This window comes from Acinetobacter sp. YH12249 (genome assembly GCF_013417475.1).
Classification (GTDB): domain Bacteria; phylum Pseudomonadota; class Gammaproteobacteria; order Pseudomonadales; family Moraxellaceae; genus Acinetobacter.
The window spans coordinates 230686-272552 of record NZ_VPDX01000001.1 but is presented as its reverse complement, the minus strand read 5'-3'; the positions used below and the strand labels follow the sequence as shown (position 1 = coordinate 272552).

The window sequence follows — 41867 nt, the reverse complement described above, 5'->3', positions numbered from 1 at the left end:
TTTCTCAGTGACTTGTTTTACTGCTTCAATTTTGAATTCTTCAGGGTATCGTTTACTGCTCATAAGCACCTCGTTAATTAGCCATTTTATCTAACTAAAAGGTGTCTACAAAATCGGTGGCTATTCAATCATGATCTAAAAAGTTATTACTAAAGTAAAGTGCTGTACCATGTAAGGCTTCAAGTGCTATTTCTAATTCATTTTTAACTTTAACAGGTACTTTATTTGATTCTGCTTGTTTTGTTGTACCTGTAGTTGATTTTAATTTATATATCGATTTATTAAATTCGCCATTTTCTAGTGCGGGAACACGCACTCTGGCAATTTTTGAATTATTTAAAATTAACTCTACAAAGATTAAATCTAATTTATTGCAACTATAGATTTTGGTACAACCATTCGGATCAATTTTTCCTCCATAACTTTTTTGAGTTGTCGTATTTAGTAAGGTATAGCTTAATTTTGATAAAAGGTCTTTATTATCACAGGATACTTTTAAACGAGCCGTATAAGTCATTCTTCTAACTCCGATATCTCTGCATCATATTTATGCACCATAACCGTATATTTTTCTTCCTTATTTTTTGAGGTAATTCTAATAATTCCATCTTTGGGAACCTCTCCTGTTCGTACATTCCCCTTAGAATCAATAAGACTAAAAATTGGAGAGCTTTCTAATAATTTATTGTTTATTTTATGTCGCACATCGAACTCTAAAATATAGGAACTATTATGTGAGGCAGGAAGATAGGGAATATCATGCATTACCTTTTCTCCTGATAAAAATTGATGCTGCCCTGCCTTCATCTCAAACTGACCACCCGTCATCGGCAAAATTCCGGCACTACTGATCTCAACTTGAGAACCGCCCGCAGTTAAAACAATTTCCTTCGCTGCTGTAATTTCGATCTGATCTTCAGTGGAGATAGTTTTGATACCTTTGCGTGCAATAATATCCATCCCATCATTTTGCGCCTGTAGTTCAACTTTGCCTTTTGCGGCATAAGCTCTTAAGCCTTGTTGGGCTGCAAACAGACTAACTTTAGAAGAGGCATGCCCAATAATATTTTTCTGCGAACTTAAATTAATACTGTCCGCTGACTGGTGGCTAATTTGACCCTCCGCAGACAAATGAATATCCTGCTGGGTACTCAGCGCAATGGATTTTGGTGCTGTCAGAATCATAATTGCCTGTTTAAAGGCAGCTGCCTTGTCTTGATCTTGCTGTTCAATTTTCTCAATAAAGCTTTTTAAATTTTCAAAGATTTCAAGCGGATCAGTTTGCTGGTTTTTAGCAACATCACTTAGCGCCTGGCTCATCTGCAAGCCTGATTCAAGCTGGCTTTTCGCTGGTTCAGCATCCATATGTGAACCGTCTGCGGCTTGCTGTTTATGAGCCGAAATCAATAACCCTTTACCTGCACGGACTGCACCCCATTGGTCAGTTCTAAGTTCAAAACCTTCACCCCGTCCTTCACTTTCAGCCTGTTCTTTCGGATGACTCAAGTTACCCAGATTGAGCTGACTGGCAGCTTGACTACTATGTAACTGTATACTGATCTGGCCAGTCGTATCATCAAAACGTAACTGGTTAAAGCCTTGCCCCTGTACTTCTTGCGAGCGAATACCACTGAGTTTTTTGGTGTCTGGTAGTTGTCCTTTTTGATCAAACTTCGTCGGAGAACGTTGGCCTTCATGAATCCGACCTACCACAAAAGGCCGATCAATATTGCCGTCGAAAAAGTCGACGACCACAATTTCACCAATGCATGGCAAGAAACGGACCCCATAACCTATACCTGCCCACGGGGTCAGAACATCTACCCAGGCTGAATCTGTATCACTGTCATTGCTGCCTGCACCACCATCGTGAGCATGGTCATCCGAACGAGTGAACAGAAAACGGATTTTGATCCGCCCCCATTCATCCACATAAATTTCTTCATCTTCTGGCCCGACTACCTTGGCGCATTGCGGATAGGCCTGTGGCCGCTGCAATAAAGGTTGATACTCAGGAACCAAGTGAATATGGCGACGTTGCAAGACTAGCTGGTTGGCCTGACGCTCACCTGCGTCCTTGGATTCTGTCATCTGCCAACAGCTTTGCTGAATTAAAGCATGAACCTGCTCATTTAAGTCTTTAGGCAAATTATTTTGGTTATAAAATTTCCTAGAGATGATTAAAAATTCTTTATCTACTGCTGGATGCTGGTCAATTTCAGGATGCTGATCCAGCCGAAACCAGTAACCCACTTGGGCATCACGTACCGTGGATGTTGCTAAAAATTGTTTGGCCTGTGCATCATAGAAATGCTGCAAATTTTGGTTTATTTTCTCGATTTGTGCATCCGAGGCTAGAGTTGCCTGATCTGCATGCCTGAGATCAGTGATCCATGCCGGACTGATGTTCCAGCCTTGTTCCAATGCCAGGCTGGCATTATCCTGAACCTGACTCTGCTGGTGCTTGCTTTGTACTGAACCTATGCCTTCTTCCTGATTCAAGCGACCGGCATGCCAGCGCTGGATATGTACAGCGGTCGGCTGCAACTGCCGTTCTGCAATAAAACTGGTCATGCTATCTTCTTGTTCAGTCGCACTGGAACGATGGAAACGGATCGCTCTGCGGCTTAAAGCTTGGTAGTAGCTATTGTCATCAATTAATCTAAGCTTTTGCGCTGCAATCGCTGCAGATGAATGCACAACTATAAGCTCAGACTCATCAATCAGCCAGTTAATCCCCTCACTACGCCATAAACGGGTTAAAAAGTCATAGTCGCTTTCATTCAACTGCATAGTAAAAGGACGCACATCATAAGTTTGCTGCAAACCGGATAAATCCAGCTTGAGTGCAGCCGCAAATAATGGACTCTTACGCTGCCATTCTTTGAATAAGATTTCAGTAATCTCCCGGACACTCTTGTCCATGAACACACGACTATTACGGCGTTTATGCCATAGCGACGTTGCATCTTCCAGGGTGAGTTTATAAAGCACTAATGCACCATCACTCTGTCCCTGAGTTGCTGCAGTAATAATTCCGGAACTGCGAAATAACTGTCCTTGATCCGTGACCTGATCTATCGCTACTTGAATTCCAATAAATTCCTTAAGGGGAATCAAGGCATTAGTCGACACACAAATCAGCTCAATCTTTAGTCCCTGATTCAGGACATGTTGGCCATCAATACGTTGCAGAAAAACTTCAGAATTAAGTTTTTGATGGGAAAACTGAACAAGCAAAGCACGCTTCTGTGCGCTAAGACCCAATTGCTCTAATACTTGAGCGATATGATTTTTTATCATTTTTAATTGTTATAAATATTTTTGCGGCATTATAGTGAATTATTTATATCCAGCCTAGATTCATTGGTCTGGCCATGGTTCCGATTCATCACTGTAATTCTGGAAGAGGCTTGAATATCAAAATTTTTATTTTCTGAAAATCAGGAATTTCAAGCAGATCAACTATTCAAAAAAATAGCTTTCTTTTCATTTTAATCTTTCAAAAATATGGGCAAATGAATCACTCATCTGCCCAAAAAAATCTTTTAACCGCCTTTTTTTACCAGATAATGGAACTCTTTATTGCCATTTTCATCCAGACGCTCCTCTTGGAGTAGCAGTTCATGGCCAAGGTGCATACAAAATTTTGGAATATCCCAGGAAGTTGAATTATCCGTAGCAAAAACTTCAACTACATCACCAGCTTTAGACTTACGGATGGCTTGATGCAACATCATCACTGGCTCAGGGCAGCGTAATCCACGGGTATTCAATTGCAGGCTTGGCGTAATTTCAGCTTCAGACATCGACAGACTCAGGAATTCAAGATCAGCCTTATTTTAGCATAAAGCGGCTATCGCATTGCAGCCCGCGCTTTGAACCAATTCACAAAACCATACTGACCCGCGCGATCAAGTCTGCGCAGCATAATTACAATAGACAAGCGTATTTTCTGCGGTATGATAAAATCACGTTTTTTTAGATATTAAGAGTCTTTAGGAAAGATCATGCACGAGGAATCAGGCCCGTCGTGGGGTATGCGCGGCTTACGTAAATGGCTGGGAACTGCACCCGAAACTCGCGACGAACTGCTAAAATTAGTACAAGATTCACGTCGATTTTTAGAACCCGATACTGTTGCAATGCTGGAAGGCGTATTGGATCTGCCAGCCACCAAAATTCGTGAAGTCATGACGCCAAGAACGTCCATGATTAGCTTGCAGGAAGATGACCAACTTCTCGAAATTCTGCATGTTTTAGTTGAATCTGCGCATTCGCGATTCCCTGTGTTCTCATCGGATCAACCGGATAATGTAGTTGGTATTTTACTGGCCAAAGATCTGCTTCCTTTCCTGACCGAGCCTTCTGCCAAAGTCGATATTCGTGCCTTGATGCGTCAGCCGCTGTTTGTGCCGGAAAGTGCGCGTTCGGATCAGGTTCTACGTATGCTGAAAAATACCCAGACTCATATTGCGGTAGTGATTGATGAGTACGGTACAACTTCAGGCCTGGTGACATTAGAAGATATTCTCGAAGAAATTGTGGGTGAAATTGAAGACGAACATGATATTGCGGATGAAGAAGCACAATATATTGTTCCGGATCAAGACCCGAAGACAGCCAATACCTGGGTAGTACAAGCGCTGACGCCAATTGAGCATTTTAACAATATGCTAGATGCCAATTTCTCCGATGATGAAGTTGAAACCATGGGCGGTTTGTTATTACAAGAAATTGGTCTGGTAAATGATTTGGAAGGTCAGACGATTGAACTGGAAAACTGGCAATTTACCATTCTTGAGGCAGATTCACGTTCTATTCGTTTAATTCGAGCTGTGCGCCAATGAGAGCATATTTCGATAAGCTATTAAATCCAGCCCAGCAGCAAAAGCAGCTAGCCTTAATTTATCCTGTATTGATTGCCTTATTTGCCGGCGCTATTTTTAGCCTGGCACTGGCACCTTATCATTACTGGTGGCTGGCGATTCTCTCTCCTGCCTTACTGTATGCTTGCGTCCGTGGTCGTAGTGCGAAACAGGCCTTTGGGATTGGCTGGGCTTATGGGATTGGATTGTGGTTTGTGGGTGCATTCTGGCTCTATACCTCTATTCATGTGTATGGCGATACCAGTGCTTTCCTGAGCGTAATCATGATCCTGATCATGGCGATTGTCATGGGACTGTTTACTGCGCTTCAGACTTTTATTTATCGTCGCTTTTTCCCGGAAACACCCCTTACCTTCGCCCCACTTTGGGTGATCTTTGAATGGGCCAAAACCTGGGTATTTACCGGTTTCCCATGGCTCTTTGCAGGTTATGCTTTTACTGAGCTTTATCTGGATGCCTATGCGCCTTTATTTGGTGTATTTGGGGTGTCCTTTGTAGTGATTGTTCTGGCCTGTGCGCTGGTTGAAATCTTAAGTAAACGGGTCTTCTGGATCGTGCCTTCTGCACTCTTGTTATTGGGTGCCTGGGGTGCTGCACAACTGACTTTCGTGCAAGAAAAAAATGAAAAGCCGCTCACCGTTTCTCTGATCCAGGGCAATATTCCTCAGGACCTGAAATGGTTAACTGAATATCAGGTAAAAACTCTGCTGATCTATGCCAATCTGAGCAAGACTGAATGGGGACGTGACCTAATTGTCTGGCCAGAATCTTCGATTCCGATGTTCCAGACCGACATCGAGCCTTTCTTGGAGGCCATGAAAGTTCAGGCAGAAAAATCTGGAACAGCTTGGGTCACAGGTATTCCGTTCTGGGATCTGGCTGAGTCACAGGAAGTAGGCACGCCAAAATACTACAATAGCATTATGGCGACCGGTGATGAGTCGAGTGGACTTTATAAGAAGCAGCGTCTGGTGCCTTTTGGAGAATATATTCCACTCTCTGGTGCACTCAGTTGGGTACTTCCAGCTCTACAAAACGACCCTTCGGTGAGTGGTTTCTCGCGTGGCGCGGATATCCAGAAACCATTAAATGTGAAAAACCATCCTTTAGGTGCAGCGATTTGCTATGAAGTGGCTTATCCAAACCTGACTCGTCGTAATGCCAGCCAAAGCGATTTTCTGGTGACCGTATCTAATGATGCCTGGTTTACTGGCACTGCCGGTCCACAGCAACATTTACAGATGGTACAAATGCGGGCCAAGGAAAATGGTCGCTGGTTTATTCGTGCTACCAATACTGGGGTAACTGCGTTCATCGACCACAATGGCCATATTGTGAAACGTGCACCTATGGATAAAGAAGCTATACTCCGCGGTGAGTTACCCGCCATGCAGGGTGAAACGCTTTACATGAAACTCAGCGATTGGCCAGTGCTGATTTTCTCCGTATTGTTATTATTACTGGGTTGGCGCTTCCGCCCACGTAAGGTGGATATCAGCTTTAAGTCGAGAAGATAATTCTCTCAAAAGTCCCTCTTTTAAAAAGGAGGAGCTATAAAAAAACCGAGGTTCATGCCTCGGTTTTTTATCTATATGTTATTAAAACTGGATCACCAGATAAGACAACATGCTCGCCAGTGACAACATTGGAATATAACGATAGATTTGTACAATACCGTTTTCAAATGCAGAAGCCTGTTCTTGTTTAAACTGCACGACAGATGCTTTTAATGCTGACCAGAAGCATAGTACGAATAAGGTACTCATCATGCTAATGGCAAAGAAACCCACCATAATCTGGCTGCTGCCTTCAGTGGTCTGCCATAAATGCAAAATTCCTTGGCTGGCTGGAAGAATGCTTAAAACCAAAAGAACAGATTTCAGCATCGACCAATGAAACTGGTTTATTTCATCCGACAATATTAATGCTTTCATACCATTCTCCTTTGGCTAAAAAAGGGCCATTAAGAATATTATGAGCTATTTTTTGTAAATAGAAAGTCTATATTTATTCACATTTTACGATAATTGTAATAGATAAATATGGGAATAATTCTTATTATAACTATCAAATCATCAATATTATAGTAATAGCATTAAATTCAGTTATTTATATTATATTTTATGATTGAGAGTTATTATCACTTCACCCAATATTGAAACAATCAATCAAGTGAAGTGATATATTCAATAACCTACTAATTTATAATAATTATCAGTTAAGGTTGGTAATAAATATCAGCATCAGTTCCTTCGCCACCCGCCTGTCCATCAGCACCAAAAGAATACAAGTCGAAGGCACGGCCGTTAGTTCCCGGAATCACGTATTGCAGGTCATTATCCCAGCTGTCTTTTGGATAACCACCTTTCACATAGCCGCCTGGGAGCCAGTTCTTCGCTGTTGCCGGCTGATTTACCAGCGCATCCAGACCACCTTCCTGCATGCTTGGATATTTGCCATTGTCCAGCTTATATTGATCCAGTGAACCCGCAATACTCTGCAATTTGATGACTGTGGTATCCACTTTAGCCTTTTCACCGCGTCCCATTACATTTGGAACAATTAGGGCCGCAAGCACACCGAGAATAACAATAACCACCATTACTTCAATCAGGGTAAAACCTGAGGCACGATGTGCACGTAACTGGCTCACACGTACGGTAGGTTCAACAGCTGTAGTTGAAGGGTCTATGGCTTGATTTGGATTCCTTTTCATTCAATATCTCTCATTCATCTTTAGAAAGTTTCAGGCACTTTCAATTCTTTGTAGACGTTACACATGTTATTTAAATCATATTATTCATATTGACGATTGGCAGCATCACTGCGATCACAATTACCAGCACAATACTGGCCATGAGTACCAGCATCAGCGGCTCCAGAAGCGCAAGTAATGTCGAAATCAGTGTGGTCACTTCCCGATCCTGCATGGTCGATGCCCGTTCCAGCATACGATCCAGCTCCCCCGAGGCTTCACCACTTTTGATCATTTGTACCATCATCGGGGGGAAATAACCACTACGTTCCAGCTGGGTAGCCAAGTTCCCGCCTTCAGTGACTTTTTCAGCAGCCAAATTAACCGAATCCCGGATCACCCAGTTATTACTTACCGCTGCCCCGATGCGTAAGGCATCCACCAATGGCACACCAGACTGAGTCAGAATCGATAGAGTACTGGCAAAACGGGCAGCATTAATGCCACGTGATAATTTTCCGAATAAAGGTAGTTTCAGAGTCAGGCGATCAAAAGCATAATGCCCAGCGGTCGTTCTTAAAAAACGTACCAGCAGAAAAATACCTGCCGCACTCCCTATCAACAAAAATGGCCAGGCGATCCGGATAAAATCGCTGGCTTTCATTAAAGTCACTGTAATCCACGGCAAGGCATCTTTGCTTTGATCAAAGGTCTTGACGATATCCGGTACCACATAGGTCATTAGACCCATCACAATTGCAAAAGACATCAAGAGCAAAATAATCGGATAGATCATCGCCCCTTGAATCTTTTTCTGCATGGCGAAGCGGTTTTCGGTATAGTCAGCTAACTGATCCAGAATCAGGTCCAAGTGACCAGAACGTTCACCAGCCGCAATGGTGGCAATATACAGCTCTGGAAAACGTCCAGACTGTTGTAGCGCCTGAGCCAAGCTATGTCCTTCCAGCACTTTAGAACGTACTGACATCAGCAGATTTTGCACATGAACTTTTTCGCTCTGCTTGCCGACGGCGCGAATAGCTTCTTCCAGCGGAATTGCGGCAGCGACCAGTACCGAGAGTTGTCGGGTCATAAGAGCCAAATCATAAGCAGTAATGCTTTTTTCAAACCATTTGCGACGGTAGTGCTGGTCTTTTTTCTCAACCGGATCTACAGAGACCGGAATCAGCGCCTGATCCCGAAGCTGTTGCCGGATTTGTCGTGCTGAATCCCCCTCAAGCACGCCTTTTTGCTGCTTCCCTGAAGCGTCAAGCGCAGTAAACTGATATGCAGGCATTGTAATGCTCTAATTTTCCAAAATTTTGCTTAACGCTGTTGCGTCAGACCATCAAAATCATTCATATTCTTCAATATAAATTATCTGCTCACTCTAACATAACTGAACTTTGAGCACGACGAAATTTCATCAGGACCCACTCTGTTACTATGCCAAATTCTGTTCCCGTTACTGCCCCTATTTATCGTGTTCGTGTTGCAGTGCCGGTGCATCTGTTTGACTGTTTTGACTATAGCTTGAGTCAGGAACAATATCAGCAGGCAGAAGTGGGTGCCCGAGTCGCGGTTTCTTTTGGCCGGCAAAATCTGGTCGGCGTGATTACTGAAAAATTACCGCTAGATGCTCCGATTGATCCCAGTTTCAAACTGAAAGCCATTACCGAGCTTTTAGATGACCGTGCCATTATAGACTCTCAAGTTTTAAGTGTATTGACCTGGTCAGCGCAGTATTACCAGTTCCCTATCGGGGAAGTGATCCAGACTGCCTTGCCGACCTTATTGCGTCAGGGCAAACCGTATAATCTGCTGGCCCGAAACTGGAAATTGCTGGATCATGAGGCTGAAGCCAAGGTTCGGCGTTCCGAGAGGCAACAGGAAGCCTATCGGATTCTAAAACTACATCCGGTGGGAACAACTGAGAATCTCTTAAATCTGGCCGGAATAGAAACAGCGACTTTAAAAGCGCTCGAAAAAAAAGGAATTTGCGAATGTGTCCTGGAAGCACAGGATTTTAGCCCGCAACCTGTACAACTGGCCCAGATGCCATTAACGGCCAATCCGGAACAAAAGCATGCCATTCAGCAAGTGCTGAAATACCGCAAGCAATATCAGGCCTTTTTACTCGATGGCCTGACTGGCAGCGGCAAAACTGAAGTCTATCTTCAGATCATGGAACAGGTACTTAAACAGGGCAAGCAGGTACTGGTACTGGTGCCTGAAATCGGACTGACGCCACAAACGATTAGCCGCTTTCAGTCTCGTTTCCATTGTCATATTGCTCTGCTTCACTCTGGCCTGAATGACAGTAAACGCTTACAAGCCTGGCAAGCCGCTGAAACCGGTAAAGCGTCCATTGTGCTTGGCACCCGTTCTGCGATTTATACACCGATGCCTAATCTGGGTTTGATCATTCTGGATGAAGAGCATGACCTGTCTTTTAAACAGCAGGAAGGCTTTCGCTATCATGCCCGTGATGTGGCATTGTACCGGGGACATTTACAGCAATGTCCAGTCCTCTTGGGTTCGGCCACCCCCAGCATTGACAGTTATGCACTAGTGCAGCAAGGTAAAATGCAGGTGCTGGAACTGAATCAACGCGCGGGTACAGCACTAATGCCAAAAATCCATATTCTGGATTTAAAAGTGGCACCAAAGCAGCATGGCATCAGCCTGCATCTGATTGAAGAAATCAAAAAGCGCCTGGCTAAAAAAGAACAGGTACTCATTTTCCTAAATCGTCGTGGTTATGCGCCCGTACTGATTTGTGGCAGTTGTGGTTGGCAGGCGCAGTGTCCGAATTGTGATGCCAATTTCACTGTGCACCGGCAACCTTATCAGCATCTGCATTGTCATCATTGTGGCACCATTCATCGTATGCCTGAACAGTGTCCGCAATGTCAGCATCAGGAGCTGGCTACTTTAGGGATGGGGACTGGAAAAGTTGAAGAACATCTGAATGAGCTTTTTCCAGATTCTGAAGTGATCCGGGTCGATCGCGACTCAACCAGCCGGGTGGGTAGTTGGCAAAAGATCTATGACAAGATTCAAAAAAGCGAGCCTGCAATTCTGCTCGGCACGCAGATGCTGGCCAAAGGCCATCATTTCCCTTATGTCACGTTAGTCGCGATTTTAGATATCGATTCCGGTCTTCTTAGCGTTGATTTCCGGGCCACAGAACGTACAGCACAATTGATCGTACAGGTCGCAGGACGTGCAGGACGTGGGGAACATAAAGGGGATGTATATTTACAGACCCTAAGACCTGATCATGCGCTGCTGAATACCTTAGTCACTGAAAATTACCGCGCTTTTGCCAAGCAGACTTTGACCGAACGGCAAATCGCCCAGATGCCTCCTTTTCGTTATGCCGTGCTGATTCGCTGTGAATCCAAAGATCAGGCACAAAATACCGAATTCTTACAGAAACATGCTGCCCTGCTCAGGCAATATCCCGATCTGGTGCTGGACATCTGGGGTCCCATTCCTGCCCCGATGGAACGCAAAGCCGGACGCTATCAATCCCATATGGTGCTATTGTCCGCAGACCGTGCCCGTTTGCATTATTATGTCCGTAGCTGGTGGCAAAACCTGTTACAGGATAAGCCATCCAATATGAAGCTGACACTGGATATCGATCCACAAGAACTCAGCTAAAATATTGAGACCATCTTCATTTGATAAAGGCTCAACTTTAAGACTGGATGAAAATAAAATTTAAGGCGGAAAAATGTCGATACTGTTACAAATAGCGCTGGTTCTGGCGATTGCACTGTTCATGGTGCCACTGAGCCATAAACTCAGACTGCCAACAGTGCTGGGCTATTTACTGACAGGTTTAATCATTGGGTCGAGTGCCTTAGCGCTGATCTCTGCTCCTGAGGTGATGCAGACTTTTATTCAAATCAGCCTGTTGGCCCTAATGTTCTGGATTGGTCTGCAACTCAGACCACAACGAATTCTTCAGCTTGGGCAACCCCTGTGGTTTATGGCCATTTTACAGGTACTGAGCACGGCCCTGATTTTGAGCCTGCTGGCCTGGTTCTTTCTCGATCAGCATCTGGTTTCCAGCATTGTCATCGGACTGGCCGGCAGCCTCTCTGCCATGACGTTGGTGACCCAGTTTTTAAATAATCAGCAACAACTGGCGACCAGTTATGGTCAATCCGCTTATGCCAACACCCTGATTCATGCACTGATTGCAATTCCTATCATTGCAGCGATTCCGCTTTTTGCTGGGGTCAGTTCAACAGAACATGGCATAGCTTATTTTGCTGCCATGATGGCTACCTTTACTGGCTTATTTCTATGTAACCGCTATTTCATGCAGCCGCTCTATCGCTGGATTGCCAAAAGTGGTCGTCATGAATTGCATAGCATTGTTACCATTGTCATTTTCTTGGGCTTACTAGTCCTGATGGATACGCTGGGACTGAATCTGTACCTGGCAGCATTATTTTCCGGTATGTTACTGGCAGATTCTGATTTCCGGATTTCGATTGAAAAGAGTCTGCAGCCTTTTAGCGGTTTATTGATTGGGTTGGCTTTTATCAGTCTGGGCATGTCATTGCAGTTTGCCGATGTGCTGACGCAACCCGTATTGATTATTGCCGGAACACTTTCGCTGATCCTGATTAAATTTGCGATTACCTTAGGATTGGCACGTTATTATCAGCATAGTTGGCGCAACAGTACGCTACTGGCCGCCAGTGTGGCACAAAGTGGTGAGTTCGCTTTTCTGGCACTCATCATTGCGCTTTCGCAGCAGATCGTTACTCCAACCCTGCTCTCCCCATTGATGTGGATGGCAAGTTTATCCATGCTACTCACACCGGCATTTTACTGGTTATTGCATAACCAGATTCTGCCACGACTGGATCGGCAAAATCATTTGGCAGCGACCTTTGACATTGAAAGCCTTCCACCAAATACCGCACCAATTTTATTAATCGGTTTTGGCCGTTTTGGCCAGATCATTGCCCGTATTTTGCTGCAACAGCAGCAAAAATTCAGTGTAATGGACAGCAATATCGAAGCAACTGAATTGCTGACCTCTTACGGTATTACCTTCTATCAGGCCAATGCGACTGAGCCAGAGGCTTTAGCTCAGGCACATCTGGATACGGTTCAGCATGTGATTGTCGCCATTGATGATATTGAAGATTCACTGCTGACCGTCCGACATCTGCGCTTAAATTATCCTGACATGTCTTTATGGGTACGGGCACGTAACCGGCATCATGTCCATCTACTTCAGGAGCTGGGCGTGGAACGAATCTGGCGAGAAACCTATGCTTCTGCACTAGAACTAAGTCAGTGTCTGCTAGTTCAGCTGAGCGGACTGTCTGAAGAACAGGCGCAACAAAAGATCCATGAGTTTCATACTCATGATCAGAAACTGCTCAATCGTCAATTTCATCCGGATACGGAGAGTCCGTTTAATTTCGCAGGCTCAAGGAATACACTGGCAGAACTGGAGCATCTTCTTGCTCAGGATCAGCTAAAAAAAGCACCAGAACAGGATACGGACACGCAACAGGACAACAACGCTTCAGGAATTGATGCCATAAGAGATGATCTGGCATAACTTGTGTTTTACAATAATGCCACCATTAAAGCAGGGTTATGGAGAATTTTATGTCTGATTTACGCCAACGCTTTTTTATTGAAGATAGCCCTGTTCGTGGTGAAGTGGTGCATCTTGAAGAAGCTTTACAAACAATTTTGGCCCAGCGTGACTATGCGCCTGCAGTAAAAATCCTGTTAGGTGAAATGCTGAGTGCCACTGCACTATTGGCCAGTACCCTGAAAATTAAAGGGCGTATCAGCCTGCAAATTCAGGCTTCAGGCACATTTAAATGGGCAATGGCTGAATGTAACCATCGCGGTGAAGTACGTGCACTGGCGGATTACGAAGAAGATCCACACTTTCAGGCAGCAGAAGATAGCAGCACAGTTTTAAAATCACTGACTAATCCAGTGCTGTTTATCAATATCGAGCCTGAATTTGGTGAACGTTATCAAGGTATTGTTCCGCTTGATCAGGAAAATCTGGCTGGCTGTCTGATGCAATATTATGACCTGTCTGCCCAGATTCCGACACGTATCGTGCTGGCCAGTGATAACAATCGTGCAGGTGGTTTGCTGATTCAACTGCTACCGCGTAACAGTGAAGAAGAACAACGCCGTGTCGATGAAGACTTATGGCCACGTCTGACCATGCTGACTGAAACATTAAAAACAGAAGAACTGGTCACTCTGGATGCCAATGAAATTCTCTATCGTTTATATAACGAAGAAGAAGTGCGCTTACCAGAAGTAGAACATTTGCAGTTTGGCTGTACCTGTTCTAAAGAACGTTGTGCGATTGCCTTACAGCAGATTGGTGTAGAATCGGTTCGTGAAACTTTAGAATTCCAGAATCCAATTGAGATGGACTGTCAGTTCTGTAATAGCCGTTATATCTTTACGGCTGAAGAAGCTTTGAGCCTGTTTGGTGAACACCTCAGTTAATAACCGCCCCTGTTCGGCTCAAAAAAGCACTCAATATTGAGTGCTTTTTTCATTTTATATTTTCATAAAATATTGACCAAAATTTCTCATATAAAAAGACAAATGTACTTAATTTCAAGCTTGCCACATGATTAAAATTTGCACACCGATAGAATCAGAAGATCAACGGTATTTTCAAAGTAAAAAAATCAAAAAAATAAGTGGAAGATTTTAAATGAAATTTCGATATTTAATGGGTGTGATGTTATGTGCTGCGCAGAGCTTCAGCTATGCAGCCGAAATCACGGGGACATGGAAAGCCATTGATGACAAAACGGGCTATGCGCGTGCTGATGTTGAAATCAGTAAACTCAATGATGGTACTTATCAGGGTAAAGTTGTTCGTATCCATGCCATTCCAAATCGTCCTGCACATACCCATTGCTCTAAATGTAAGGGGGCACTGAAAGACGTACCTATTCTGGGTCTATCTGTCTTATCAGGTCTAAAACCAAATCCAGAAAAGAAAAATGAATTCGTTAATGGTTCAATTCTCGATCCACTAACCGGCAATATCTATAAAAGTAAGGCAACGCTGAATTCCCGAGGCAATGTGCTAACGCTTCGTGGCTATGTAGGTACACCCATGCTCGGACGTACAGTGTCTTGGGTGAAAGTCGAGTAAATCTCATGTTTTTATAAATTCTCATCTGTAAGCTGTCTGGCCAGATCAAAGGCTTGGACAGCTTAAAATCATTATCTTTATCCCATTCCTTATCACGTAAATACTTACTCATTCTCATCATGCTGAATGAACGTAATTTTTAACTCATATTCATTTTTCTTAATTTAATGTGATTATTGACTGGTATTTAGTGTATTTTTCACGCTATATTAATCCCATAATTTTTTTATGCCTTTAAGAAGTTAAATATATTTTCAATAGCATGGGGTAATGTGGCAATGAGATTCAAACTGCTTTGTTCTATCATTCTTACAGCAGCAAGCACCATCAGTCTATCTGCTTTCGCCAACAGTGACCCATTACTTGGCCACTGGAAAACCATTGATGACCGTACTGGTTATTCCCTGGCAGATGTGGTGATTAGTAAAGATGCTCAGGATCGCTATATTGCCAAAATTGTGCATGTTCGTGAGATTCCAGGGGCAGCTCGACAGCAGACTTGCACCCTATGCAAAGGCGCATTGAAGGATCAGCCGCTCATTGGACTGACGATGCTTAAGGGACTGAGTAGTCATCCCGAGCATAGCAATGAATTTATTAACGGCACTCTGCTCGACCCGGTTTCTGGTCAGCTTTATCAGGCTCATGCCCGCCTGAAAAATAATGGCAGGCATCTTGCCATTCATAGTCGTGCTGAAGGTGCACCGGTCGGACGCAATATGACCTGGATTAAAAACTAGTTTCGAATTCAGAGTATTAATAAAAGCTCCTTAGGAGCTTTTTTATTTTAGGTCATGTGATAATTCACATGAATTCATTAATTTTATGCCAATCTCATCACATTTTGTGCTATTGATTTCGTTACATTTTATGAATAAATTAGAGTAATAAATCTAATACGAATAATCATTGATCAACAGGCATGTTATGAAGAAAATTTTAAGTCGCTTAATGATGGGGATCACATTGGCAACAGCAGCAGGTTTAAGCTTTGCTTCTGAAGATCCACTACTGGGGAAATGGAAGACTATCGATGATCAATCCGGTTATTCTCGTGCTGATGTCGAAATCCGTAAAAAACCAGATGGCAGCTATGAGGGAATTATCGTAGAAACCCGTAGCCTGCCAGGTGCAGAAAGACTGGGAATCTGTAGCAAATGTCCAGGACAGCTTAAGAATAAACCATTTATTGGCTTGCCATTTATCTGGGATTTTAAGGCAGACCCCAAAAAACCTCGCGAATTCCATGATGGCAAGATACTTGATCCAATCAGCGGTAAAGTTTACAAAGGTAAAGCACGTTTAAGCGCCAATGGCAAACGCCTGACCCTGCGTGGTTATGTAGGCGTTTCGGTTATCGGACGCAGTGTGACCTGGATAAAATACTAATTTTTGTCAGTTTTCCATGCCCCTGTTTCAGGGGCTTTTTTAATGGTTATGATTTGAAACAATTAAGTACAAATAAAAACTGTTTCCCTTAGCGCAAACTCATAATAATGAATTGAAGACGGTTATTTTTTATTCACACAATGATCTATCTTCAGCTGCAATTCAATCTGCTAAGGACTCTGAAACGGAGTATTCATGCGACATGTATTCCTCAATTCATAGGCATGGGTAAATGTGTGTTGCAAACAGCGGATGGTTTGCAAATGACAGATAAAACTATAAAAACAGATGCCCGCCTAGATCTTTGTTTCCCTGCTCAGACTGAGCTGTTCAGGTTCAAGCAGGATTTCCATAGGATAGGAGTTCCTCTTCTAGGCAGGATGCTGGTTCAACTAGCATCCCATACCGTTAGGGCACAGCGCAGCGGCCATAAAATATTATGGCATTCCCCTACTTCAGGACGACCTTCCTTTCTGAATGTCTCAAGCCTGGCTGTTTAAGGAGTAGAGCTATGACTACAATTCAATATAGAGAAAACTTTTCCAACGGTTATATCCCCTCTGAAATCATGGATGATCGTACCTTTGATTTGTTCCACTTTTCTGAAGCATGTGGCCAGAGTCCGGAATGGGTGATGCAACTCATTGAACATGGAATTTTGCCGAACCGTTCTAAAACGCATCCTGGTACCTTCCTCGGGGAAGATATTACTCGAGCACAACGGGCTTACCGTTTGCAGCGTGATTTTGATGCTTCCTTTAGTGCCGTTGCCATGATGCTGGATCTCATTGATGAAGTGCAGGAATTACGTCGTGAGGTGAAACATCTGCATTTCAAGTAATGCCTTTTAATGTCCGGTCTGCTTGAGTTAGATCAATGCGGACTAGGGCATATTTTGCTTTTTTCTTTTATTTTTTGAGTGATAAATATCCCTATGAAAACCAAAGACTGCAATAAAAAGATCAAATATATGTTCCCAGAATACCGTGATTTAATTGTGCAATTACGTGAGGAAAATCCGTACTTTGCCCGACTGTTTGAGGAACATAGTGAATTGGACAAACAGATTAGTCAGCTTGAACTCGATCCAGTCAATCATATCAATGATGATATCGATGCGATTAAACGCAAAAAACTAAAACTGAAAGACGAGATTTATCGCATGCTGAAAAACTCTGAAGCCGATCCGCTTACCTAAATGAGAACAGCTTTCTCAACCAAGAATGTTTCAATATAAGGTTTAATCATCCGTTTTATCTACAATGTGATTATTAAATGATTTCGGTGCTTAAATAAAGAATCTGTCCAAATAAAAAAGCCCGCATGATGCGGGCTTTTTCAGACTTAAAAGTAATCGAATTATGCTTGTTCGATGTCTTTCATGGTCAATTTAATACGACCACGGTTGTCAACGTCAGCAACTTGTACTTTCACTTCCTGACCTTCTTTCAATACGTCAGCCACGTTGGCAATACGTTCGTTAGAGATTTGAGAAATATGAAGCAGACCGTCAGTACCTGGCAGGATGTTCACGAATGCACCGAATTCAACGATACGAATCACTTTACCTGTGTAGATTGTGCCTGGCTCAACTTCAGCAGTCAGTGCCTGGATTTTTGCAATCGCAGCCTGTGCAGCAGCTTTAGTTTCACCAAATACGCGTACTGTACCGTTATCTTCGATGTCAATCGCAGCTTTAGTTTCTTCAGTGATTTGACGGATAGTCGCACCACCTTTACCAATCACGTCACGGATCTTGTCAGGGTTGATGTTGATCACTTGGAAAGTCGGCGCGTGCATAGAAATTTCTGGACGAGCACGTGAAATTACTTGATTCATCGCGTTCAGGATGTGCATACGACCTGCATAAGCCTGGTTCAATGCAACTTCCATGATCTCTTCAGTAATACCTTCGATCTTGATATCCATTTGCAGCGCAGTAATACCGTTAGCAGAACCCGCTACTTTAAAGTCCATATCACCAAGATGGTCTTCATCACCCAGGATGTCAGAAAGAACTGCGAAACGTTCGCCTTCTTTCACTAGACCCATTGCGATACCCGCAACTGGTGCTTTAAGTGGAACACCGGCATCCATCAAGGATAGAGAAGCACCACATACAGATGCCATTGAAGATGAACCATTAGATTCAGTGATGTCAGATACGATACGGATCACGTACGGGAAGCGGTCAGCTGCTGGAAGCACGGCTTGAACACCACGACGAGCCAGACGGCCATGACCGATTTCACGACGTTTAGGACCAGACTCACGACCTGTTTCACCTACAGAATATGCAGGGAAGTTGTAGTGAAGCATGAAGTTGTCAGTTTTAGTACCAGCCAAGGTATCTACCATCAACGCATCACGAGTATTACCCAGAGTAGTAGTGACCAATGCCTGAGTTTCACCACGTGTGAATAATGCAGAACCGTGAGCACGGTCTAATACGCCAACCTGTACATCAAGGGCACGAACAGTTTTAGTATCACGACCGTCAATACGTGGTTTACCAGACAGGATGTTGTCACGTACGGTACGGTATTTAAGATCTTCAAATAATTCGTTTACGTCATCAGCAAGACCAGTTTCGTCACCTTCTGGAACGAACTGAGCGAGCGCTTCTGCTTGAAGTGCATCAAGTGCTGCATAACGGTCTTGTTTCACCGCAATGGTATATGCTTCAGAGATTTTCGCTTCGAATGCTTCTTTCAGTTTTGCACGAAGGTCTTCGTTTTTCTCAGGAGCCACCCAAGTTGATTCTTTCGCACCAGCTGCGGTCGCGAATTCTTTGATTGCTTGGATCGCGATTTGCATTTCATCATGACCGAACAATACTGCACCCAGCATTTGGTCTTCTGAAAGTTCTTTCGCTTCTGATTCAACCATCAGTACTGCAGATTCCGTACCTGCAACGACAAGATCAAGATCACTTTCTTTCAATTGTTCAAAGCTTGGGTTTAGAACGTATTCACCGTTGATCAGACCCACACGTGCCGCACCGATTGGACCACGGAATGGTGTACCTGCGATCGCAAGTGCTGCAGAAGTACCCAGCATTGCTGCAATGTCAGCTTCCATAGTCTTGTCAGAAGATACAACAGTCGCAGTCACCTGGATTTCGTTATAGTAACCTTCTGGGAACAATGGACGAATTGGACGGTCGATCAGACGTGAAATCAGCGTTTCAGCTTCAGATGCACGGCCTTCACGTTTACCGTAACCACCAGGAATACGGCCAGCTGCGTATTGTTTTTCTTGATAGTTAACAGTCAGTGGGAAAAAGTCTTGACCTGCTTTAGCAGTTGGTTGAGCAACAACAGCAACTAATACAGTTACGCCGCCCATAGTAATCAATACGGTATTGGCCTGACGCGCAACACGACCTGTTTCTAGGACAACCTGATGTTGACCAAATTGGAATTCTTTACGAACAATATTAAACATCGACATGTTTTATTTTTTCCTGATTTTATTCTAGTGGAGACCCCTAAGGTTTGGCATTCACATCCAAATGGACGGGTAAATGACAAAGCTTAGAAGCCGACCTCACCAGAAATAAACACTATTTTTAAACACAAAGAAGGAGCGAACATTCGCCCCTTCCCCTGATCTAGCCAAAGGCTAAACCGACTTTAGTTTTCAGCAATAAAGCATAAGGCATGCGATAAACCCGAAAATAAAGTTTAAATCGAATTAACGACGTAAACCTAAAGCACCGATCAATGCAACATAACGACCGTGGTCTTTACCATTTAGGTAGTCAAGAAGCTTACGACGTTGGTTAACCATACGGATCAGACCGCGACGGCTATGATGGTCGTGTTTGTGCTCTTTGAAGTGACCTTGTAAGTCATTGATTTGAGCAGTTAAAAGAGCTACTTGAACTTCTGGTGAACCAGTGTCGTTTTCAGCGCGAGCGAATTTAGCAATGATCTCTGCGCGATCTGCGTTTGTTAAAGCCATTCGATTTCTCCGAGATGCTTATATATCTTGATAAAAATCAAAGTAATGAGAATTCAATACATTGACTGCCGTGCATCACTACAGCAAGTTGCATATTTTAAGGGAAATTGCGTCAGATTGCAAAAATAGATCATGAATTTTGATGGTTTTAGCTGCCAGATGTCTTTGCTTATTTACTGATATGAAGAAATCCCATATGGTTCAATTTACACATAATTTCAGGAATTGGACTTGATCTGGCTTACGAATAGCTGTTTAGATAACTGCAGAAATTAACTGATCTTTTTATATTTAAAATATTTCTGGTCGCGCTTAGAAATAAATGATAAAAAAAAGCCCGAGTAAACTCGGGCTTTTTCGCGCTGTAGTTTCTTCTATTATCATTTTTTATTTATTGTTTTTTTTAGTGCGTTTTACGCTTTATTATTTTCAAATCTTCCTGACTAAAAATAACTTCCTTGTGTGGTAGATTTTGCCATATTGTCGAAATGCTCATAGAGGCATTTATCCTCACTCGCTGTAAGCCATTGCGTACAAAATTGTCATCGAAATTTGCAAAATATTACACTTATATATCTTTTAATTACACTATTTACTTAAATTTACTTATTCTGCCAACTTAATTGAACTATAAGATTACGGCAAAATTCCATTAACGGCAGATATAAAAAAGCCTTGTAGTCTCTCCCAAAACTACAAGGCTTAGCGGCTGTAAGTTTCCTCTTTCACTTACTTCACTGTAAGTTCGCTGTCTGATGACATTCTTGTTCTTATTATGCGATTTATACCCAACTTTCCGTGTTGAGTTCTTTTGTGTGACCAATCTTCTCAAAAACCGAGTAAAAGCTCCATGCGCCAATTTCCTGAATCCATGTAAGCATTTACCTACAACAGTTATTTATTTTTTGCCAATAGATTGTTGCATTGTTCAAGTATTTTTTCGCTTAAGCCACTCTTTCGTGTGGTTCTGACGCATAGCGCTTGTGTAAACGCGTCGCGATCTACCAGTAAGCTCACAACTTTTTTGGCCCGGGTAATCGCTGTATAAATCAGTTCCTTACTCAGCAAATTTTTGGCCTGTTGATCGAGTACTACAGCCGTATGAGTAAATTCTGAACCTTGCGATTTATGAATCGTCAAAGCAAATGCCGTTTCGATACTTTTCGGTAAGCGGGTCGCCAGCACCCATTTTTCTAAGCTCGGGAAATACACTTCAAATTGTGACTGTCCTTCTTGTTCTCTCCAGAAACAGATGCCAATATCACCATTGGACAGACCCAGCTGATAATCGTTATAAGTCATCATCACTGGTCGACCGGTATACCAGTCGCCCTGTTTTAACTTGCCTACACTGGCCAGAAAACGCTGTTCAATCTGCTGATTGATTTTATTCAAGCCCAGATCACCATGCCGGATTGCGGTGAGAATCCGGTAATCATCAAAGTACTGAATTGCCTGCTGCACATATTGATCAAAATCAGCCTGATCCTGAGCCAGCTTGATCGCGTCTGCATAAGCCTGATAGCCATACATCAGTTGATCATAATATGGGTCTAACTGTAGACCTGTAGTTGGGTTTATTTCTGGCAGATATTGCAGTTGCAACTGGTCAATCTCTACCTGATCCAGTGCAATTGCTTGCAGCTCACTCGCAGCAACCACTTGCTGTTCAAACTGGTTTAAAACCGATGCTGGAACATGTTCCTGCTGGATAAAGTGCGCCATCGCACCAATCCGGGCGCCTGAAGCAAAACGGCGTGTCGTGATTAAATTGACCCGATTATCTGCCAGAACAGAAGTCTGCTGTAAATCTGCCAGTACAGTGCCGACATCCACCGAGGCCAGCTGGTCTGCATCGCCTAATAAAATTAAGCGGGCTGAATCTGGCACTGCAGCAAGAAGCATCTGCGACAGGCTTAAGTCCAACATGGATGCTTCATCAACCACGATCACATCATAGGGTAAAGGCTGCTTGGCATGAAACCGTGGGCGTCCCAACCGCCCCAAGCCCAGTAAGCGGTGCAAAGTAACGGGTTGAACCTGCTTTAAAGCCTCCAGTTCAAAAGCTTGTAACTTTTCACTATATAAAGCTTTTTGCAAGGCTTCTTGCATCCGCTGTGCAGCTTTACCCGTCGGAGCGGCCATCGCAATCCGGATATTAGGCAAGGCTTCATGCAGTACAGCAATCATATGTGCCAAGGTGTAGGTTTTACCAGTTCCTGGTCCACCGGTAATAATATTCAGCCCCTGCTTGGCGACCATTTCCAGCGCTTGCTTTTGCTGTGGATCTGTCAGGAGATTACGATCACGCTCATTTAAATCAACCGGCATGATGGCTTGAGACTTGATCCGGGCGATCTCTGTAGCGACTGCCTGCTCCAGCTGCCAGTAGCGGTATAAATACAACTGCTGGTTTTCAAAAATAAAAGGTGCAATGCCTTGAGCCTGCTGGCTACGATCCAATACCAAATGATGCAATAGAGCTTTTTGCTCGGCACTAGCCGGAATACAACTATTGCCCTCCTGCATCGCTTCAAGGAGCTGCTGAATCAGCAATTTTGCGGCAGCATCAAAGGTCGCCGAACTGAACGGTGGCTGACATAGATAGTCAATCCAGGCCATTAAATGGGCTGATTGCTGAGACACGTGAATTTGCTCATTTTCCACACAGTTATCCTCAAAGTTATCCACAGGATAATCTTCTGTTTAAACTCTTAAAATTTTATAAATCATCAAAATTATGCTGATTTTTTCTGCTCAAAATAGCCCAGAATTTCATCCAGTTTCAAAATAAATTCCAGACCAGGCTGCCAGTGATAAGCGCCTTGTTCAGCCTGACCATTCATACCGCGCAAATACAGATAAGTCGCCCCACCCAGATGCTGCTGCATGTCATATCCCTGCATGTTCACGCTTAGATAACGATGCAATGCCACCAGATATAAGGCCGCTTGCAGCCAGTAACTGGAGTGGGTCATATTCTGCTGGATGGCCTCGGCCGTGTAATGCTGCTGATCCGGCCCGAGAAAATTGCTTTTATAATCGGCAATATGATAACGCTGGCCATCAAAATAAACCAAATCGATAGAACCGGTCAGATAGCGTGCCGATTTTGCCTCATTAAAATCAGGCATGAGAATATCATGCTCGGCAAACAGTTGCTGGATCTGACGAATCTGTAACGGCACATCGGTTAAAGACAGGTAAAACGGGAATTCAGACAAATAAGTACCTTGCTGCAACTGCTCCAGGCTGAACTCTGCCTGTAGGGGTGCAGCCAGAATTTCTTTGAGCCAGTCATGAACCCGATTGAGCAGAAGATCCTCAATCATCTCATCAATGAAATGATCGAATGCCTGCTGAAAAACGGCTTCTACATCCAGTTGCGCTGCTGTCTCAGCAGGCGTCATCTGCGCTATTTCCTGTTCGAAAAACAGGATAAAAGGTTCATCATCCAGTTCTGTAAAATAGCGCTGAAACTGCCCTAAGAAGTTCAACCATTCAGAGTGATCGAATGTTTGAGCGGAACGGAAAAACTGCTGCCATTCCTGACGATAAGCTTCACTCTGATCATGCAGGCGAATTCCGGTCAGGATTTTATAATTCAGGCTGGAGAGTACTTTTTGCATACTCTGCTGCAATTTTTCCGGCTGCATTTGACCTTGACGGGCCACCTGACTGAACAGGGTCTGTAAATTCACACAGGCCGTCTGATAGCCCGGGGTAAATGCCTGCTGTAACAATGGACGAATATGAAAGGCCTGATGAAATTTCTCTTTCAGTTCCTGCCAGATTTGTGGCGCCGTATTTTTAAAACGACGACGGATTTCCAGATTCCAGTAGCTGCGATCCTGAAAATCGATATGCTCAAAAATACTGTGCAGGAAGGTTCCGGCCACCGTGCCTTTAGGAAAATTCAGCTTGATCCAGTCCAGTGGTTGGCTGGCTACCTGCTGTTCCAGTTCCAGCAGATTCATTTCATCTGCGGCACTGTCCGGACGTTCAGAAGCAATGACCAGATCATCCTGCAATATTGCCTGATGCGGGAGATGCTGTGACAGTGCAGTAAAACTGGTTTTAGTCCGCGGATAGAACTGTCGCTCCGGTAAAGGATGAGCCTGCATCTGTAACGGTGCTTCTGTCTGTTTTGCCACAATTCTAGGCGGCTCAGAAGCCAGAGGTTGTTCCAGCAGACTTAGGGCATGCTGAAAGGCCGCCTCACCTTGTCCACGCCAGAATGCCAGGCCTGAATCCGCCTGTCCGCTCTGATCTTGCAGCATGGCATAAACCCGGTGACTGGCCCGGGTCAGTGCCACATACCAAAGCCGGTGATTTTCTGCGGCATTACGGGCCGCATTTTGCAAAATCGCCTGCTCATGCAAGTCCTTATGATTAACTGCAATTACCCGGGATTGTTCCAGTACATTTTCCGCGGCTGACAGGGAAAAGTTCAGATTTCCTTTATTCACATCAAAAGGTGCATCGGCACCTAACAGGAACACCACTTTAAATTCCAGACCTTTGGAAGCATGGATGGTTAAGAGCTGTACCCCATGATCGCCAGAGAGTTTTCGCTCTTTTTCGTTATCCTTGCCTGAAGGTGATTGCAACTGACGCAAATACCAGTGATACAGCTTTTGAGCACCCTGATAATATTCACTTTGCTGACACAGGATCTCGGTTAGGTGACGTAAATTCACCACTACCCGTTCATTGTCCAGACTCTGGCTTGCAACCAGATTGGTCCAGACCTGAAACAGATTTAAAGCATAATTCCAGGCCGTCAGAAACCCTTTTTCAAACCACATTTCCCGGATAGCATCAAAGTCGGCAATATAATGGCTCAGACCTTCGCTCTGCTCTTGCAGTTCGATTAACTTTTTCAGGTTAAAGCCCAATAAACGGGTCAATAAGGCACGTTTGACTTTGGCTTCATTAAAAGGCTCCATGATCGCGGTCAGAACAGCTGCAACATCCTGAGCCACCGGGCTGGCAAAGATGCTCTGCTTGGATTCCTTATAACAGGGAATACCCATACGTTGCAGACGCTGCTTGACCTGTTCCAGCGCATAATGGCCAAAACTCAGGACTGCAATATCATCCGCTTTTAAGTGCCGAACATTGTCACCCTGCTGGAAATACAGTTGCTGCTGTTCAGACTGATTCAATAACTGGCGGATTTTCCAGACCACCTGATCCGCTTCAACATCCTGTTCACCGAGTTGAATCCAGCGCAGTGGATGCGGATTGCTCAGCGTTTTATCGATTAAATCCGGATGTGGCCGGCTCCCCGCCTGAATCAGGGTGTAATGCACCTGTTCACCAAAATCCATCTGGCGTTGAAACAACGCGTCCACCACCTCGACCAGAGGTTTTACCGAGCGATGGTTCTGGATCAGAGTGTATTCACGGCCCTGCTTTTGCAGCACATCGGCACGCGCCTTGTTATAGGTCAGCATGTCGCCGCCACGGAAACCGTAAATCGCCTGTTTCGGATCGCCCACCATGATCATACAGCCGGCTTTGACCCGGTTCGGATCACGCCAGATTTTAGCCAGCAGATCATCCTGATCCTGGTTGGTATCCTGAAATTCATCCACCAGAATGAGTGGATAGCGTGCCTGTACAAACTGGGCAAAGCGTTGACCTTGCTGTCCCTGTAAAGCTTCAGCCAAGGTTCGAATCTGTTGGGAAAATGTGGTTTCACCCTGTTTTTGCAAGGTTTGCGGCAGACGGTTCTGCACACTGCGAATAATATGATATTCAAGATAGGTGGTCAGCTGCTTCAACTGTGCATCCATCTTCTCTTTGACTTCACACAATCCATCAATGGCCTGAATCAGGCTATGTTGCAGAATCTGCTGCTGCTCTGCTTCCGGACAGCTTTTGTTAAATACTTGCTTCATTGAGACCGGTTGAAAATCGGTTTTCTTGCGGCGCAAATAACACAGATTTAATAAGATCGCATGCAGTTCTGGATCAAAAAAGCTCATCGCGCCTTTGGTTTTCAGTGCCGCCATCCAGGTCATAAAGTTTTCACAGACATCGCTTAATCTGGTGAAAAAACTCTTATGAAAATACTTGGGAGAATTCTGGCAATACTCCCGAATGATCTCAATTTCATGTTCATGTACATCGAACAGGCGCTGAATGCAGTGCTCTAGTTCAGCTAGATCCCATTCGACTTTTTCTACCTTCTGAAAGTATTGCACACGGAAATTTAGAGCATCACGAACTAGTCCAGTATAATGTTCTACTGGTTTCAACAGGTTTTGCAGATATAGATGATTGACCATATATTGCGGCTGCTGCTGGATCCATTCTCGTAGTACATCATGAATCAGCTGCTGGATATACAGGTCCTGATCTTCAGTCAGTTCGGCCCGTTCAATCTTGCCGCTTTCAAAAGCAAATTCACGTAATAATTTCTGGCTAAAGCTGTCCAGTGTTCCGACAAACAGCTCATCCAGCTGGTTCAGTACCAAACGCAGACGGCGCCGGGCGTAATCCATGCGTGAGCCATAATCTTTTAATACCTGCTGAAATAGTGGATCCGATTCAGTCTGGATTTTGGCGGTGATTTCGACCGAATTCAGCTCCTGATGACGCTGAATGAAGGCTAGTGTTTCTTCAACCCTAAGACGTACCCGGTTTTTCAGTTCAGCTGTAGCCTTACGGGTAAAGGTTGTGGCAATCACCTGATGCGGATAATACTGATCCAGAAAAATCCGTACCATCAAACTGGATAAGGTATAGGTTTTACCGGTCCCCGCGGAAGCTTCAATCCAGTGCAGGCCGCTAAAGCGCATGTCCTGAATCGGATTGGTTGAAATCTTTTTGTTCTGGTTGGGTAACATGGTCATTATTCTTTTATCCATTCCAGATGTTCATGAATCGGTGCATATAACGCATGGGCAAAATCATGGCAACAGCGTTGCAAGGCCAGATCCGGGTCCTGATCCTGCAAAATAAACTGCCAGTCCTGATGCAACTGGCTGGATTCATCGCTGGCCAAAGGCTTGGCACTTTCATAGCTGTTGTTCCAGGCTTTTAGCAGTTCCTGCATCTCGGCAATGGTGATCTGTCCCTGTTCATTTTCGGTCCATTCCCAGGCCTTTTTCATCAGCAATTCGGCAGGCAATACCAGCGGCTGGGTCTGTCCCACTTCCCAAGCTTTCAGCCAGGCCTGTAAATGATGACGTGCCTGACTAGAACGCAGCCCGGAGAACTTCAGGGTTTTATTACTGAAAATGACAATCCGTTCCAGCTGCGGCGACAGTTCATCATTATTCAGATAGGCCAGCCAGAGCAGATATTCCAGCCAGACCTGTGCCCGACGTTTTTCCGAAGCGGAGGAAGACTGCATACTCAGCCAGTAACTGCTGTGCGGCACTTGCGGCAAGGTAATATGAATCAGCAATTCAGGGTTATATTGCCAAGTTTGCTGCGTTACAGGTGTCAGCTCTTTATTCAGCTGCAATAAACGTTCTTTTAGCGATTGCTGTTCCTGCTGACTGCTGAGCCAGGTCGCTTCCTGAGTTTTTCCGACCGGCAAGCGGTCCAGCATCAGCTGTGGCTCAATCTCTTGATCCTGTTGTAATAGGAAATCACGGACCTGATACTGTTCCAGTTTATTCAGCAATAAGGGTTCTCGTGAACTTGGCAGATCGGCATATCTCACACTGGAAACACCGATACTTTTCAGGAATAGACGTGCCGGGAAAATCATGTCACGAATCCACTCATCCCCTTTCAGCACCCGGATTTCTTTCTGCATCAATGCTGGATAATGGGCATTGATCCAGCTACTGCGCTTGCCCTCTGCACTGCGAATATATTCTGCCACAGCAAACCACTGGGTCTGATAACGTGGAGTATGAGATTCGACGTAACCGATCGGGTCAAAAGGCTGTAATGGATGCACATGATAGAGCTGACGGATATGCTTGGCCACGCTCAAACCATTGAGCTCAACCGTTTCATCGACTTCAGCATCGGGCTGGTCTGAGTGGCAAATCAAGGCAATATGCTGGATCAGTTCTTGCAATGAAGTGGATGGATCACGTGCTTCTCCGTCATCAACATCAAAACCATTATAGAACAGCCATAAATTGTCCTGCGCCAATAGCAATGCATCCAGAAAAGCACCTTGGTCATCATCCAGACGGGAACGATCCCCTAACTGCGGCTTCAGACTGTTCATCAGGTCAAATGGCACCTGCTGATTCCGGCTCGGAAATTTACCGGTATCCAGATTCAGCATCACCACCAGCTTATACGGCAACGGACGGATCTGGCCGATTTGACTAAAGGTAATTTGTCCGGTCGGCTCGGCCTGATCCAGTTGCATCTCCAACGTATTCTGAATTTCTTCCAGTACATAAGGCAATGGCAGACTTAAGGCGACCAGCTCCTGGCTGGCATGCGGATCATCCTGATCATGGTAATCGGCCAACGTCAGCATCCGCATCTGCTTGTCAATGATTTCTGCGACCGTCTTTAAGGACTCGACGCCGGCTTCACGGAACTCATTCAAGTCTTCACGCAGATATTCCAGCCAAGTTTTTACCGGGGTACGTTGTCCCTGTTCATGCAAAATCAGCCAGTCACGGCGCTGTACCACATCCTGATAAATCTGGATTAAAGTCGAGATGAGAGGGAAATCACTACTCAAGACCCGAGCATAGCTTAAGGTATCCTGAAACAGGGCATGTTCCGGAACTGCAAGCCCGAGTGCCAGCCGATCCAATGCAAATTTAAAACTGAAGCGGTAATCTTCATCGCCTGCAGTCAGGCTTTGCTGTAAATGCTGCTGATCCAGACCACGTTTAAAGCCCGCTTCGCCCAGTAGCTGCAACATGCGCTCAACTTGCGCGTAGTCCAGCGCATATAGTTGCTGGGTCGCATTCAGACTGAGCCAGTCGGCAAAATCTTCGATACTGAAACGTCGATGCACCAGCTGAATCCGGCCCAGTACCGCGCGCCAGGCATTACTGACATCGAGTCGGGACACCCCGGCAATCTGAATCGGTAAATACAGATTATCTTTTTGCAGACGCTGGCTATTGCCTTCCCGTTCTCGTGGCGGCGGTGCAAAGACACTCCGAATTGCCGGTTCCAGCTCTTTCAGGTTCGGGGCCAGCACCAGAATATCGCTCGGCTGACGTGGGGCATCTTCCGTGCCTTGGGCCAGCCAGTGAATCATCTGTTCTTTTAAGACTTCCAGCTGGCGCAGTGAGGAATGACAGACATGAATCTGTACCGAATCATCGTCGGGTTTGAGCGGATACTGGTGTTTTTCCGGTTCCAGCAGGTACAAAATATCCGACTGGATTTTGGCCAGTAACTTATCCTGATATTCATCCACGAAAGCATCGGCCCAGAGACCTTCTTCACCTGAAGACAGTTTGGACAATAACGAGAAATGATCACGTGCCTGCTTGCCAAAGCGGGTCAGCAAGGGATGACGCGATTCTCGGTCTTCGGCATTAAAGTTCAACTGAAAGGCTGCAAAGAAATGCTGGATTTCGGTATCAGTCGGCAAACATCCCTGAGATTTTTCAAATTTCTTGATGAAACGTTCCTGCACGCCAAGGTCATAACGTGCTTTCCAGTCTGGATCGACACTATCGGCCCAGTATTCCTGTGACGGGTTAAAGTGGAAAATATAAATATCGATGTATTGACCGAGACGGCGCAAGAAATCCAGCTGACTCGGTGGCAATTCTAGCAAGGTAAAGACCACGACCTGTTCTGGCAAACGTTTTAAAGCCTGTACCTGAGTATCTTCATTTTCCAGACGTTCCCAGTACATCTGTTCGATGTCCAGAATCTTGGCATAATCATCCTGAAAGACATGCTGCCACAACCAGCGCTGCCAGGCTTCCAGTTCGCGTGCCTGAATCTTGACGAAGTCTGCCACCGGAATTTCATGGCCATTTTCATCTTTAGGAATATAGATCATATGCTCAACATCGAGCGCAATATCCTGCCCCCAGGACGCCAGCCAGTTAGTGGGACAACGACATTCCTGTGGTGGGCAATTCCGCGCGCAATAACCACGGTAATCCATATAATGGCTAAACAGGCGCGAGACCTGTTCGGATACCCAGTACAGCATGCTTTGTTTTTTCAGCTGCTTCTCTATGCCCTGTTCCAGACGATCTGCGCTGTCATAAATCCGTTTGATAATCGAATACAGTGGATGATCGATCTCTAATGGAATCTGCTCAGGCAAAATGCATTTACGTAATGCCTGAAATACCCGCCATTTAATAATAATTCGGGGAATATTGGCTTCACGAACCTGTTCGACTTCTTTGGGATTATTCAGCACCCACTGATAGGAAGTCCACTGAAAGGCACGGATCCGATGATGAAACTGGGTATTGGCACTGATGCCCTTTTTCTCGGCAATTTTTTGGGTCAGCCAGGCCTCGACTGCAGGAGATGGCACAATAAAATGCCGCGGCTGTAACACGGCCAGGGGATTTTTTACGCTCTGATTAACGATACGCAGCATACTATCCAAAAGCACATCAATGCGTTGACTCTGAATAACATGAATTGCCATCGTTTCCCCTGAAAAATGAGATGGAGCAGTACTACAAAATGATAAAGATTATTTACTATACTTACCGAACTGTCTATGTCACTTTAAAACTCATACTTCAGTCAAAAAAGTTCTTTGAAAAAAGCATCTTATTGATGTTTGAACAGAAAAAAACAACATCTAGCTTTAGGTAATGCCCATGAAATTAGACAAAATTCCAGATCGTATCGATCCAAGTTTAGATTTAGACAGAATTCGCAACGAGTGCTTAGAGCTAACCAAAAAACGTGCCTATTATTCTGCCGGAGCAGCTGTGATTCCGGTGCCATTTCTGGACGTGGTCATTGATGTCGGCATTCTGTCGCAACTGATTCCGGAGATCAATGCCCGCTTTGGTCTAGCCCCTGAACAGATCAGTGTGTTTGATCCTGCAACCAAACAGGTGCACTGGAATGAACTGCGTAAACGCGGAATCGAGTTTTCCGGTCTGGTGGTAGCACGTACAGCAGTCAAAAAATCTTTGAACAATGTTGCAGCGAAAGTGATCACAAAGCAAGTCACAAAATTCATTCCACTCGGTGGTCAACTGGTAGCCGCGAGCCTCGGTTATTTTGTCATGAAAAAAATTGCTGAAGCGCATGTTGAAGATTGTTATCGCACAGCAAAAAATATCCAGCAAAAACAGATTGCTCAAGGCAAATAAATTTCCCGCCCCATTTTTTATCCCCAAACTTTTCAAAACTCAGGCAGATTAATCTGCCTGAAGCTGCTTTAAAATTGTTTTTAAAATTTCGACCCGAGCGGTGTTTTTATCATCAGTGGCGATAATGTGCCATGGTGCCTGTTCTGTCGACGTACGTTCAAACATGTCGGCGGCCGCTTTTAAATAATCATCCCAACGTTCCCGGTTACGCCAGTCCTCATCGGTGATTTTAAAGCGCTTATGTGGGGTATCTTCACGCGCCTTGAAACGGGCCGCCTGCTCTTCCTGGGAAATCGCCAGCCAGAATTTAATAATTACGGTTTGATGGTTAATCAGGCTCTGTTCAAATCGGTTAATTTCATCATAGGCCCGCTGCCATTCTGCCGGGCTGGCAAAGCCTTCTACCCGTTCTACCAGCACCCGACCATACCAGGAGCGGTCAAAAATACAGATATCATCATCAGTTTGCAGCTTGTTCCAGAAACGCCATAAATAAGGTCGATTCAGTTCATATTTTTCCGGCGCCCCGATGGTCTGGATTTCATATTCACGTGGATCCAGCTTTTTCACAATCCGCTTGATTGCTCCGCCCTTGCCTGCTGCATCCATCCCTTCAAACAGCAAAATCACATTACGTGGGTCTGAGCGCAGCGCCTTGGCCACCTGAGGAGACAGTTTTTTCAGTTCCGCCTTATAGTCCTCTGTCTTGGCAAGTTCTTGCGAAGGATGCTGCAATAATTCTGGAATTTTGGCCTGTTTCCATCGTCCTTTGGCCCGAACCGGATGATTGGGACAATGTTTTAGCGCCTGCAAAATATACTGTGCAAACTGCTGGTCACGCTGTTTTTCATCTTCCCCGTCAATGATCAGCCAGTCTTCGTCTTTAGTAAACCGCTCTCGCAAACGTTGCACGGTGTCGTACTTTTTTTTGTCGCGCCAGTCCAGCCCATGCAGTTTGTGCCATTGCATTTCACTCGGATCAATCTGATCCAGGCGTTTTTGTAGCGTTTTCCAAGGTAAGTCGAACCAGACCTTGACCACATCAACATAGTTATTTTTTAGATCCTGCTCAAAGACACGCATATCTTCCAGATAGGCATCAAACTGGGCATCATCAATGGCACCAGTCTGCATGGTGGTTCTGAGCAGATCGCTGTACCAGTTACCAAACAAGACCATGATCTGGCCTTGGGCAGGAATAAACCGTGTATAGGGTTGCCAGAAGGTCTGTTTTTCTCCTAATACTTGCGGCTGATCGGCCTTCACCTGCAAATAACGAGGATCTACCCATTCACGTAACTGTTTGACTGCTTCGCCCTTACCTGCCAGCTCGATTCCATTGACCAGAACAATCAGGCTTTTGCCATTTTTCTGTCCCTGGGTTTTTCTCAGATCATACTGGGCATTGATCAGCGCAAGGGATAACTGGTCTTCATCCATTAACTGGAAACTTTGTTCTTCTGTACGCATGGAGATCCCTCATCTTTTATTCTTGTGGGCAGTATAGCGAGGAGTCTGAACGCAAAAATAGCGTTAGCAACGTTTTTCACACGATTAGATTGTCTGTTTAAACAGCAAATTGACATTCAAATAAGGAATCATTGATCAATTTGTCATAGCGAGATTGCGCCACACCCTCTAAGATTCTGAGATCGAAAAATCATATTTGAAAATACATGTCCAAACTTGCCCGATTAGATGAACTCTTAGAACAGTATTATCAGCTGAAGTATCACACTCAGCCTGAAATTTTAAGCCGTTTACAGGATGTGCAGGCATGGCAAAAGGCACGGATGCAGCGTAGCCATCATCAGCATTTTTCTGAAAAAAATAACCAGCTGATGGCCGAATATTTCCTGAACCGGCTCTACGGTGGCCCGGACTTCGACGCACTGGCCGAGCAGATTGCCCGACTGATGAAATATGCGCACAAGGCAGAAAAAATGATTCCGGAAAATGCCCTGAAAACCGGAACCTCAGGTGTCGAACTGGCGATTCTGGCGGTACAACTGGATGAACAGGTCGCAATCCAGCTTTTAGAGGATTATCCTGCCAACGCACCATTGACCGATGAAATGATGCGTGTGACCTATCTGAAACTGGATCAGGGTGAGGCGCGCTTGAAACAGCTGGCATTGCTGGATCAGCTGGGTGTCAGCCTGGATAAATATATGCGTTCCTTTGTGGTTTATACCGCCTTCAAGATGTGTAAAGGCGCAGCCAATAAATATCATTTTCAGGTGATGTATGAGTTTATGCAGGACGGTTTCCAGGCCATGAAACCGTTAAAGTCGGCAGAAAAATTCGTGCATGACTTTACTGCGATTGAACGCGGTATTATTGATAAGGTGCATTCAGGTGATCCAACACCATTCCAATAATACACTCCTGTCCCATCCATGATGAGGAAGGCTTGCGGTCCTGCCTGATCCTGATATTTTCAGGTCTTTAGGGCAGGCCATCGCCAATGATAAATCATATGAATTATTCGATCACTGGCAGTGAAGATTTCCGCCCATATTCCTATTTTTCTGTATATTATTCATAACAATTGCATCATGATTGCTGAATAACATCCAAGAATCTGTCATTATGCAGGCAATGCAAGATTAACCCGATTGATATGTTAGGAGTGACTCCAATGTCGAATGAAAATCAAACGCCTACCCCTACACCCGAGTCGGCACAACAGACAGACAAAGTGAGCCCATTCTTAACCACTCCGCTTCCGCAAGGTGCTCCACAAGGTCAGCAACAATCTCTAGAACAACGCCTGACCGATACGCCTGTGACTGGAACTGTCCCTAAATATAACCTGCCACGCGGTGCCAATACCGGTAACGTCGGTCCAACCACGCACTTCGGCTACAAGACTGTGAGCAGTGACGAAAAAGCCCAGAAAGTGGCTGAAGTATTCCATTCGGTGGCCAGCAAATACGACATCATGAATGACCTGATGTCATTCGGCATTCACCGTCTGTGGAAACGTTTTGCGATTAATATGTCAGGCGTGCGCCGTGGCCAGCATGTGCTGGATATTGCAGGCGGTACAGGCGACCTAGCCAAAGTATTTAGCCGTGAAGTGGGCCCTACCGGTCATGTAGTACTGTCTGATATTAACGAATCCATGCTGAATGTTGGCCGTGATCGTCTGATTGATGCCGGCTGTACCAATGTTGATTTCGTTCTGGCGAATGCAGAAACTCTAGAGCCATTTGCCGACAACAGCTTTGACCTGGTAACGATTTCTTTTGGTCTGCGTAACGTCACCGATAAAGATGCTGCACTGGCAGCCATGTATCGTGTGCTTAAGCCAGGCGGTCGTTTACTGATTCTGGAATTCTCTAAACCAGTTTTTGAGCCATTCTCAAAACTGTATGACCTGTATTCATTCACCGCTTTACCAATCATGGGCAAAATCGTGGCAAATGATTCAGAAAGCTATAAATACCTGGCTGAATCAATCCGTATGCATCCAGACCAGCGTACTTTAAAAGGCATGATGGAAAATGCTGGCTTCCAGAACTGTGATTACCACAACCTGACCGGTGGTATCGTTGCCGTTCACCGTGGCTTCAAGCTTTAAGGGTCGTACCCGATATGTGGTCACTTCTCGCCCTCGGTGCTGTTGAACGCCTGATTCATCATATGATTGATCTGGATGCGATTACCCGCATTCAGCTCAATACTTTGGCTGGCAAAATGCTGCGGGTGGTCATTACTTCACCGCAGCTGTCCGTCGATGTCTTCTTTGATGAGGGCAAGGTTCGTCTAGAACCAACGCCAACCGGCCATACTGAAGAATCTTCGATTTTTGAACAGCGCCCTTATGAAGCCAATAGTACTCAAATTCCTGAAGCAACGGCGACGCTACAGGTGAATAATGTCGTAGAGCTGCTTAAACTGCTGCTTGCTGATGAAGTCGGCAATATTCCGCTGCAAGGTGACTATAAACTTCTGCAAGAAATCCAGCGTATTATGCAGCAGGCTGAACCTGATCTGGCGGCGCATTTAAGTCCCTGGATTGGCCCTGCTCTGGCGCATGAAATTGGCAAGTTGCAGCTGGCTCCGAAGCATTTAAAACGCACTTTACAAAGCCAGTTATTTTTTGCTGAAGATGCCCTGAAAGAAGATAGTGGTCTCTTTGCCCCGCGCTGGCAAATGGATGACCTGAATCAGGATACCCGTATCCTGAACCAGAATTTAGATCGCGTCGAAGCCAAAATCCGTCAGCTTCAGGCTCAGATTGAATCTGACGATTCTACTGATCAGCCTTTTACTCCTGCTACACCTCATATTCCTTCTCAATACTAGGTACACCGCTTTATGATTCCGCATGTTTCACGTTTACTCGAACTTTGGCGCATCGCCGCGCACTATAGACTCGACACGTTGTTTCCTGCGGAAGAACTTCCTGAAAAAGCCCGGCACATTTTATCTTTGATCCGTATGCATCCGGCAGCCTGGTCCAGCCGTGAGCGCAAGAATTCACTTAAGCTGAAACTGGCACTGGAAGAAATGGGACCGCTAGCGATCAAGCTGGGTCAGTTACTTTCGACCCGTCGTGACCTGATTCCGCCTGAAGTGCTGCAACAACTGGTCCTGCTACAGGATCAGGTCAAGCCCTTTGATAATGATGTCGCCAAGATGCGTATTCAGGAATCCTTAAAAGCGGATGTAAATACCCTGTTCGCCCGATTTGATGTTCAGCCATTGGCAGCCGCCTCGATTGCACAGGTGCATACTGCAGCCCTGCATGATGGCCGTGAAGTAGTGGTCAAAGTGACCCGCCCGAATATTCGTCAACAGATCTTGCAGGATTTTGAGATTCTAAGCTGGCTGGGTGATTTTCTGGAAAAGCGTCTGGAAGCAGCGCGTGCCCTACACTTGTCTGAAATTATTCAGGACTATCGCCAGATCATTCTGAATGAGCTGGACCTGACTCTGGAAGCGGACAATACCCGCCGTATGCGTCATTACTTCACTGGCTCCAGCATGATGTATGTTCCTGAAGTCTATATGGACAGTAAGGACGTGCTGGTAGCAGAACGGATTACCGGTGTTCCGATTTCGGATATTGCCACCTTTGATGAACTGGGTATGGACCGTGCAGATCTGGCGCGTAAAGGTCTGACTATTTTCTTTACCCAAGTGTTCCGCGACAATTTCTTCCATGCAGACATGCATCCAGGCAATGTCTTTGTCGAAACTATCAATCCGGCCAATCCGCGCTTTATTGCGCTGGACTGTGCGATTATGGGCGAGCTGTCCAAACATGACCAGATGACCGTGGCACGTATGCTGCTGGCGGTCATGAACAGCGACTTCATGCAGCTGATTCAGATTGTGCATCAGGCAGGCTGGATTCCACCAGGTACCGATCAGGACGCACTAGCACGCGAAATGCGTCGTACCGTGGGTCCAATGGTCTCCAAGCCAATGCATGAACTGGACTTTGCCGGGATTCTGATTCAGGTCATGGACATCGCCCGTCGTTTCCATCTGGAAATCCCGCCACAGCTAATGTTGCTATTGAAAACACTCGTGCATGTGGAAGGTCTGGGAACAGACTTATATCCTGAGCTGGATATCTGGAGTCTGGCTAAACCGATCCTCACCGATTGGGTCAAAGCCCAGATGAATCCGCAAAAGAATATCAAGGAACTCGGACAAAAAATCCCGGATCTGCTTTTGGGCGCGCAGGATTTACCGACCCTGATGATCGACAGCCTGAACGGTCTGAAAAACCAGTCCGCCTGGCATGCCAAGCAGCTCAATGAATTGCAAAGCATGCGCCTGCAAATGGAACATCAGCAAAAACGTAGCTGGATTTTCGGCAGCATCATGGCCATTCTGCTTTCGATTGCGATCATTTCACCATGGTTTGTGTCAGTGATTTTGATCGTACTGGCAAGCGTACTCGCAGTCTGGCGGATTGCAAAATAACTGAAATAACCTTCTTAAAAGACCTGACATTGTTCAGGTTTTTTTATTTTTCTCCTCCCCTATGACTCCTAAGTCACTTTAGGGTACATCTTGCCATTGGGCTCTGTGACCAGATGCTTAAAATATGTCCTCATTGGTCAAATATGGGTTGAACCTTTATGCAGATTTTACAAAAACATGCGCCTGCTCTGAAAATCCGCGCTGGGCATCAGGCTCGTGAGCTGATTCTGAAAGAAGGTTTGCAACCCGAACAGGTCGATATTGTGCCGGGTGCTGCAGGTGGACCCAAAGGTATTGGTATTCAGGGACTGGATCAGGCCATTTTTGGCGAGTTTTTCCCACGTGCTCCTCAGCGTAGAACCTTAGTCGGTTCATCCATTGGTAGCTGGCGTTTTGCCAGTGTCGCGGCGTGGGGAGCCAAAGCAGGCACTGAACGTCTTGCCGACTTGTATACCCATCTATACTTCCACAAGAAAATGACCCGTAAGGAGGTCAGTGACGTTTGTCGTGGCATGCTGCTGGATCTGGTACAAGGCAAAGAAACTGATCTGGTGAATCATCCAGATTATCATCTGACGGTATTGTCGATTAAAGCCCAGCACATTTTTCAGAGTGATAAGGCGCTCCCCTTACTCGCCTCTGTAGCCGGAATTGTCGGAACTACCGCTGTGGCACGTAAACACAGCCGCCATTTTATGCAACGTGTGATTAGCCAGCCGAATACGGGTGAACAGTTTAAAATTGCCGATGATGGATTTACTACACATTATCACGCCTTGACTGAGCAAAGTGTTTTGTCCTGGCTGATGGCCTCTGCTTCTATTCCGGGCGTGATGGCAGCGGTCAATAATATTCCGGATGCACCGCAAGGTTATTATCGTGATGGTGGCTTGATTGACTATCATATTGACCTGCCGTTTCAGAGCAAAGGCATCGTGCTGTATCCGCATTTTACTGATAGCATTACTCCTGGCTGGTTCGATAAGCTGTTTAAACGCACGGCAAGCCCGGAAAATCAGGCACGAACTTTGCTAATTTCACCCTCTCAGGAATATTTGCAAAGTTTGCCTTTGGGTCGTTTACCGGATCGTAAGGACTTTACTTTGAAAGGTTTGGATCAAGCCCAGCGGATTCAGCTCTGGAAGCAATGTATTGCTGAAAGTCAGCGCCTGGGAGATGAATTTCTGGAACTGGTCGAGAAGCAGAATTTTGCCGATGTGATGCAAAGCCTGTAATGGGCACAGCCTGTCCGAATTGTTTGTATAATTGCCTTAATTTTTTGAACTGTTGAGATTTATGCAGAAATTTTTAGTGATCCTGCAATATGCATGTATAGCCTTTGGACTTTATCTGATTTATAGCGTTAGCATGTCGCTGTATACCCAGCAATTTGAGCTAATGGAACTGGTGGCAGATATTGGCACCATTCTGATCTGTCTGGATTTGGGTGTGTTTTTATATACCAGTAAAGGCAAACAAGGCATCACCATGGAAGAGTATGCCAAACAGCTGGAACAACCACCGTCTAAACTGGTTTATGTGACACGTAAACTGGGACATCTGGGTATTTTATTGATTATTACCAGCTGGATTGTTCCGATTATTAATAGTTAATCCAAAATAAAAAACCTCCCGATTGGGAGGTTTTTTTTAAATTTCTTTGAGATGACAGGCTTTTAAAAATTGATATGTTGAATCATACAATTCACTCGGTCTGGTCCAATCATTATCATCTACATTCGGTAGGTAAATCACCACTCCTTGACGCGCACGAGTCAACAAAACACGATAAGTATTCAGTAGATATTTTTGCTTTTCCATCTGATTGATGTTCTGCCATTTTGTTCCTTTAAATGCTTGATAACACCAACCATCCTTAAAGTAAAAATTAATATCCCACGCAACACAGCAGTAATCTAATTCTAATCCTTGAACATCAAATTCTGTGGCGACATCTTCTAAGTAATATGAAGAACGTACATCAATTGTAGAATTCAAAAACCAATCAGATGGTGTGATTTTATTTTTAACATCAATCCCCTCTGCTTTGAGTCTTCTTGCGCCTGAGCTCGCAACCATGCCGTAACGCTCTGTCCCTTTAGCTTGTTGTTTTAGCCACGACTTGGCTCTTTCCAAGTTCCTTGTTAAAACAATTGGATAGGATTCTATAACTTGGCTATAAATATGTTGTGCTTTCGTCGCATCCCCATCTAAAATTGCTTGGACAAGTTCAGCAACTCTTTCACTTCTAAACGACCTTACTGATACCGCCAAATGTAAATCAGGTTCTTTATTACCATACTGAATTAAATGATGCTTTCGGCTTTGATCTTGTATATAGACACGATCCTCTAAAATTTTCTCAGAATAATAAATCTGCCATTCAGGATAATGCTGTTGTAAAGCATCTAACCATTCGATAACCCCTGCTTCTCCAGTGTTAATCTCTTGACCGCCACCGATCAAACAAATAATCACACACCAATCTGTGTGCCGATCCATTACCTCAATCAAAAATTGTGGTTCAGATTTATCAAAGCTCTGAATTCCCTTTTTTTGCTTCATAAAGTTAGAAACTTGTTCTTTGCGCCAAGCTCTTTGTGCCTCATCAAATACTACCACCTTTTCAATAGGAGCTTCTAATGACCTTAAGTACTCATCTCGAAAGTGATGGATATTTTGAATAAAAGCTTTTGCTTTTCTTTCAGCACTTGATCTGGTTTCAAGTTGACCTTCAGTTTTTGCTGTTTCGACTGTTTGTCGAATCAGCGCTTCCCTTAGCACATCAACAAGTGGGCCATTGCCAGAGAGAAAAACTGAATGTTCTGATTCGTCTTTTTTTAGTCGCTGGTTAGCAATATTCAGCCCTGCTAATGTTTTTCCAGCACCCGGTACTCCTGTAAGAAAACAAATTGCCTTATGTCGTTTTTCTTTTGTTGTTTCAATAATATGTTCAATACGTGCTGAAGTTATTTTTAAATTAATCGCCCCTGCATCACTTCTGGAAATATCTTCAACTTGATGTCCTTGATAAAGTGCTTTCGCTGCTTCAATGATTGTGGGTGTCGGTCTATAGCTGGCTTGATTCCACTCTTGGATATTAATGTCCATACCCACATCATAATGCGCAAGAGCCTGTAGAATCATTTGGTTTAAATTGTACTGATGACAACAAATGGGTGCTCCAAGATCATCTACATCCTCCCAAATGATCTCTTGTGTATCCGCTTCAGTAGCTATAAGAATTGGAATAATTTTTTTATCATGACTTTGTGAATGAAAATTCTTTAAATCCAAGCAATAATCAATCACCTGATTTTTTGCAGTTGTAGAGTAAAAACTTTCCCCAACCTTAAACTCAATAACAAAGATTAAATTACGAATAATCAGAATATTATCAGCACGCTTCCCCATTCGAGGAATGCTGTACTCAAAGTAAAGATGACCCTTTGCTATACCAACTAAATTTGCTTTTAAAATATCTATTTGTGCTAACCAAGCATTTTTCTGTAAATCTTCAAGTGCAAATTCATGATGCTGTGCCAAATTACCTAAGATTAAGTCATTTGAGCTAGATAAAAAATCTTGGATGGAACTTTGATAATAACTTCTTAGCATTTTTAGATTCTTTGAGATTTTTTAATATTGTCGATACGAAAAACCTCCCTTTTGGGAGGTTTTTCGTTTAGAGCCTAAAGATTATTTCGAACCTTTAATCCCGGCTTGAAGTAATAGTGCTCCTAAACCACCAATTTTATTTTCTTGTGGTTTAGCCGCTTGAGGTTTCTTGCCATGCGGGCGGTCACCTTGTGGACGTGCATGCTGTGGACGTTTGCCTTGTGGCTTGCGCTCACCGCGTTGCTCATTGTCACGACGTGGTTGACGTGGTGCTTTCGCTGGCGCTTCCGAACCTTCAGGACGCATCGACAGATTGACACGGTTACGTTCCACATCAACGTTCAGTACACGAACTTGTACGATTTGACCTGGTTTTACCACTTTATGCGGATCAGCCACAAATTCATTGGCTAATTCAGAAATATGTACCAAACCATCCTGATGTACACCAACATCCACGAAAGCACCGAAGTTAGTCACATTGGTGACTACGCCTTCCAGCTGCATGCCTTCAGTCAATTGAGCCACTTCAGTAATATCATCACGGAATTTTGCGGTACGGAATTCTGGACGCGGGTCACGGCCAGGTTTTTCCAGTTCAGCCAAAACGTCCTGAACGGTTGGCAGCCCGAATTTATCATCGACAAACTCTTCAGCATTGACCTGGCGAATGATTTCAGTATTGCCAATAATATCTTTTACAGTCGTTGCTTTCGCTTCAACAATTTTAGATACCAGTGGATAAGACTCAGGGTGAACTGCAGAAGCATCTAATGGTTCTGAACCTTGCTGGATACGCAAGAAACCAGCCGCCTGTTCAAAAGTACGTTCGCCTAGGCGTGGCACTTTTTTCAGATCCTGACGGTTGTCAAAACGGCCATTTTCCTTACGGAAGTCCACGATTTGCTGCGCGATTGATT

General features: G+C 44.6%; 31 protein-coding genes (1 of these 31 running past the window's edge). 17 read left to right on the top strand and 14 right to left on the bottom strand.

Going from position 1 to position 41867, the window contains the following annotated elements:
* Positions 1 to 124: 124 nt before the first annotated feature.
* The 3 genes from FTV25_RS01275 to tusA all read right to left on the bottom strand — a co-directional run bounded on the left by FTV25_RS01275 (position 125) and on the right by tusA (position 3809).
* Positions 125 to 517 (bottom strand): hypothetical protein, encoded by a 393-nt coding sequence (locus FTV25_RS01275; protein ID WP_257218920.1) that lies wholly within the window; start codon positions 515 to 517, stop codon positions 125 to 127.
* On the bottom strand, positions 514 to 3303 hold the full coding sequence (locus FTV25_RS01270; RefSeq protein WP_180002545.1) for a type VI secretion system Vgr family protein: 2790 nt from the start codon (positions 3301 to 3303) through the stop codon (positions 514 to 516). The genes FTV25_RS01275 and FTV25_RS01270 overlap by 4 nt, the downstream gene beginning before the upstream one ends.
* Before the next feature lie 245 nt (positions 3304 to 3548).
* Positions 3549 to 3809, bottom strand: a complete 261-nt coding sequence (gene tusA / locus FTV25_RS01265) for a sulfurtransferase TusA (protein ID WP_004781744.1) — start codon at positions 3807 to 3809, stop codon at positions 3549 to 3551.
* Between the two features lie 201 nt (positions 3810 to 4010).
* Between tusA and FTV25_RS01260 the strand changes: the two genes are divergently transcribed.
* Together FTV25_RS01260 and lnt are read left to right on the top strand one after the other, a co-directional pair.
* Entirely contained in the window at positions 4011 to 4850 is an 840-nt protein-coding gene (locus tag FTV25_RS01260) for an HlyC/CorC family transporter (RefSeq protein ID WP_218947769.1), read from the top strand.
* Positions 4847 to 6406: an apolipoprotein N-acyltransferase gene (gene lnt, locus FTV25_RS01255; protein WP_180002544.1), complete on the top strand. Its 1560-nt coding sequence runs from the start codon at positions 4847 to 4849 to the stop codon at positions 6404 to 6406. The genes FTV25_RS01260 and lnt overlap by 4 nt, the downstream gene beginning before the upstream one ends.
* A gap of 81 nt (positions 6407 to 6487) precedes the next feature.
* Here the strand turns inward: lnt and FTV25_RS01250 are convergent, their stop codons facing one another.
* The 3 genes from FTV25_RS01250 to gspF all read right to left on the bottom strand — a co-directional run bounded on the left by FTV25_RS01250 (position 6488) and on the right by gspF (position 8881).
* The gene (locus tag FTV25_RS01250) at positions 6488 to 6823 is read right to left on the bottom strand and encodes a hypothetical protein (protein WP_034705833.1); all 336 of its coding nucleotides are present in this window, start codon (positions 6821 to 6823) and stop codon (positions 6488 to 6490) included.
* Between the two features lie 284 nt (positions 6824 to 7107).
* Positions 7108 to 7605, bottom strand: coding sequence for a type II secretion system major pseudopilin GspG (gene gspG, locus FTV25_RS01245; RefSeq protein WP_005232473.1), 498 nt, complete (start codon positions 7603 to 7605; stop codon positions 7108 to 7110).
* 70 nt (positions 7606 to 7675) lie between these two features.
* Positions 7676 to 8881 (bottom strand): type II secretion system inner membrane protein GspF, encoded by a 1206-nt coding sequence (gene gspF, locus FTV25_RS01240; protein WP_125278818.1) that lies wholly within the window; start codon positions 8879 to 8881, stop codon positions 7676 to 7678.
* Positions 8882 to 9030: 149 nt separating this feature from the next.
* Here gspF and FTV25_RS01235 point away from each other — a divergent pair, with 149 nt between their 5' ends.
* The 8 genes from FTV25_RS01235 to FTV25_RS01200 all read left to right on the top strand — a co-directional run bounded on the left by FTV25_RS01235 (position 9031) and on the right by FTV25_RS01200 (position 17360).
* Positions 9031 to 11253 (top strand): primosomal protein N', encoded by a 2223-nt coding sequence (locus FTV25_RS01235; protein WP_180002543.1) that lies wholly within the window; start codon positions 9031 to 9033, stop codon positions 11251 to 11253.
* A gap of 73 nt (positions 11254 to 11326) precedes the next feature.
* Positions 11327 to 13183, top strand: a complete 1857-nt coding sequence (locus FTV25_RS01230; RefSeq protein ID WP_180002542.1) for a cation:proton antiporter — start codon at positions 11327 to 11329, stop codon at positions 13181 to 13183.
* Positions 13184 to 13233: 50 nt separating this feature from the next.
* Positions 13234 to 14109: an Hsp33 family molecular chaperone HslO gene (hslO, locus tag FTV25_RS01225; protein ID WP_159123419.1), complete on the top strand. Its 876-nt coding sequence runs from the start codon at positions 13234 to 13236 to the stop codon at positions 14107 to 14109.
* 214 nt (positions 14110 to 14323) lie between these two features.
* Positions 14324 to 14773, top strand: coding sequence for a DUF2147 domain-containing protein (locus FTV25_RS01220; protein WP_180002541.1), 450 nt, complete (start codon positions 14324 to 14326; stop codon positions 14771 to 14773).
* Between the two features lie 278 nt (positions 14774 to 15051).
* Positions 15052 to 15513: a DUF2147 domain-containing protein gene (locus FTV25_RS01215; protein ID WP_180002548.1), complete on the top strand. Its 462-nt coding sequence runs from the start codon at positions 15052 to 15054 to the stop codon at positions 15511 to 15513.
* Positions 15514 to 15700: 187 nt separating this feature from the next.
* The gene (locus FTV25_RS01210) at positions 15701 to 16162 is read left to right on the top strand and encodes a DUF2147 domain-containing protein (RefSeq protein WP_180002540.1); all 462 of its coding nucleotides are present in this window, start codon (positions 15701 to 15703) and stop codon (positions 16160 to 16162) included.
* Positions 16163 to 16673: 511 nt separating this feature from the next.
* Entirely contained in the window at positions 16674 to 17003 is a 330-nt protein-coding gene (locus FTV25_RS01205) for a chaperone modulator CbpM (RefSeq protein ID WP_004781729.1), read from the top strand.
* A 93-nt stretch (positions 17004 to 17096) separates the two neighbouring features.
* The gene (locus FTV25_RS01200) at positions 17097 to 17360 is read left to right on the top strand and encodes a YdcH family protein (RefSeq protein WP_004781728.1); all 264 of its coding nucleotides are present in this window, start codon (positions 17097 to 17099) and stop codon (positions 17358 to 17360) included.
* 161 nt (positions 17361 to 17521) lie between these two features.
* Here the strand turns inward: FTV25_RS01200 and pnp are convergent, their stop codons facing one another.
* From pnp to FTV25_RS01175, 5 genes are all read right to left on the bottom strand, one after another.
* Positions 17522 to 19609 (bottom strand): polyribonucleotide nucleotidyltransferase, encoded by a 2088-nt coding sequence (gene pnp / locus FTV25_RS01195; RefSeq protein ID WP_171505581.1) that lies wholly within the window; start codon positions 19607 to 19609, stop codon positions 17522 to 17524.
* Between the two features lie 249 nt (positions 19610 to 19858).
* A complete protein-coding gene (gene rpsO / locus FTV25_RS01190; RefSeq protein WP_004637724.1) occupies positions 19859 to 20128 on the bottom strand; it encodes a 30S ribosomal protein S15 in 270 nt (89 codons plus the stop codon).
* A gap of 894 nt (positions 20129 to 21022) precedes the next feature.
* Positions 21023 to 22795 (bottom strand): exodeoxyribonuclease V subunit alpha, encoded by a 1773-nt coding sequence (gene recD / locus FTV25_RS01185; protein ID WP_373683613.1) that lies wholly within the window; start codon positions 22793 to 22795, stop codon positions 21023 to 21025.
* 71 nt (positions 22796 to 22866) lie between these two features.
* Entirely contained in the window at positions 22867 to 26991 is a 4125-nt protein-coding gene (locus FTV25_RS01180; RefSeq protein ID WP_180002539.1) for a UvrD-helicase domain-containing protein, read from the bottom strand.
* Positions 26991 to 30701, bottom strand: a complete 3711-nt coding sequence (locus tag FTV25_RS01175; protein ID WP_180002538.1) for an exodeoxyribonuclease V subunit gamma — start codon at positions 30699 to 30701, stop codon at positions 26991 to 26993. Before FTV25_RS01175 ends, FTV25_RS01180 begins: the two co-directional genes overlap by 1 nt.
* A 178-nt stretch (positions 30702 to 30879) precedes the next feature.
* Between FTV25_RS01175 and FTV25_RS01170 the strand changes: the two genes are divergently transcribed.
* Positions 30880 to 31383 (top strand): hypothetical protein, encoded by a 504-nt coding sequence (locus tag FTV25_RS01170; protein WP_159123426.1) that lies wholly within the window; start codon positions 30880 to 30882, stop codon positions 31381 to 31383.
* Between the two features lie 48 nt (positions 31384 to 31431).
* On the opposite strand, the gene FTV25_RS01165 is transcribed toward FTV25_RS01170, so the two are convergent.
* Complete coding sequence (locus FTV25_RS01165) at positions 31432 to 32853, bottom strand: phosphate--AMP phosphotransferase (protein WP_180002537.1); 1422 nt, start codon at positions 32851 to 32853, stop codon at positions 31432 to 31434.
* Positions 32854 to 33059: 206 nt separating this feature from the next.
* Between FTV25_RS01165 and FTV25_RS01160 the strand changes: the two genes are divergently transcribed.
* The 6 genes from FTV25_RS01160 to FTV25_RS01135 all read left to right on the top strand — a co-directional run bounded on the left by FTV25_RS01160 (position 33060) and on the right by FTV25_RS01135 (position 38943).
* Positions 33060 to 33764 carry a hypothetical protein gene (locus tag FTV25_RS01160; RefSeq protein ID WP_104426682.1) on the top strand — a complete coding sequence of 235 codons (705 nt, stop codon included), beginning with the start codon at positions 33060 to 33062 and terminating at the stop codon, positions 33762 to 33764.
* 260 nt (positions 33765 to 34024) lie between these two features.
* Complete coding sequence (ubiE, locus tag FTV25_RS01155) at positions 34025 to 34969, top strand: bifunctional demethylmenaquinone methyltransferase/2-methoxy-6-polyprenyl-1,4-benzoquinol methylase UbiE (protein WP_005232491.1); 945 nt, start codon at positions 34025 to 34027, stop codon at positions 34967 to 34969.
* A 14-nt stretch (positions 34970 to 34983) separates the two neighbouring features.
* Positions 34984 to 35697: an SCP2 domain-containing protein gene (locus FTV25_RS01150; protein WP_180002536.1), complete on the top strand. Its 714-nt coding sequence runs from the start codon at positions 34984 to 34986 to the stop codon at positions 35695 to 35697.
* Between the two features lie 12 nt (positions 35698 to 35709).
* A complete protein-coding gene (locus tag FTV25_RS01145; RefSeq protein ID WP_166134791.1) occupies positions 35710 to 37329 on the top strand; it encodes an AarF/ABC1/UbiB kinase family protein in 1620 nt (539 codons plus the stop codon).
* A 158-nt stretch (positions 37330 to 37487) separates the two neighbouring features.
* Entirely contained in the window at positions 37488 to 38564 is a 1077-nt protein-coding gene (locus tag FTV25_RS01140) for a patatin-like phospholipase family protein (protein ID WP_180002535.1), read from the top strand.
* A gap of 61 nt (positions 38565 to 38625) precedes the next feature.
* Positions 38626 to 38943 carry a hypothetical protein gene (locus FTV25_RS01135; RefSeq protein WP_004781714.1) on the top strand — a complete coding sequence of 106 codons (318 nt, stop codon included), beginning with the start codon at positions 38626 to 38628 and terminating at the stop codon, positions 38941 to 38943.
* Positions 38944 to 38979: 36 nt separating this feature from the next.
* Here the strand turns inward: FTV25_RS01135 and FTV25_RS01130 are convergent, their stop codons facing one another.
* Positions 38980 to 40947 carry a DUF2075 domain-containing protein gene (locus FTV25_RS01130; RefSeq protein ID WP_180002534.1) on the bottom strand — a complete coding sequence of 656 codons (1968 nt, stop codon included), beginning with the start codon at positions 40945 to 40947 and terminating at the stop codon, positions 38980 to 38982.
* Between the two features lie 81 nt (positions 40948 to 41028).
* Positions 41029 to 41867: the final stretch of a Tex family protein gene (locus FTV25_RS01125; RefSeq protein WP_180002533.1), read on the bottom strand. It continues 1513 nt past the right edge of the window; the window shows 839 of its 2352 coding nt (coding positions 1514–2352); the start codon falls outside the window, past its right edge; its stop codon occupies positions 41029 to 41031.

Excerpts from the sequence above, each read along its gene's own strand:
- FTV25_RS01275 (WP_257218920.1), bottom strand. The coding sequence starts at position 517 with ATGACTTATACGGCTCGTTTAAAAGTATCCTGTGATAATAAAGACCTT.
- FTV25_RS01260 (WP_218947769.1), top strand. The coding sequence starts at position 4,011 with ATGCACGAGGAATCAGGCCCGTCGTGGGGTATGCGCGGCTTACGTAAA.
- FTV25_RS01235 (WP_180002543.1), top strand. The coding sequence starts at position 9,031 with ATGCCAAATTCTGTTCCCGTTACTGCCCCTATTTATCGTGTTCGTGTT.
- FTV25_RS01145 (WP_166134791.1), top strand. The coding sequence starts at position 35,710 with ATGATTCCGCATGTTTCACGTTTACTCGAACTTTGGCGCATCGCCGCG.
- FTV25_RS01220 (WP_180002541.1), top strand. The coding sequence starts at position 14,324 with ATGAAATTTCGATATTTAATGGGTGTGATGTTATGTGCTGCGCAGAGC.
- FTV25_RS01170 (WP_159123426.1), top strand. The coding sequence starts at position 30,880 with ATGAAATTAGACAAAATTCCAGATCGTATCGATCCAAGTTTAGATTTA.
- pnp (WP_171505581.1), bottom strand. The coding sequence starts at position 19,609 with ATGTTTAATATTGTTCGTAAAGAATTCCAATTTGGTCAACATCAGGTT.
- gspG (WP_005232473.1), bottom strand. The coding sequence starts at position 7,605 with ATGAAAAGGAATCCAAATCAAGCCATAGACCCTTCAACTACAGCTGTT.
- FTV25_RS01130 (WP_180002534.1), bottom strand. The coding sequence starts at position 40,947 with ATGCTAAGAAGTTATTATCAAAGTTCCATCCAAGATTTTTTATCTAGC.
- FTV25_RS01230 (WP_180002542.1), top strand. The coding sequence starts at position 11,327 with ATGTCGATACTGTTACAAATAGCGCTGGTTCTGGCGATTGCACTGTTC.
- FTV25_RS01270 (WP_180002545.1), bottom strand. The coding sequence starts at position 3,303 with ATGATAAAAAATCATATCGCTCAAGTATTAGAGCAATTGGGTCTTAGC.
- FTV25_RS01160 (WP_104426682.1), top strand. The coding sequence starts at position 33,060 with ATGTCCAAACTTGCCCGATTAGATGAACTCTTAGAACAGTATTATCAG.
- FTV25_RS01250 (WP_034705833.1), bottom strand. The coding sequence starts at position 6,823 with ATGAAAGCATTAATATTGTCGGATGAAATAAACCAGTTTCATTGGTCG.
- tusA (WP_004781744.1), bottom strand. The coding sequence starts at position 3,809 with ATGTCTGAAGCTGAAATTACGCCAAGCCTGCAATTGAATACCCGTGGA.
- FTV25_RS01200 (WP_004781728.1), top strand. The coding sequence starts at position 17,097 with ATGAAAACCAAAGACTGCAATAAAAAGATCAAATATATGTTCCCAGAA.
- FTV25_RS01215 (WP_180002548.1), top strand. The coding sequence starts at position 15,052 with ATGAGATTCAAACTGCTTTGTTCTATCATTCTTACAGCAGCAAGCACC.
- FTV25_RS01150 (WP_180002536.1), top strand. The coding sequence starts at position 34,984 with ATGTGGTCACTTCTCGCCCTCGGTGCTGTTGAACGCCTGATTCATCAT.
- FTV25_RS01175 (WP_180002538.1), bottom strand. The coding sequence starts at position 30,701 with ATGGCAATTCATGTTATTCAGAGTCAACGCATTGATGTGCTTTTGGAT.
- FTV25_RS01210 (WP_180002540.1), top strand. The coding sequence starts at position 15,701 with ATGAAGAAAATTTTAAGTCGCTTAATGATGGGGATCACATTGGCAACA.
- hslO (WP_159123419.1), top strand. The coding sequence starts at position 13,234 with ATGTCTGATTTACGCCAACGCTTTTTTATTGAAGATAGCCCTGTTCGT.
- FTV25_RS01135 (WP_004781714.1), top strand. The coding sequence starts at position 38,626 with ATGCAGAAATTTTTAGTGATCCTGCAATATGCATGTATAGCCTTTGGA.
- lnt (WP_180002544.1), top strand. The coding sequence starts at position 4,847 with ATGAGAGCATATTTCGATAAGCTATTAAATCCAGCCCAGCAGCAAAAG.
- FTV25_RS01140 (WP_180002535.1), top strand. The coding sequence starts at position 37,488 with ATGCAGATTTTACAAAAACATGCGCCTGCTCTGAAAATCCGCGCTGGG.
- gspF (WP_125278818.1), bottom strand. The coding sequence starts at position 8,881 with ATGCCTGCATATCAGTTTACTGCGCTTGACGCTTCAGGGAAGCAGCAA.
- rpsO (WP_004637724.1), bottom strand. The coding sequence starts at position 20,128 with ATGGCTTTAACAAACGCAGATCGCGCAGAGATCATTGCTAAATTCGCT.
- FTV25_RS01180 (WP_180002539.1), bottom strand. The coding sequence starts at position 26,991 with ATGACCATGTTACCCAACCAGAACAAAAAGATTTCAACCAATCCGATT.
- FTV25_RS01165 (WP_180002537.1), bottom strand. The coding sequence starts at position 32,853 with ATGCGTACAGAAGAACAAAGTTTCCAGTTAATGGATGAAGACCAGTTA.
- ubiE (WP_005232491.1), top strand. The coding sequence starts at position 34,025 with ATGTCGAATGAAAATCAAACGCCTACCCCTACACCCGAGTCGGCACAA.
- FTV25_RS01205 (WP_004781729.1), top strand. The coding sequence starts at position 16,674 with ATGACTACAATTCAATATAGAGAAAACTTTTCCAACGGTTATATCCCC.